At 56.8% G+C, this 57671-nt stretch carries 36 protein-coding genes, 1 pseudogene and 1 riboswitch; of the genes and pseudogenes, 31 read left to right on the top strand and 6 right to left on the bottom strand.

From position 1 onward, the window contains the following. Positions 1-242: 242 nt before the first annotated feature. The 7 genes from QP109_RS06095 to QP109_RS06065 all read left to right on the top strand — a co-directional run bounded on the left by QP109_RS06095 (position 243) and on the right by QP109_RS06065 (position 10234). The gene (locus tag QP109_RS06095) at positions 243-3185 is read left to right on the top strand and encodes a UvrD-helicase domain-containing protein (protein WP_285023988.1); all 2943 of its coding nucleotides are present in this window, start codon (positions 243-245) and stop codon (positions 3183-3185) included. 91 nt (positions 3186-3276) lie between these two features. Further along, positions 3277-4476 carry an ADP-forming succinate--CoA ligase subunit beta gene (gene sucC, locus QP109_RS06090; protein ID WP_285023987.1) on the top strand — a complete coding sequence of 400 codons (1200 nt, stop codon included), beginning with the start codon at positions 3277-3279 and terminating at the stop codon, positions 4474-4476. 27 nt (positions 4477-4503) lie between these two features. After that, positions 4504-5424 (top strand): succinate--CoA ligase subunit alpha, encoded by a 921-nt coding sequence (gene sucD / locus QP109_RS06085; protein ID WP_285023986.1) that lies wholly within the window; start codon positions 4504-4506, stop codon positions 5422-5424. Between the two features lie 307 nt (positions 5425-5731). Continuing rightward, a complete protein-coding gene (locus tag QP109_RS06080; protein ID WP_285024000.1) occupies positions 5732-7306 on the top strand; it encodes a cell division protein PerM in 1575 nt (524 codons plus the stop codon). A gap of 387 nt (positions 7307-7693) precedes the next feature. Continuing rightward, positions 7694-7779, top strand: a riboswitch (ZMP/ZTP riboswitch). Positions 7780-7805: 26 nt separating this feature from the next. After that, on the top strand, positions 7806-9644 hold the full coding sequence (gene purH, locus QP109_RS06075) for a bifunctional phosphoribosylaminoimidazolecarboxamide formyltransferase/IMP cyclohydrolase (RefSeq protein ID WP_285023985.1): 1839 nt from the start codon (positions 7806-7808) through the stop codon (positions 9642-9644). A 113-nt stretch (positions 9645-9757) separates the two neighbouring features. Further along, positions 9758-9898, top strand: a complete 141-nt coding sequence (locus tag QP109_RS06070) for a hypothetical protein (RefSeq protein ID WP_285023984.1) — start codon at positions 9758-9760, stop codon at positions 9896-9898. A gap of 6 nt (positions 9899-9904) precedes the next feature. Further along, positions 9905-10234: a hypothetical protein gene (locus tag QP109_RS06065; protein WP_285023983.1), complete on the top strand. Its 330-nt coding sequence runs from the start codon at positions 9905-9907 to the stop codon at positions 10232-10234. Between the two features lie 181 nt (positions 10235-10415). Here the strand turns inward: QP109_RS06065 and QP109_RS06060 are convergent, their stop codons facing one another. After that, positions 10416-11798, bottom strand: coding sequence for a hypothetical protein (locus tag QP109_RS06060; RefSeq protein WP_285023982.1), 1383 nt, complete (start codon positions 11796-11798; stop codon positions 10416-10418). A 345-nt stretch (positions 11799-12143) separates the two neighbouring features. Here QP109_RS06060 and guaA point away from each other — a divergent pair, with 345 nt between their 5' ends. The 4 genes from guaA (at position 12144) to QP109_RS06040 (ending at position 16058) form a co-directional block, all read left to right on the top strand. After that, positions 12144-13712: a glutamine-hydrolyzing GMP synthase gene (gene guaA, locus QP109_RS06055; protein WP_285023981.1), complete on the top strand. Its 1569-nt coding sequence runs from the start codon at positions 12144-12146 to the stop codon at positions 13710-13712. 269 nt (positions 13713-13981) lie between these two features. Beyond that, positions 13982-14581 carry a type IV toxin-antitoxin system AbiEi family antitoxin domain-containing protein gene (locus QP109_RS06050; protein ID WP_285023980.1) on the top strand — a complete coding sequence of 200 codons (600 nt, stop codon included), beginning with the start codon at positions 13982-13984 and terminating at the stop codon, positions 14579-14581. Next, positions 14578-15420: a nucleotidyl transferase AbiEii/AbiGii toxin family protein gene (locus tag QP109_RS06045; protein ID WP_285023979.1), complete on the top strand. Its 843-nt coding sequence runs from the start codon at positions 14578-14580 to the stop codon at positions 15418-15420. The genes QP109_RS06050 and QP109_RS06045 overlap by 4 nt, the downstream gene beginning before the upstream one ends. Beyond that, positions 15417-16058, top strand: a complete 642-nt coding sequence (locus tag QP109_RS06040; RefSeq protein WP_285023978.1) for a hypothetical protein — start codon at positions 15417-15419, stop codon at positions 16056-16058. The genes QP109_RS06045 and QP109_RS06040 overlap by 4 nt, the downstream gene beginning before the upstream one ends. Before the next feature lie 42 nt (positions 16059-16100). Here QP109_RS06040 and QP109_RS09340 read toward each other — a convergent pair. Further along, positions 16101-16187 (bottom strand): annotated as a pseudogene (locus tag QP109_RS09340) (helix-turn-helix domain-containing protein); the annotation flags it as partial. 469 nt (positions 16188-16656) lie between these two features. On the opposite strand from QP109_RS09340, the gene QP109_RS06035 reads away from it, so the two are divergent. Further along, the gene (locus QP109_RS06035) at positions 16657-19029 is read left to right on the top strand and encodes an AAA family ATPase (RefSeq protein ID WP_285023977.1); all 2373 of its coding nucleotides are present in this window, start codon (positions 16657-16659) and stop codon (positions 19027-19029) included. 898 nt (positions 19030-19927) lie between these two features. Next, positions 19928-20146 carry a hypothetical protein gene (locus QP109_RS06030; RefSeq protein ID WP_101627730.1) on the top strand — a complete coding sequence of 73 codons (219 nt, stop codon included), beginning with the start codon at positions 19928-19930 and terminating at the stop codon, positions 20144-20146. 214 nt (positions 20147-20360) lie between these two features. On the opposite strand, the gene QP109_RS09335 is transcribed toward QP109_RS06030, so the two are convergent. Then, positions 20361-20525, bottom strand: coding sequence for a hypothetical protein (locus QP109_RS09335; RefSeq protein ID WP_350224216.1), 165 nt, complete (start codon positions 20523-20525; stop codon positions 20361-20363). Positions 20526-20570: 45 nt separating this feature from the next. Between QP109_RS09335 and QP109_RS09330 the strand changes: the two genes are divergently transcribed. From QP109_RS09330 to QP109_RS05990, 8 genes are read left to right on the top strand one after another with little or no spacing between them, the layout of a single operon-like run. Beyond that, positions 20571-20717, top strand: a complete 147-nt coding sequence (locus tag QP109_RS09330; protein ID WP_350224217.1) for a DUF4357 domain-containing protein — start codon at positions 20571-20573, stop codon at positions 20715-20717. After that, entirely contained in the window at positions 20714-23308 is a 2595-nt protein-coding gene (locus tag QP109_RS06020; RefSeq protein ID WP_285023975.1) for a type I restriction-modification system subunit M, read from the top strand. Before QP109_RS09330 ends, QP109_RS06020 begins: the two co-directional genes overlap by 4 nt. Before the next feature lies 1 nt (position 23309). Further along, a complete protein-coding gene (locus tag QP109_RS06015) occupies positions 23310-24467 on the top strand; it encodes a restriction endonuclease subunit S (RefSeq protein ID WP_285023974.1) in 1158 nt (385 codons plus the stop codon). 9 nt (positions 24468-24476) lie between these two features. Beyond that, positions 24477-25097, top strand: coding sequence for a protein adenylyltransferase Fic (fic, locus tag QP109_RS06010; protein ID WP_285023973.1), 621 nt, complete (start codon positions 24477-24479; stop codon positions 25095-25097). Beyond that, a complete protein-coding gene (locus QP109_RS06005) occupies positions 25090-25686 on the top strand; it encodes a restriction endonuclease subunit S (RefSeq protein ID WP_285023972.1) in 597 nt (198 codons plus the stop codon). Before fic ends, QP109_RS06005 begins: the two co-directional genes overlap by 8 nt. Continuing rightward, positions 25683-28859 carry a type I restriction endonuclease subunit R gene (locus tag QP109_RS06000; protein WP_285023971.1) on the top strand — a complete coding sequence of 1059 codons (3177 nt, stop codon included), beginning with the start codon at positions 25683-25685 and terminating at the stop codon, positions 28857-28859. The genes QP109_RS06005 and QP109_RS06000 overlap by 4 nt, the downstream gene beginning before the upstream one ends. 46 nt (positions 28860-28905) lie before the next feature. Further along, positions 28906-29487 carry a restriction endonuclease subunit S gene (locus QP109_RS05995; RefSeq protein ID WP_285023970.1) on the top strand — a complete coding sequence of 194 codons (582 nt, stop codon included), beginning with the start codon at positions 28906-28908 and terminating at the stop codon, positions 29485-29487. Continuing rightward, on the top strand, positions 29468-30394 hold the full coding sequence (locus tag QP109_RS05990; RefSeq protein ID WP_006681516.1) for a site-specific integrase: 927 nt from the start codon (positions 29468-29470) through the stop codon (positions 30392-30394). The genes QP109_RS05995 and QP109_RS05990 overlap by 20 nt, the downstream gene beginning before the upstream one ends. Here QP109_RS05990 and QP109_RS05985 read toward each other — a convergent pair. Then, a complete protein-coding gene (locus tag QP109_RS05985; RefSeq protein ID WP_285023969.1) occupies positions 30391-30879 on the bottom strand; it encodes a restriction endonuclease subunit S domain-containing protein in 489 nt (162 codons plus the stop codon). The two genes, QP109_RS05990 and QP109_RS05985, sit on opposite strands and share 4 nt — an antisense overlap. 596 nt (positions 30880-31475) lie before the next feature. Here QP109_RS05985 and QP109_RS05980 point away from each other — a divergent pair. From QP109_RS05980 to QP109_RS05965, 4 genes are all read left to right on the top strand, one after another. Further along, the gene (locus tag QP109_RS05980; protein WP_285023968.1) at positions 31476-38483 is read left to right on the top strand and encodes a hypothetical protein; all 7008 of its coding nucleotides are present in this window, start codon (positions 31476-31478) and stop codon (positions 38481-38483) included. Positions 38484-38701: 218 nt separating this feature from the next. Then, positions 38702-40303: a SpaH/EbpB family LPXTG-anchored major pilin gene (locus tag QP109_RS05975; protein ID WP_285023967.1), complete on the top strand. Its 1602-nt coding sequence runs from the start codon at positions 38702-38704 to the stop codon at positions 40301-40303. Positions 40304-40417: 114 nt separating this feature from the next. Then, the gene (locus tag QP109_RS05970) at positions 40418-41434 is read left to right on the top strand and encodes a class C sortase (protein ID WP_285023966.1); all 1017 of its coding nucleotides are present in this window, start codon (positions 40418-40420) and stop codon (positions 41432-41434) included. A 240-nt stretch (positions 41435-41674) separates the two neighbouring features. Next, positions 41675-42958, top strand: coding sequence for an InlB B-repeat-containing protein (locus QP109_RS05965; RefSeq protein WP_285023965.1), 1284 nt, complete (start codon positions 41675-41677; stop codon positions 42956-42958). 257 nt (positions 42959-43215) lie between these two features. Here QP109_RS05965 and QP109_RS05960 read toward each other — a convergent pair whose 3' ends face one another. Then, positions 43216-43440: a transposase gene (locus tag QP109_RS05960; protein WP_101627650.1), complete on the bottom strand. Its 225-nt coding sequence runs from the start codon at positions 43438-43440 to the stop codon at positions 43216-43218. A gap of 132 nt (positions 43441-43572) precedes the next feature. Here QP109_RS05960 and rpoB point away from each other — a divergent pair, with 132 nt between their 5' ends. Both rpoB and QP109_RS05950 read left to right on the top strand, forming a co-directional pair. Beyond that, entirely contained in the window at positions 43573-47052 is a 3480-nt protein-coding gene (gene rpoB, locus QP109_RS05955) for a DNA-directed RNA polymerase subunit beta (protein ID WP_285023964.1), read from the top strand. 15 nt (positions 47053-47067) lie between these two features. Next, entirely contained in the window at positions 47068-50964 is a 3897-nt protein-coding gene (locus tag QP109_RS05950; RefSeq protein ID WP_285023999.1) for a DNA-directed RNA polymerase subunit beta', read from the top strand. Between the two features lie 372 nt (positions 50965-51336). Here the strand turns inward: QP109_RS05950 and QP109_RS05945 are convergent, their stop codons facing one another. Continuing rightward, positions 51337-52383, bottom strand: coding sequence for an endonuclease domain-containing protein (locus tag QP109_RS05945; protein ID WP_101627649.1), 1047 nt, complete (start codon positions 52381-52383; stop codon positions 51337-51339). Positions 52384-53014: 631 nt separating this feature from the next. Between QP109_RS05945 and rpsL the strand changes: the two genes are divergently transcribed. The 4 genes from rpsL to tuf all read left to right on the top strand — a co-directional run bounded on the left by rpsL (position 53015) and on the right by tuf (position 57422). After that, a complete protein-coding gene (gene rpsL, locus QP109_RS05940; protein ID WP_006681505.1) occupies positions 53015-53389 on the top strand; it encodes a 30S ribosomal protein S12 in 375 nt (124 codons plus the stop codon). Beyond that, positions 53389-53859 carry a 30S ribosomal protein S7 gene (gene rpsG, locus QP109_RS05935; protein ID WP_006681504.1) on the top strand — a complete coding sequence of 157 codons (471 nt, stop codon included), beginning with the start codon at positions 53389-53391 and terminating at the stop codon, positions 53857-53859. Before rpsL ends, rpsG begins: the two co-directional genes overlap by 1 nt. Positions 53860-53948: 89 nt before the next feature. After that, positions 53949-56072 carry an elongation factor G gene (gene fusA, locus QP109_RS05930; RefSeq protein WP_285023963.1) on the top strand — a complete coding sequence of 708 codons (2124 nt, stop codon included), beginning with the start codon at positions 53949-53951 and terminating at the stop codon, positions 56070-56072. Between the two features lie 162 nt (positions 56073-56234). After that, on the top strand, positions 56235-57422 hold the full coding sequence (gene tuf / locus QP109_RS05925; protein ID WP_101627646.1) for an elongation factor Tu: 1188 nt from the start codon (positions 56235-56237) through the stop codon (positions 57420-57422). The last annotated feature ends 249 nt before the right edge of the window (positions 57423-57671 follow it).

Genomic DNA, 57671 nt, shown 5'->3' with positions numbered 1-57671 from the left:
GCGCTTGTTCAGCGTCTTCGTAGAAGCAAACGTGTGTGACCTGCGTTTTTACCGTGCTTGTTCACGCGAAAGGTAGTGCGCTTGTTCACCGTGGGGTCATGCTTGTTCGCTGTTGCGGGCGTGATTGCACGCTGTCATGGTCGCGCTTGTTCACCCGAAGTCCCGGCTACTTCTCAGGATGAACACCTGTCGGACGTTTTGCAGATTGGTTTCTACATGGTCTGTTTTAGGCTAGGAGAGCGATGACTGATTTCACTTCTCTTCCCGATCTTGGCTCCGCTTCATTCTCAGAATGGGGCGGTGTGCCAGAACCTGGGCCTGAGTCGCCGGTGTATGACTTCCCCGGCGGATCCGTTCCAGGTGAGGATGTTGTGCCCGTTTTGGATGAATCTGAATACTTCGCTTCTCAGGCGAACAAGACCAACTCGGAATCTGCGTTCGGCTATTCGGGCAATGGAAGTGAAGAACCTTCAGACTGGCAGTCCCGGCCTCGTTTTTCTGAACCGGACGAACTCATTAGAGGACTCAACGATCAGCAACGCGAAGCTGTCGTCCACGACGGCGGACCTCTACTGATTATGGCGGGCGCGGGATCTGGGAAAACGCGCGTGCTTACTCACCGAATTGCCTACCTTCTTGCTACAGGGCGAGCCACACAAGGGCAGATTCTTGCGATCACCTTCACCAACAAAGCCGCCGCAGAAATGCGTGAAAGGGTTGGCGGGCTGGTCGGTCGTGGCGCGGAGTATATGTGGGTTTCGACGTTCCATTCGGCCTGCGTGCGAATCCTGCGACGTGAGCACGAGGCCGCCGGTTTGACTTCGTCGTTCACCATTTATGACGCGCAGGATGCTCAGCGACTTATTCAAATGATCCTGAAATCGATGGATGTCGACGTGAAGCGATACTCTCCCAAGATGGTCGCGGCCAAGATTTCAGATCTAAAAAATGAACTGATTACTCCCACCAAATACGAGGAAACCTGCGCAAACGACCCAATTTCAAAGATCGTCGCAAACACCTATCGCGAATACTCAAAGAGAATGCGCGAATCGAATGCGCTGGACTTTGACGATCTAATCATGTCGACGGTGCAGTTGCTGAAAGACAAGCCACTGATTGCTCAACAGTATCATCGGCGCTTCCGCCACATTCTGGTGGATGAGTATCAGGACACGAACCATGCGCAGTATGTCCTGGTTCGCCTACTTGTCGGCGATGGCGATGACGGGGTAGAACCCGGTGAGCTCACCGTGGTTGGTGACTCAGACCAGTCGATTTATGCCTTCCGCGGTGCGACAATCCGCAACATTGAGCAGTTTGAGCGTGATTTTCCGGGTGCTCGTACGATTCTTCTGGAGCAGAATTATCGCTCGACGCAGAATATTCTCTCTGCTGCGAATGCGGTGATCGCGCGCAACCAAGGGCGTCGACCAAAAAACCTGTGGACAGCTTCAGGTGATGGTGCGCTCATCACTCTTGACGCAGCTGATTCTGAACATGATGAAGCACGTTTTGTCGTGTCTGAAGTTGATCGCTTGGCTGATCAGGGTGCTTCATATGGTGATGTTGCGGTCTTTTACCGTACGAATGCCCAGTCACGTGCCATTGAAGAACTCCTTGTGCGTCAAGGAATTCCCTACCGTGTGGTCGGCGGAACACGATTCTACGAGCGCAAAGAAATCAAAGATGCGCTGGCCTACCTGCAAGCGATCTCCAATCCTGATGACAGCGTTGCCGTCCGCAGAATTATCAACGTTCCGCGTCGTGGGATCGGCGCAAAAGCTGAAGACGCTATCGCAGTCCATGCTTCTCGATACGGTATTTCCTTCGGCCAAGCTGTCCGAGACGTCTGGGAAAGTGAAGGATGCCCACCGGGTGAAAGTGAAGGTATTGAATGGCAATACCCGACGGTCAGTCAAAGCGATGCGACATCGCCCGTCGATGTTGCTACATCTTCTGCTTCCCCTTCGGGTGAACCTTTCCCGTCGAACGCCAGAGATCTAGGGACACAAACAAGCGAGCCTTCCCCTGTCGAGCCTGAAACGCCGGGGGCCATCGTAGAAAATGCGCTCAGCGCATGGACAGACGTAGAGGTACGTACATTCGAGCACAATCAGCCGGATGCTCAAGATGCAAACTCGGCCTCGTCGATTGAAAATCCGCCCAACCGACAGTTGCACCCCAGTGGTGAACAACGCGAGGTTCTTGGCCTTTCGTCGCGAGCGCGAAAGTCGATTGCGGCGTTCTGGGGCCTTATCGAATCTGCTCGGCAAGCAAGTGAAAAGGGTGTATCGACTGCCGATATCCTCGAGGAGATCCTGGATAAGACGGGATACCTCGCTACGCTACGAAAGTCGGAGGATCCTCAGGACGCTTCGCGCGTGGAAAACCTTGCAGAATTGCATTCAGTAGCGATTGATTTCGCGCAAGTGAACCCGCGCGGTACTTTGGTCGACTTCCTTGAGCGAGTCGCACTCGTTGCAGATTCGGATCAAGTTCCATCTGAAGACCAGCGAAGTGGGCAGGTCACGCTGATGACGGTGCATACAGCGAAGGGGCTGGAATTCCCCATCGTGTTTGTTACCGGCATGGAAGATGGCACCTTTCCGCATCAGAGATCGCTTGGGGATGAGTCTGAGCTTGCAGAAGAGCGTCGCCTTGCCTACGTGGCAATTACGCGTGCGCGTGAGCGACTGTATTTGACTCGAGCCTCTATTCGCTCAGCTTGGGGTAGCCCGCAAGAGATGTTGCCGTCCCAGTTCCTCGCAGATATTCCGCCGGAGCTATGCGATATTCGCCGATCCTCAACTGCAAGCGAACGACTGCGCTCGCGCGAAAGCTCCTGGGGGAGCGGATGGGGATCGGGCTCCTACTCTTCGCGCACCGGTCGTGCCTTGGATAATGACGGGCCGGTTTTTGGCTCCGGTAAAGCAGAAACTGCCTCTCGAGTCACAGGTATTCGAACCGGGAAAACCATACGCATGGGTGCGCAACAAACGTCACGCAGTACGCACCGACCGCTCCTTGACTTGAAGGTTGGCGATAGGGTTAAACACGCGAGTCTGGGGGAGGGAACTGTTGTTGGCCTCGAAGGTCAGGGGAAAACAACGGTTGCTCGGGTCAAATTCAGCGAAGCGGAGAAGCGCCTGCTTCTTCGAGTTGCACCCCTAGAAAAAATCTGAATCGAACATAAATTGGCGTTCTTAGGACGAACGGCCTAAATGGTCGTTAGTCTGTTCAATGACAAGCCACAGATGACAAAGGAGTCCACCCGTGGACCTGTATGAATACCAAGCACGTGACATGTTCCGAAAGCACGGCGTTCCCGTACTGCCCGGGCTTACCGCAACGACTGTCGAAGAGGCACGCACAGCGGCAACTCGTCTGCTCTCAGACGGCGCCGAGCTTCTCGTCGTCAAAGCGCAGGTGAAAACCGGTGGTCGCGGAAAGGCAGGTGGCGTCAAACTTGCTCACACTGCCACAGAAGCCGCTGAAAAAGCAGAGGCAATTCTTGGACTTAATATCAAGGGGCATATCGTCAAAACCCTGCTGATCGCATCGGGTGCCGACATCGCCGAGGAATACTACTTCTCGATCCTCCTTGATCGATCGAACCGTCGCTACCTTGCAATGTGCTCCCGCGAAGGCGGTATGGACATTGAAACCTTGGCGAAGGAACGCCCCGAAGCCCTAGCCCGTGTGCCTCTGAACCCCGTCATCGGAATCAACGATCAAGTGGCACGGCAGATTTTGACGCAAGCGGGATTCCCCGCTGAACGCCAGGATCCCCTCATTCCGGTCCTCGTCCTGCTTTGGGAAACCTACCGCGATGAGGACGCAACCCTTGTCGAGGTCAATCCTCTTGTCACTGCCACCGACGGTACCGTGTGGGCAGTCGACGGCAAGGTCAGCCTGGACGACAACGCCCGCTTCCGCCATCCGGAACACGAAGAACTCGTCGACCGAGCAACCCAAGATCCTCGCGAGGCACTGGCGAAGGAAGCCGGACTGAACTACGTGCGCCTCGAAGGTGAAGTTGGCATCATCGGTAACGGTGCTGGTCTGGTCATGTCGACCCTCGATGTCGTTGCGATGGCCGGTGAAGATCTTGGTGTGAAACCGGCAAACTTCCTCGATATCGGTGGCGGTGCTTCGGCTGAAGTGATGGCAAAGGGTCTCGACATCATCCTCGGCGACGAGCAGGTTCGCTCTGTCTTCGTCAACGTCTTCGGTGGCATTACCGCGTGTGACAAGGTCGCGGAAGGCATCATCGGAGCTCTCGAAGTTCTTGGCGACTCTGCGACGAAGCCTCTGGTGGTTCGCCTAGATGGAAATAAGGTCGCCGAAGGTCGAGCGATCCTCCATGCAGCGAACCATCCGTTGGTCCACATGGTTGAGACCATGGACGATGCCGCGCGACGTGCAGCTGAACTTGCTGCCGAGGCCATTGCTTCTCAGCCGGCTCAAAACTGACCAGACGAAAGACAAAGGACGAAAAGAATGTCGATTTTCCTTAACTCTGACTCCCGTGTCATCGTCCAGGGTATGACGGGGGCTGAAGGTCGTAAGCACACGCAACGGATGCTGAGCGCCGGCACAACCATTGTTGCTGGCACTAACCCCCGCAAAGCTGGCACCAGTGTCAACTTCGACGTGGTTGGCTACGGCCCAGCCGCTGACCGGGTCGAAAACGGAACAGTGTCCGTACCCGTGTACGCCACCGTTGCTGAAGCAAAAGAAGCAACGAACGCGAACACTTCCGTCATCTTCGTTCCGCCGGCCTTCGCGAAGGGGGCCGCACTTGAAGCGATCGATGCTGGTATCGAAACGATTGTTGTAATCACCGAGGGTATTCCAGTCGCAGACTCAACCGTTTTCGTGTCGCATGCACTGGAAAAGGGTGTCCGTCTGATCGGCCCGAACTGCCCAGGCATCATTAGCCCAAACCAATCAAACGTTGGTATCACGCCAGCAGACATCACCGGTCCGGGTCGTATCGGCCTAGTTTCTAAGTCCGGCACGCTCACGTACCAGCTCATGTACGAACTCCGCGACTTTGGTTTCACCACCTGCCTGGGCATTGGTGGCGACCCGGTGGTCGGAACCACCCACATCGATGCCCTGGCAGCGTTCGAAGCCGACCCCGACACTGATCTGGTTGTAATGATCGGCGAAATCGGTGGCGATGCAGAAGAACGAGCAGCTACCTGGATCAAGGAAAACATGACGAAACCCGTCGTCGCCTACGTTGCTGGTTTTACAGCCCCCGAAGGCAAGACCATGGGGCACGCTGGCGCGATCGTTTCCGGTTCTTCCGGTACTGCTGCGGCAAAAGCCGAGGCTCTAGAAGCAGTTGGTGTTCGCGTCGGTCGGACTCCGTCGCAGACCGCTCAGCTTGCTCGAGAAATCCTCTCACAGTAGTTGCGCTCTATGTCGCTTTTGGCAGGGAAAACTGAAGAGGCCGGAAGTGAGCAGAACGCAATCTCTGAAAGCGGAGTGAGCAGAACGCAATCTCTGAAAACGGAGTGAACAGAACGCAAACTCTGAAAACGCTCTGATCTCCCTTCCACACTGAGGTAGGTCTCAATCTGACGGTGGCCGGTGGTGCGAAAGCCCTACCGGCCACTGGTGCGTCATGATGGATAACGCTATGAACGTTACGCCTGAGACTTCACCACGCGTCACCACAACGACGTACGCTCCGACGCGGAAAACTATTCGCGTGAGCATGCCTGACGGTTGGGCGCGCGCCATGCTTTCGGGCGTTCAAGCAGCATTCGTCGGTTGGGCTACCTGCGTTCTTGTCGTCATGGGCTCCTTCCTGACGGTCGCGTCGAACCCCTGGGTGTCAAAAATCGGCTGGGACACGGTGTTCGCGTCCGGTTCGGATGTCTTCGGAGTCCTCTTCGGCGCGTCAGTTCATACAGAAACCGTCACTTATTACGCCATCCCCACTCTTGTGTCGATCGGCCTCGTTGCTTTGCTCCGACTCTTCTTGCGCGGAGGCGAAGATTTCTCGCCATCGTCGAACTGGTTCGCCGTCCCTGCTTTCACTTTGATGACCGCTTTCCTGATCGGTTCGGGTGCCTCGTATGTGCGCTGGTGGGAAGCAATGCCGGGTGCCCTATTCGTATCGCTTCTCGCGTCGGCGTGGGCGTTTTTTTCTTGTGGTGACCATCCACTTCGCCGGTGGGGAGTCCCGCGCCTCATTCGTTTAGGAATTCGCGAGGCCGCAATCGCAATCGCAGTCATCGTCGGATCGGCGGTGGTTCTTACTCTGATTGCTCTTCTTACTCATACCTCGCAAATCGCGGGGATCCACCGGCTCCTGCTCACGACATCTCCAATCGAGGACGCGCTTGTTGGATGTGGTCAGTTGTTTTTCGCCCCAACAATCTTGGCGTGGACGTTGGCTTGGTTTGCTGGACCCGGATTCTGGGTCGGAGTCGATGCGCTTCATTCGCCCACGTCAGCCCCAACTTTGCCGATCCCAGGTATCCCTGTCTTGGGCGCGATGCCCAACATCACTCCAAGCTATTGGACGATCCTCGTTCCGATTGCGATCGGTCTTGGCATCGGTATCTGGCGCGGAAGGAAGCGTCAGCAAGCATCGCTTCGTGAACAGTTTGTTCTTTCCGCAGTCGCATTTGTCGTGATCGGTGTTGGCTTCTGGATTTGGATGGCCATGTCAACCCTTCAGCTGGGGGCGGCGCGCATGACATTCCTAGGACCGCATGTCGGTCCGACTACTGCGGCTTTGCTCAGCGAAGTTGGTTTGGCGTTCGTATTTGGTTGGGTGATCGTTCACCCGCGCTCGTTGAAGTGGATGCGCGATCAATGGGAGCTTTCGCTTCTTGACGCTGGGCAAACGGCTCCGCCTCCGACCGCGCTTGTTGAAGAATCTCCCTCCGATGTTTCGGCTTTAGACGTTCCCCCTTCGACCGCGCTTGTTGAAGCAGAAGAGACTCCGGAACCCGATGAAATTGATACTGAATCGACCGAGGAAGAACCCGAGGTTTTGCTGAACAAGCGCGCCGATGACACTTCCGAAGAATCCCGGTCGGAACCTGAACTTGTTCCATGGACACCGACTCCCCAAGTTGTTGAGCCGACGGTGAAGTCTCCGGCTCAGCAGGAAGCTGAACAAGCGCGCTCTGAAGATGCGCTTGCAACTGAGCGTCTTGACCTCTCTTCGCTCTCGACCGGTGAACAAGCGCGGTTGAAAGAGGAAGCGGAAACAGAACGTCTGGACTTGAATGACTTCCACTCTGGTGAACAAGCGCGGTTGGAAGAGGACGAATGAACACCGACTCGACTCATTGATCTGTGCACGCTCCGCTTGAGTGCGCGCTCCGCTCGAACAAGCACGGTTAGCTGTTCTGGTATCCGGCGAAGGCTCCAACATACGCGCGCTTGTTCAAGCACGCGAAGTCCCGCGTTCGGCGCCGCGGTGGTTCTGGTGGGTGCAGACAGGGAGTGTTCAGCGATCGACTGGCGAAGGAATGAGGCCTCGCGCACTTTGTTTGCTAGGTTTCTGACTTTGAAACGCGCGAAGACTGGGACGCTGAGCTTTGACGGAACCTTGAACAAGCGCGGCCGGCCTCGTCGATAACTGGCACGCGGAAGGCGAATGTGGGGCGAATCCCTCACTGGACCTGCTTGGAACGCACACGCACTACGGGATACGATCGCCGTAGGTTGCAACTGGCGAGGGTGGATCACCACCGGGGAGCAACCCGAAGTACCCGTGAGGCGTCGCCCGCCTGGGCGCCGGGCATGATCAACCATTACTGGAGGAACCCATGTCCGTTCGCCTGGACAATCTCGAAGCTATTGACGTCCGCCCCATTACCCGCGCTCTTATTTCCGTCTATGACAAGACCGGTCTGATTGAGCTTGCCACCGCACTTGCTGGCGCTGGCGTTGAAATTGTTTCCACTGGTTCGACCGCTGCGAAGATCGCAGAAGCTGGTGTCCCGGTTACCCCCGTTGACGATGTCACCGGTTTCCCCGAGGTCCTCGAAGGTCGTGTGAAGACTCTGCACCCGATGATCCACGCGGGCATTCTTGCTGATCAGCGCAAGGCTGACCACCGCGAGCAGATCGACGAACTCGGTGTGAAGGCATTTGACCTGGTTATTTGCAACCTCTACCCGTTCACTCAGACGGTTGCCGGCGGTGGCAGCTTCGACGAATGCGTCGAGCAGATTGATATCGGTGGCCCGTCCATGGTGCGTGCAGCGGCGAAGAACCATCCGTCGGTTGCAGTCGTGACCTCGCCCGATTCCTACGCTGCGGTTATTGAAGCCGCCCAGGCTGAAGGTTTCACGCTGGAACAGCGTCGCGAACTGGCAGCACGCGCCTTCGCGCATACCGCAACCTACGATCTGGCCATCTCCGGCTGGTTCGCCGATCAGCTCGATCTGGACGATGTCCGCGACGAATTGGACGAGGCCTGCGAAACCCACCTCGACGCTTCCGATGCTGTGTTCCTTGAGTCCCTCGGTTTTGCCATCGACGAGGAAGCCGAAGAAATCGTCGAAGCTGACGACGAAGAAGGCGAAATGCCGGCGGTCGTCGCCGAGGCTTTCGAACGCGTTGACTCCCTGCGTTACGGCGAGAATCCGCATCAGAACGCTGCCGTGTACCGCGAGATTGCCGACGAAGAAGACCTCGACGAAAACGAGCTTCTTCCCGGCATCGCCAATGCTCGCCAGCTGCATGGCAAGGCAATGAGCTACAACAACTACACCGACGGTGACGCTGCCCTGCGCGCTGCCTACGATCACGAGCGCCCCTGCGTAGCCATCATCAAGCACGCGAACCCCTGCGGTATCGCCGTTGCCGACGACGTTGCCGAGGCGCATCGCAAGGCACACGCGTGCGACCCTGTCTCCGCATTCGGTGGCGTGATCGCCGTGAACCGTCCGGTCACCGTTGAACTGGCTAAGCAGATCGTTCCGATCTTCACCGAGGTCGTACTGGCCCCCGGATATGACGAGGGCGCGCTCGAGGTCCTGTCTGCGAAGAAGAACCTGCGTGTCTTGGAAGTTGCGCCGCTGGCAGTCGGCGCCCGAGAGTTCAAGCAGATTTCCGGTGGCCTGCTGGTTCAGGACTGCGATGACGTCGATGCTACCGGGGACGATCCGGCAAACTGGACGCTCGCCGCAGGTGAAGCCGCGGATGCTGCAACCCTGGCTGACCTTGAGTTCGCATGGCGCACGGTTCGCGCCGTCCGCTCCAATGCGATCCTGTTGGTTAAGGACGAGGCTTCGGTCGGCGTCGGCATGGGACAGGTCAACCGCGTTGATTCCTGCAAGCTTGCAGTCGAACGCGCAAACACGCTGGGAGGTCGCTCTACCGGTGACGCGGCCAAGGATGCGGGCACAGACATTCAGTCCGCTGGCGGTGCACGCGCAGAAGATATTCTTGGCGCCGAAACTGAGCAGCGTTCCATCGGCGCGGTTGCCGCATCCGATGCGTTCTTCCCCTTCGCTGATGGCCTGCAGGTCCTGATTGATGCCGGCGTGAAGGCTGTCGTCCAGCCTGGCGGATCCGTCCGCGACGAAGAATCCATCGAAGCTGCGAAGGCTGCTGGTATCACGATGTACATGACGGGCACACGCCACTTCGCACACTGACCTACATCTCGGCGAGGTTGTCGGAAACGGCGACATCGTCCACTGATTATCCCCTGCTGGAACATTCCGGCAGGGGAATCTCATCTGCGTACACTGCCGTGTGCGAAGGAAAGGTGGCAAGGCGCGAAAAATGCCGATGGTCTGACGCCGATGCCGAGCGTTGGCCGTGGCCAACGAAGAATTCGAGTGGCGAAAAAGTGGATCTGCGCGGTGGTATGCGCGGCTATCTGCGTGGCATGGGCGCCAACCTCTGAGGAGCCATGCTGGTCGGCGTTGTGGTGCTCGCCGTTGTTTCCGAGGCTGCACCTCTGTCCTTAACTGGAATCATCATTGTTTTTGGCACGCGACTGGTTGCTTCCAGTTCGCTGACCGTCGGAGGTTTGGTCGCGTTCTACGGCTACATGACTTACCTTGGCGCTCCCATGCGTCGCGTGTTACGCGCGGTTGAAACGTTCGTCAGTGCGCGAGTCTCTGCGCGTAAGACGATGGCGATTTTGGATGCCTCCTATGGAGAATCACCCACCGTTCCTGGTGATTCTTTTGCGCAAACGGTGAACAAGCGCGGTGGGGACGTGGGGTGTGGGTGGTGAACAAGCGCGGTGGCGGTGAGGCCTCCTATTTTTGGGGCGACGGTGAACAAGCGCGGTAAAGTGGCGAGTTTGCAAGGAATACCTAGAGTACGCGAAACACCTAGAGCACACGGAACGCGCGGAACCTAGAGATTTTCGTGACTCATTCTGAGCCTTTGACAACCTGAAATCAGGCTCGAAGCTACAGCCCCGCATCCGGATGCTCGGGGAAAAGTGGCATGACGCCCGGGATATGACTGTGCGCAGTCAGAGGGTTCGTGGGAATCTCGAAAGCGACTTCCAAGAACGGGCGTAGTAGATTCGCCAGGTCGTCAGGCTGGCCGTCGGAGACGAAGATGACGTTTGGGTGCAGCTTCTCGGACTCGACGAGATCCAAGATAACGCGCGCATCACCGCGTTCTGAATCAACCCAATACACGGTCCAATCCGGGCCGAGAGCAGACTGTCCCGAAACGATGAAACGCCGTACTCGGCAACCCGGCGGAAGCGCTGTCACGACATCTTCATCCAAGTCGATCATGATCCGCGGGCCACTGACTGCACGCAGGTTACCTTGCCCTAATTCGCGCGGGTCATTCACGGTCAACGTCGACAGGTCGATACTTGCCGACTGATCATCGTGTCCCGGAGCTCCGGCAAGATGAGCGAGCTGTTCGGCGAGCTTCCACGTAAAAATCTCCGGGCGGACGTCGAGCATATCCGGCACAGACCAGCGGAACTTACACACTGCAAGGAACCATTTTAACGGGTCAACTCCATCGAGGAGGAGCCCCTCGCGCAGGTAAAGAGCGCGTTGCATTACCGCGTCGCGCACTGGATCATCGGCGAGTTTGCGCGCCTTCTTCAAGCGACGGTGAAAACGCTTTTGCGTCGAAGCATAGTCGTCGCCGTTAACCCACTGATCGCCCGGCCAGTTGTGTAGTCGAACAACCTCTTCACGCAGAGAAAACTGCTCGCCAACATAACCGCGTTCAGCAAGCACGGTGTCCCATGCTTGCACGATCCTCAAGGCATGAGCGAATGGCACGGGTAGTTCGAGGTGAGGGATGACTGCAAGCTCCTGCTGTGCCGTTGAGGCCCGCCAAGCAACAAATTGCGCGTGGGTGACAGGCTGGCCATCGATGTCGCTCCAGCGTGGGTCGCTGGCTCTCGTTCGGGTTGCCTCAGCCCAATTCACGAGGCCGGCCACCAGTTTCTTACGCGGAACATCTGGGGTGTGAGCCGGAGCGATCGTGGGATCTTCGGCATCAAATGCTCCTTCGATATGCGCAACTGCTTTCAAGAGGAGGTCCCAGTTTGGAAGCTTTACGCGCTTCTTCGAGGCGAGTGCGACGGGGCTGAGGAACTGATCGATTAACCATGGGACGTCGGGGGAGTGAGAGACGCTGGCGATCTGGTCTCGAGCCGCCTGCAGGGGAGCGTTTAATTCCGCGATGAGTGGGAGTGCGTGACGCTCTGCGTCGGAAAGCTTGCGCCCGTCTGGGAAGCGTTTATGACTGCCGTGTTTGCCGCGTTCGAGCATGAAAGCGCCGAAGGCTGGCATTTGGCGGTCGTTGGCAGGCATGAGTCTATTGTGTCGTACCCCTAGGTGTTCTTGCGCTCAACCGACCGCGCTTGTTCAAGAAACGAGGTGCTTGAACGGGCTTCATTGCACGCGCTTGTTCAAGCGCCTGTGGGTTTTAGATCGCGCTTGTTCACCGGATTGGGGGCGAGACGGGGACGCGCAGCCTCGTACTTTTGAGTGGCGATTGGTGAACAAGCGCGGTGGTGAGTGGGGTGTGATTGGTGAACAAGCGGGGTAGTGAGTGGGATGTGATTGGTGAACAAGCGCGCTGGTGGGGAGCAGGTTGAGACGCGTTGAACGCTCGCGCGGGTCGTTTCGCTGACGGGCGACAGGTACGATTGAGCCATGAATTCAACTCCACGCCCCGTCCTCGTCGTTGATTTTGGCGCACAATACGCGCAGCTGATCGCCCGTCGCGTTCGTGAAGCCTCCATTTACTCTGAGATCGTTCCTCACACCATGTCGGTCGCCGACATGCTGGCGAAGAACCCGGCAGCGATTATCCTGTCGGGTGGCCCGTCCTCCGTGTACGAAGAGGGCGCTCCGTCGATTGACCCCGCAATCTTTGATGCCGGTGTTCCGTTGCTCGGCATCTGCTACGGCTTCCAGACAATGGCCGCTGTACTCGGAGGAACCGTCGGCCGCACCGGCACCCGCGAATACGGGCATACGGATGCCTGCGTCGGCACCTCGTCCTGCCTCTTCGCTGGCACTCCCGCCGACCAGGTCGTGTGGATGAGCCACGGCGACGCAGTCCAGGCAGCCCCCGAAGGCTTCGAGGTCACCGCATCCACCTCCGAAACCCCGGTTGCAGCGTTCGAAGATCGCTCCCGCAAGCTGTTCGGTCTGCAATGGCACCCCGAGGTCGGCCACTCGCAGTTCGGCCAGGACGCTCTGAAGAACTTCCTCTACAAAGGCGCTGGACTGGAACCCTCATGGACCGCAGGCTCCATCATTGACGAACAGGTCGAGGCGATCCGCAAGCAGGTTGGCGACGCTCAGGTGATCTGCGCGCTCTCCGGCGGTGTTGACTCCTCCGTGGCAGCAGCATTGGTCCACAAGGCAGTCGGTGACCAGCTCACCTGCTTCTTCATCGACCACGGTCTGCTCCGGGCAGGCGAACGCGAACAGGTCGAAGGCGACTATGCGCGAGGCATGGGCATCCGCGTTGTTACTTGCGATGAATCCGAACGATTCCTCAGCGCGCTCGCGGGCGTTTCCGATCCGGAAACCAAGCGCAAGATCATCGGCCGTGAGTTCATTCGTTCATTCGAGGCTGCTCAGAAGCAGGTCATTGAACAGATCGGTGCGGAAGGTGGCGAGGTCAAATTCCTTGTCCAGGGCACCCTATATCCTGACGTTGTCGAATCTGGTGGCGGCGAGGGCGCGGCAAACATCAAGAGCCACCACAACGTTGGTGGCCTGCCCGACGACATGAAGTTCGAGCTCGTTGAGCCTCTGCGCGCGCTGTTCAAGGACGAGGTCCGCGCCGTTGGTCGCGAGCTCGGTCTGCCCGACTACCTGGTTGAGCGCCAGCCCTTCCCGGGCCCGGGCCTCGGTATTCGCATCATCGGTGAGGTCACGAAGGAACGCCTCAATATCCTGCGTGCAGCTGACCTGATTGCTCGCGAAGAGCTGACTGCTGCCGGCCTCGATTCTGAAATCTGGCAGTGTCCGGTCGTTCTGCTTGCAGATGTTCGTTCCGTGGGTGTTCAGGGTGATGGTCGCACCTATGGTCACCCGATCGTCCTGCGTCCCGTTTCTTCGGAAGACGCGATGACCGCAGACTGGACCCGTCTGCCGTACGACGTACTGGCGAGGATCTCGACGCGCATCACCAACTCGGTTGCTGAAGTGAACCGCGTGGTGCTGGACGTGACGTCGAAGCCGCCGGCAACGATTGAGTGGGAATAGGGAAATAGCCCATTCCATCTAGTCTCATCCTGCACGTCTAGTCGCGCTGCCTTGCAACTAGTGCCATGTATTGGACAAAGCCATCGGGACTTTTGGGGAGTGACAAATGAGAGTAAGCCCGGAATCTTCGGATTCCTGAACTTATTTCATGAGCGTTAACCTGCGGAAATGCTCTTCATACAGCGATGTGAGCGTGACTTACTGCTTCTCACTTACCAGTTGTACATTTGTGCTGAATATTAGATAATATTAAGCGCGTTAGTACGCATGTGAGAGGAGAAGAGACGGACGCTCTGTTGGACATAGCCACGAACTGCAACGGCTACGTCACCAGCGCTCAGGTGACGGACGCCGGAATTCCCAGACGCAAGCTCACAGAAGCCGTGCGCGCCGGTGAGCTCGTCCAGGTGGACCGCGGTCTCTATGCGCTTCCCGACGTGTGGGAGGATCCCCTCTACATAGCTCAGCACCGCTTCTCGCGCGGCATTTTCTCGGACGACACGGCGCTCTTCCTCCACGGCATGACCGACCGTGCGCCCTTCGCCCTGACGATGACCTTCCCCAGGAGCTACAACGCGACTGCGGCCAAGGCAGCCGGCATCGCATGCCGCACCTGCGCCGACGACGTCCTAGGTCTCGGTCTCTGCGATATCCAGACGGAATACGGCAACATAGTCAGGGCGTATGACGTCGAGAGGACGCTCTGCGACATCGTTCGCGGCCAGGGCACGCCTGACTCCCAGCTGGTGGTTCCGGCGATGCAATCTTACGTTAAGAAAAAGGGCCGGGATCCCATAAAGCTAGTTGCCTATGCTCGCAACCTCGGAGTGGAGACCAAAATCCGCAACTACCTGGAGGTGCTGCTGTGAGGACCAAGAACGCGATGCAGCTCAAGGCGCGCATCAACGCCAGAGCGAAGGAAGCGGGCATCCCCGCGCAGTCCCTGATGCAGAGCTACCTCTTCGAGAGGCTCCTCGAGCGCCTCTCGAAATCAAAATGGCGCGACAACGTCGTCATCAAGGGTGGCATGCTCATCTCCTCCCTCGTGGGCGTGGCGTCCAGGACCACGATGGACCTCGACACGACGGTCACCGGCTTCACGCTGACGCATGAATCCGCCGAGAAGGTTTTCCGCGAGGTGGCGGCTGTCAGCATCGACGATGATTGGACCTTCGAGTTCGACCGCACCGAGGATATCAGGGAGGCCGACGACTACCCGGGCATATGCGTGCTCCTCAAGGCGATGTATCCGCCCATGGCAGTGCCTCTCAAAATCGACGTTACCACGGGCGACAGCATCACGCCCGGCCCCATCGTCTACGACTACCCGCTCCTGTTCGACGGGGGAAGCGTCAGCCTGATGTCCTACCCACTCGAGACGGTGCTCGCCGAGAAGCTCGAGACCGCCGTCTCGCGAGGCGTAGCCAACACCCGCCCGCGCGACTTCTACGACATACATCTGCTCTGGCGAACCAGGGGTGGCAGCTGCGACATCCCCACGTTGCGGGAAGCACTCAAACGTACATGCGCCAAGCGCGGGAGCACGGAGATGATGACGCAGTGGCAGGAAATCCTCGACGAGGTCGCAACTGACAAAACGATGCTCGCGCTGTGGAGCAAGTATGCGAAGAAGAATCCCTATGCAGCCGGCATTGAGCTCGTGCAGTGCTGCCAGACCGCGGGGAAGATACTAGGAGCGGCAATATGAGTGGGAGCGGCCAGATGGGCTCTCTTAATGAAGAGAAAAACAGGAATTCTCAGTTATGGCCGATAATTAAAGGGCTACTGGCCCTGCTTTTGATTGTGCTTATCGTTGCATGTGGAACTGCAGTTCTGATTAATCTTGCCGGCCCTGGAGTCGCAGCCTTCTTTGCATCTCTTTCGACTCTGGACTCTGCGATTGTAGTCGCGCTAATAACCGCAACGGTATCCGTGATTACGTACGTTTCTGGTAATGTTGCGAGCAACGTCATGAAGCGCAACGAGTACTTGCGAATGCATCGTGAAAAGCCATACATGCAGCTCATTTCAATGTTCTACGACTTTCAGTCCCAGACCAAAACGGGCAAGGAATTCACTCAAGAAGAGTTGATTAATCTATTCAACCAGTTTACGAAAGAGCTGACCCTTTGGGGCTCTTCCAAAGCGATTAAGGCTTGGGGGAACTGGCGGGTTGCCTCTTCAAGGGGGCTTAGCGACCCTAATGACTTGTTGTTCGGAATGGAAAAGGTCCTTATGCAACTCAGAAAAGACATGGGACTGAAGCGAGGAATCGCAGAGGGCGATTTGCTTCGTCTTACCGTGAATGACATTGATGATTACACCGGTAAGAACAGGCGTGATTGATTGGCCAATAGCAGTATCGCTTTTCAGTAGTCTTCCGATCCTTATGGCGGGGATCTTCTGCCGTTCGATGAGCTTGTAGACCGACGTCTTCGATACGCGCGAGTAGTCCGCGACCTGCGGCACGTCCATGAGACCGTCGGGCAGGTTGTGTGTTTCGGATGTCGAGGAGGCGGCAGATTCCCGTATCCCCGCCACGGCATTCTCGCGGCTTTCGGCATCGCTATCCGATATTCCCCGATGAACCGGGAACGCGTCGCGCGGCATCCGGAGGATGTCGTCTTTCATGGGATGGCCTACCGTTCTTCCGTCTGGCATCTGGCGCCCTCGGGCCGCAACGAGGCCCAAGGAGTCTCATCCTTTCGACGGGACAAGCAGAGAGATACCTGATGGGAGGCGCGTGAGCAAAGCCACGCGGGGCGTTAGGTCACGCTAAAGCTCGCTAAGTCATGACTGGTCGAAAAAACGACTCGGTTACCCATCGCTCATCGCTTTCGCGACTCGGTATAAGTAATGGTTTTTTATAATAGCAAGCAGGAGTCGCAAAACCCATGTTGTGTGCAATGCGCACATGTTCTAGCTGGAAAAGAAGGGAGCTTGAATGGCAAGCAATATTTCCTCGATACTCGGCGTTCATGTATGCAGCGGAGCTTTTGATTCTGGGCATGACATAGACCTCTTTGGAAGCTTGCAGAGTGAAGGAAACAATCCTAAGCCGGTTCGCGCTTCCGTAATCTTCGGCCATAACGGTTCGGGTAAATCTACGATTGCCCGAGAGATTGCAGTGATTAGCCGAGGGGAATCCAACGGTTATCTCTATGACGAGAACAAGAGAGCGTTGTCACTCACTGACAATGAATGTGCTGGCATAAGGGTATTCGACGAGGATTACGTCGAGTCAAAGACCCGAATTAAAGGCGACGGCCTTGACTCAATTGTGATGCTGGGCAAGCAAGTATCGGCAGCCGAAGCTATTGAGGAGACCGAGAAAGGCATCCGAGATGTAACTGCAGAAATAGAAGAGTTAGACAGCAAAATCGCGGAACTTGAAAATGGCTCAAATTCGGTCGACAAATTAGAGAAGAAGGCAAAAGAGAGCGTCAAAAGCGCCGGCTGGGCAGAACGCTGCCAGAAAATTACCGGAAAGAAATCAAATCTTAACAAAAACTCCTGGTCAGACGTGCAAAACGCCAACACAGAAGAAACTAGGGAGACGCTAGGGCAGAGGTTTGCAGTCAAGCTCAGCATCTTTGAGAAAGCCAGGGCAGCTGGGCAAGACGAGATTAGCCCCGTTCCTTCCATCGACATCGCACCATACGATGAGGGCTATCTAACGGAGCTACTCAGCAGACAGATTGACAATCCGGAACTTTCTGAACGAGAGCAGAGAATTCTCGAGCTAGTGAAGAACGACAACCAGACTATTGTCGATACCGCCGTAAGCGTCTTTTCGTCGGAAGGCACACACATATGCCCGATGTGCCAGCAGGAGGTTTCTCGGGAGCACAAAGAATCAATCGTTGCAAGCATCCACAAGGTTCTTAATAAAGCCGTTGAGGAATTCAGGGCCGAACTCTCGAAAGCGTCTCTCCCTCGCCTAGTCGAGACTGTCGATATTCCAGACCAGGTCACCGAATCAGCGAAAGCCGACTTGAAAGATGCTCTTCGTGAGGCAAATCGTCTTGTAAACGAATACAATTTGCGCATTGAGCTCCGCAAGGCAAACATCTATACGGCTCAAACCGCAGGTGTATTGGGCTTGGATGCGGCGCTGAAAAAGCTCGAGGTTGCGGTCGAGAGCGTAAACTCCGAAATCGAATCTATCAACGGTGCCATCAAAGATAGAAATACCTTAGAGAAGGACCTCTTGAGGCTTAACGATGAGATAAGTCGAACTGACGCATGCCAGGACATCGAGTCCTGGCATGCGGCGGAAGGCGACCTCGCAAAGTCTAGGGATGCTAAGAGAGAAAAGCTGGCAGAGCACAGGCGGCTTCTATCGGAAAAGCAGCAACAAGAAGCGGCATTAAAGCAAATCGACATTGCAGTTGACGTCATCAACTCGTATCTCGCGAATGTGTACTTCGATTCCGACAGGTTCAAGCTCGTACTGGATGGCGAACAATACAAAGTGCTGTCCCATGGACAGTCAGTTGCCCCGGACAATATTTCGACTGGCGAGAGAAATGTCCTGGCTCTTTGCTACTTCTTTACGGAAAGCGGGGAAGGTAAGGAACAAGGACACGCTGACGATGATCCTCAGTATGTTGTTCTCGACGACCCGATATCGAGCTTCGACATGGAGAACAGGGTTGGTGTCTGCTCGCTCATTCGTGAACGAGCAGAATGCATACTTCAGTCAAATGACGAGAGCAAAATTACGGTATTCACGCATGACTCCAGTGTTACGCATGACCTGCAGAAGGTGTTTGATGACATACGTTTGCTTACGATGTCAAAGAGCTTCGCATACAACACCCGTAAACTTGTTGGCACCGCCACCGAAGCCGTCACTAAGGGAACGGAGTATGCAGCCCTCCTGAATAGGGCCTATCGTTTCGCAAACTCGACGACGGAGGATTTGGACGAGTCGTATGTCATCGGCAACATCCTGAGAAGAATCGTTGAGGGCTATGGCACATTCAACTACGGAATAGGAGTGGAGGAGCTCTTTAGAGATCAAGACCTCGCCAGTCGACTTGGACCGCATCTTCCCTATATAAAAAACGCCATGTACCGTCTAATGCTGAATGATGAGAGCCATCTAAAGGACAGGGTGAGCACAATGAACCCCTCCGATAGATTTGAGCGATTCAGTTACGAAAACAAAAGAAGCTGTGCGCAATGCGTCTTGCTGATGCTCTACACATTAGATCAAACCCATGTGAAACGGCAGCTAAAAGATGTCTCTATCACAGAGCTGCAGGGACGAATTGCGGCGTGGGGATCGAGGGTTTCGGGTCAGTCTGCATAGTCGGTATTGACGCATGTAGTCACTTGCTAAGTCCAGATCAACATTTCCCCAGCTCAGGGCTGTCACTCTTCACTCGGAATTTGTCACTCTTGGGTCGGGGAGCACCCCGCCCCGTCGGCGCTTCTTTCGCCCATGTAGTCAGTTGCGCGCAACCGAACTGCGTTTCCGCAGGTCAGACGTGTCACTCTTCGGTCGGGTGAAAATACTCTCCCCAGGTGACTACATCGCATGTAGTTAGTGCTGACTACAGGGTGACTACACGGTTTTCGCGATAGTAGAGTAGAGGGAATCCCAGCTCACCCGCCCCGCTGACTACATCAAAACGTGCCATGCAACGATTGAGTGGGAGTAGACGAACACTTGTCGCACCTATTGAGCAGGGTCATATCTGGTAGTCAGTTATATTCAATTGAAGACAGAATATGAGATAGTCACCTGCTGAAACAGGGGATAAATGTGAAGCAGAGACCTCGGAAACAAGTGTTCCGGGGTCTTTCTTTCGTCGAATAGCCGAATACAATTTTAGGCTTAAACGACAAACCTGTTGGTTTGGTGGGGGCTTTTTGTTGTGTTGGCGAGGTTTTGCGGGTGTTGGAGTTGGTCTGACTGGGACGTTGAGGCTGAAGCCATGTTCGTTTGCGTGTGAGTCCATCGCTTGCCCTCCTTTGAGCGGGGCTGCCGCTCCTTGTGACTAAGGGTGCGTGATTGTGCCCTAGTGGGCAAGCTGGTTTTGCGGGCGATAGGAGGGGGTTATTGCGCCGCGAATTTCTAACGCGCTCTAAGGCGCGCTAAGGCGTGGAAAGCGCTCGTCGCCGAATTTCGCGCTTACGATGTTGTTCGGTGTTCGTTTTGAGTTAAAATATCTTGTATTGCAAAAGTAATGTTTCGGGAGCATTCAATGAGTTATATAGAGCTAGTGAAGAACGGCGCTGATCCTACCGAAATACAGCAATACCTCGCACAAGGCGAGCAGGTTGCCATTACCATCAGGCTTCCCGAGAACCTACGTGATGCTGCAAAGGCCGCAGCTGCACTCCAAGGGACGAACTTCAGTGCGATGGTCCGAGCCGGGCTTATCGCACAACTTGCTGATTGGGCTGAGGAGGTGACACGATGATTAGCCTCGAAATCGGCACAATACAGCTCATCGGAGGCGATCCCGACGGCATTCGCGTCTGCCGTGTCGAGGGTGGGTCTCTGGTGGCCAGCGTTATCCCCAGGGATAAGTTCCTAGAGACCAAACAATTGCCGGATATCCCGCCTCGAGGAATCTACTACCTTCTCGATGAAGGCCACGGGAACCTAAACCGCGTTTACGCGGGCCAGACAACTCAAAGCGTGACCCGATTGGACGCGCACAAGGCAAGGAAATCATCCTGGAACAGGGCCATCATATTCTTGGACGACGAGGCCAGCATCGACAGAGGTGTTCTCGACGCTCTTGAGGCAACATCGATTTCTTCCATCACTTCCCACGGCTCATACGAAACGGACAACGCGAACATTCCTCACCCCCAGACAAGCCCTGACAAAGAGGAATCATGCCCCTCGAAGACGATCTTGAATTCAATTCTCCCAGTGCCACTGCCGTATTCGCGTTGGGCGGAAGGCAAAACGGCTGGACAGAAGGGGTAAACAACAACGGCAACACACTAGAGTCGTCTACAGGAAAGAAATGGAGTAAATGAACAAGCAACAGCTCGCATCGAAGATCTGGGAGTCAGCCAACAAGATGCGCTCCAAGATCGAGGCCAACGAGTACAAGGACTACATCCTGGGCTTCATCTTCTATAAGTTCCTGTCAGAAACAGAGATTCGCTGGTGCAAAGCGCGTGACTTCGAGGACGAGGACATCCGAGCGCTTTCCGAGGACGACCGCGAGACCGTTGAGTACATTCGGGAGAACATCGGCTACTTCATCGGACACGAGAGCCTCTTCTCCACCTGGCTGTCCGAGGACTTCGCAGACACAAGTCGTAAATTCTCCGTCGACGACGTGCGAACCTCCATCTCGGCCTTCAATCGCAACATTAACCCGGCTCACAAGAAAGTGTTCGAGGGTATCTTCGAGACTCTTGAGACCGGCCTGTCCAAGCTCGGCGAGAACGCCGCCGCTCAAACGAAGGCCATCCGTGACCTGCTGGACACTATCAAGGATATCCCCATGGACGGCCGTGCTGACTACGACGTCCTGGGCTTCATTTACGAATATCTCATTTCCAACTTCGCCGCGAACGCCGGCAAGAAGGCCGGCGAGTTCTACACGCCTCACGAAGTTAGTCAGCTGATGAGCGAGATTGTGGCTGACCACTGTAGGGAGAAGAGCGAGATTTCTATCTACGACCCGACCTCTGGCTCCGGCTCTTTGCTCATTAACATCGGTAAGGCCGTCGCCAAGCGCGTGGGCAGCTCGGACGGCATCAAGTACTTCGCCCAGGAGCTCAAGGAGAACACCTACAACCTCACGCGCATGAACCTAATCATGCGTGGCATCCTGCCCTCAAACATCACCGCGCGAAATGGCGACACCCTGGAAGATGACTGGCCCTACTTCGACGAGTCAGACCCTGCGGGTACTTACACCCCGCTCTATGTGGACGCGGTTGTCTCTAACCCGCCGTATTCCCAGCGCTGGGACCCTACCGACAAGGACGTTGATCCGCGCTATGCATACGGTTTAGCTCCCAAAAGCAAAGCAGATTATGCATTCCTCCTGCATGACCTCTACCACCTGCGCCCCGAGGGCATCATGTGCATCGTTCTGCCCCATGGCGTGTTATTCCGCGGTGGCGAGGAGGGCCAGATCAGGCGCAACCTGTTGGAGAACCGCCATATCCAAGCCATCATCGGTCTGCCGGCCAATATCTTCTTCGGAACCGGTATCCCCACAATCATCATGGTGTTGCGCCAGAAGCGCGACGAGTCCGATGTGCTGATCGTGGACGCCTCCAAGGGCTTTGAGAAGGTCGGCAAGAACAACAAACTGCGCGCGTGTGACATCAAGCGAATCTCTGACGTCGTGTGTGAGCGTAAGAGCGTCGAAGGCTTCAGCCGTCTCGTCTCTCTTGATGAGATCCGCTCCAACGACTACAACCTGAATATCCCGCGCTATGTGGACTCGTCGGATAGACCCGAGAGCTGGGACATCTACGCGAGCATGTTTGGCGGGATTCCCGCTAGTGAAGTCGATGAGCTTGAGCGGTATTGGAACGCTTGGCCGAGTCTGCGCGACCAGCTCTTCGCGGGCGACGGCGCGTACGTGATGCCTACTGTGGAGGACGTCCGTGCGGCGATTGAGGCAAATCCCGATGTGGCGGCGTACCGCGAGTCGTTCAACGCATGCGTGGCCCCCGTCATCGACTGGGTTCACGATGCGCTTATCTCCGACCCGTGCGCGGTAGATGCCGCAAGGATGGAGCAGTCGATCGCCTCCAAGCTGTTCGAGGCTCTCGAAGGCATCGAGCTTGCCGATCCGTATGCTGCGTACCAGGCGCTTGACGACACATGGACAGCGAATGTATCTCTCGACCTGGAGGTGCTCCAAACCGAAGGCATGTCCGCCGCCACCAAGGTCGACCCGCGCATGGCGATCAAGAAGAAGAACAACAAGGAAGTCGAGGTTCAAGACGGCTGGGAGGGGCGCGTTATCCCGTTCTATCTGATCGAGGCGACGCTGCTCAAGGATCAATCCGATGCGATCAAGGCACTAGAAGAACAGCTGAGCGCATGCACGTCCGACATCGACCAAAGCGCCGAGGAGCTCTCCGAAGAGGAGCGCGAGGCCCTCTCGGAGGCGCTCGACGACGACAACGCGGCATGGAAGGCCACCGAGGTCAAGAAACTCGCGAAGGCTCTTGCCGCGGAGGCCAAAACAGATCCCGAGCTCAGGGGCTATGCCGCAACGCTGAAACGCGTCCAAGATCTCATCGATGAACAGAAGAAGCTCAAGGGTCAGATCAAGACTGCCGGGGCCGAGCTTCACGCATCATGCAAGGAGACCATTGAAGCGTTGACTGACGAGCAAGTCCGAGAGCTTCTCTCCAAGAAATGGATTGCGCCGTTCGCAAACGCCGTGTACGGAATGCCAAGCGTCCTCGTTGATGACCTGGCCTCGAAGGTAGACGCCCTCAGCTCCAAATACGAAACGACGCTGAAAGACCTCAGCGAGCAGATCGAGGCGAGCGAGAGGGAGCTTTCCACCATGATCGACAACCTGGTGGGAGACGAGTTCGACATGGCCGGATTGGCTGAGCTTCAGAAGCTCCTTGGTGGTGAGTAGCGTGGAGAGTAGAAAACCAAAGATCAGGTTCAAGGGTTTCACTGACCCTTGGGAACAGCGTAAGTTCTCAGAAATCGCTCACCGCTCGTCTAATGCATCAAGTGATCCGACTCTTTTGAATGTCGAATATGACGACATCGTATCGAGCCAAGGCATCTTGAACAAAGATTTGAACGATAAAGCTGGGAGGAAGTCCGGGCTATTGTTTGAGCCAGGTGATGTTCTTTACGGCAAGTTACGTCCATATCTTCAAAATTGGCTTCTACCTGCATTTACGGGTATAGCAGTTGGTGACTGGTGGGTTTTGAAACCCGATGAGGTTACATCTAATTATCTTTATACGATGGTAAAAAGCGAGGCGTTTTCTGCTGTTGCAAATGTCTCGGCTGGATCAAAGATGCCTCGCGCGGACTGGAGCTTGGTCTCGGAAACTGAGTTTTCTATACCGGCTAGTTCGAACGAGCAGGAAGCCATCGGCTCTTTCTTCTCACAACTCGACCACCTCATCACCCTTCATCAGCGTAAGTTGAACGCACTGAAAAATGTGAAGAAATCTCTCCTTGAGAAGATGTTTCCGAAACCCGGCGAGTTTGTGCCAGAAATACGCTTCGAGGGTTTCACTGACCCTTGGGAACAGCGTAAGTTCTCAGAAATCGCTCACCGCTCGTCTAATGCATCAAGTGATCCGACTCTTTTGAATGTCGAATATGACGACATCGTATCGAGCCAAGGCATCTTGAACAAAGATTTGAACGATAAAGCTGGGAGGAAGTCCGGGCTATTGTTTGAGCCAGGTGATGTTCTTTACGGCAAGTTACGTCCATATCTTCAAAATTGGCTTCTACCTGCATTTACGGGTATAGCAGTTGGTGACTGGTGGGTTTTGAAACCCGATGAGGTTACATCTAATTATCTTTATACGATGGTAAAAAGCGAGGCGTTTTCTGCTGTTGCAAATGTCTCGGCTGGATCAAAGATGCCTCGCGCGGACTGGAGCTTGGTCTCGGAAACTGAGTTTTCTATACCGGCTAGTTCGAACGAGCAGGAAGCCATCGGCTCTTTCTTCTCACAACTCGACCACCTCATCACCCTTCATCAGCGTAAGTTGAACGCACTGAAAAATGTGAAGAAATCTCTCCTTGAGAAGATGTTTGTTTAGGAGATACGTATGGCACTAGAGAATATATTGGGCCTCACGGATCAGGCAGAGCTTGCTCGCAAGGAAGAACGTCTCAGCAAGATACGTGCGCTTGAGCTTTTCGAAAAAGGCCTGCTCGACAAGCTCACTGCGGGCTCAGTGGAGAGCTTGTTCAAGATACATGGGTACCTTTTTCAGGATGTTTATCCATTTGCCGGCAAGATTCGCACGGTGAACATTGCTAAGGGCGGTTTTCGATTCGCTCCCCTTATGTATCTTAAGTCAAGCTTGGATTCGATCGAAAAGATGCCCCAGTCTACCTTCGATGAGATCGTGGACAAATACGTCGAGATGAACATCGCTCATCCCTTTAGGGAAGGAAACGGCAGGAGCGCGCGAATCTGGCTCGACCTCATTCTCAAAACGGAACTGGGAGAGGTTGTCGACTGGAGCAAGGTAGACAAGGAAGACTACCTACTTGCCATGGAGAGAAGCCCTGTTCGCGCCATTGAGATCAAGCATGTCCTGAAATCCGCGCTCACGACGGCGATTGACGACCGAGAAGTGTTCATGAAGGGCATCGACGCGAGCTACCACTACGAGGGATATTACGTTTATAAAACTGAAGACTTGGGCCTTTCGAATGAATAAGACCCGAGTTAAACATTCAGCTTGGGAACAGCGTAAGTTGGGGGATTTTGGATCATTTGGAGGTGGACATACGCCCTCGATGGCTAACCCTGCGAACTATAACGGCGGCTCGATTCTTTGGGTTACATCGCAGGATGTGAAGCAGCATTACCTTGACGATACGACAACGAAGATCACCGAAGCGGGCGCATCGGAGCTCAAGCTATACCCTGAGGGCTCGCTTGTTATGGTCACGCGAAGCGGCATACTCCGGCACACCCTTCCCATTGCTGAGCTGCGCAAACCTTCTACGGTCAATCAGGATATTCGTGTCATTCAACCGAATTCAAAGTGCATTGGGCCATGGCTTCTGCAGCACTTCATAGTCCACAACGAAAGCCTGCTGCGAGACTACGGGAAGACGGGGACGACCGTAGAAAGCGTTGACTTCTCGAAGATGAAGGAGATGCCTTTGTTGGCTCCCTCGCTTCCCGAGCAGGCCGCCATCGGCACCTTCTTCTCCCGCCTCGACCGCCTCATCACCCTTCATCAGCGTGCGCGAAATACGACGCACCCCCACGCTCTATCACCAGAAAAGGAGGCAGCATGATTTTCGAGAACGAAGCCCAGTTCGAAGAGGCGCTCATCGCCAATCTCAAGAACAACGGCTGGGATGACAAGGACGGAGTTCTCTGGAACCCCACCGAGAAGCAGCTCGTAGACAACTGGGCCTCCATTATCTTCGAGAACAACAACAACATCGATCGTCTGAACGGCTGTCCCCTTACTGACTCTGAGATGGCGCAAATCCTGGAGCAGGTGGCATCCCTGCGAACCCCGCTGAAACTCAACGCTTTCATCAACGGCAAGACCGTGGCCATTACGCGAGACAATGCAGACGATAAGCTCCACTGTGGCAAGGAGGTCTCCCTCAAGATCTTCCATGCGCAGGAGATTGCCAGTGGCCAGACGCGGTACCAGATTGCACAGCAGCCCCAGTTCACCACGTCGAGCAAACTGACAGGTGTCCGCCGTGGCGACGTGATGCTGCTCATTAACGGCATGCCGGTGATCCACATCGAGCTCAAGCGCACGGGCGTCCCTGCGAGCCAGGCCGTCAATCAGATCGGCAAGTACCTGCACGAGGGAGTCTTCACCGGCATTTTCTCCTTGGTCCAGGTGTTCGTCGCCATGAACCCTGAAGAGATGCTCTATTTCGCCTCCCCCGGCACCGGAGGGAAGGTCAATGAGCGTTTCTGTTTCCATTGGGCGGACTTCAACAACGAACCCGTCAACGATTGGAAGACCATCGCCTCTAAATTCCTCTCGATTCCCGAAGCGCACCAGCTCATCGGCTCCTACACTGTCGCCGACGAGTCCGACGGCGCGCTCAAGGTCATGCGCAGCTACCAGCTTTACGCGGCGCGTGCGATTTCCGACCGCGTTGCCAAGGTGAACGCTCGCAAGCAATGGGGCATGCCGGGCATTCGCGGCGGGTACATCTGGCACACCACGGGCTCTGGAAAGACCATGACAAGCTTCAAGAGTGCGCAGCTCATCGCCAATTCTAGAAAGGCTGACAAGGTGGTCTTCCTCATGGACCGCATCGAGCTGGGAACCCAGAGCCTCGCCGAGTACCGTGCGTTCGCAGCAGCCGACGATGCTGTGCAGGGCACGGAGAACACCGCGGAGCTACGCAGCCGGCTCAAGAGTAGCTCCGTCAACGACATGCTGATTGTCACCTCCATCCAGAAGATGAGCCTTATCCGCTCCGAGGAGGGCGGTATCACCGATTCCGACCTGGAGCAGATGAGGGGCAAGCGCATCGTGTTCATCATCGACGAATGCCATCGCTCGACCTTCGGCGACATGCTACGCACGATCAAGAACACTTTCCCCGACGCCCTGTTCTTCGGGTTCACGGGCACTCCCATCCACGAGGAGAACGCAAAGAAGATGTCCACCACCACGGATGTCTTCGGCGATGAGCTACACCGCTACAGCATCGCTGACGGCATTCGCGACGGCAACGTGCTGGGATTCGACCCCTACATGGTGTGCACCTTCAAGGACGCCTCCGTGCGCGAGGCGGTGGCGCTGAATAAAGCCAAGGCGGACAGCGTTGGCGACGTTCTCTTGGACGACCGCAAGAGCAAGGTTTACTACTACTGGATGGATACGTCCAAGGTTGGCATGGGCGACGTCAACGACAAGCCCGGTTCCGAGAAGCACGGCATCGAGCACTTCGTGCCATCTGTTCAGTACCAGGACGACGAGCACCGCAGGAAGGTGGTGGAGGACATCCTGTCCGGCTGGGAGCGCATCTCCCATGGCGGCAAGTTCCATGGGATCCTGGCCACCAGCTCCATCGCCGAGGCTATCGAGTACTTCAGGATGTTCAGGGACGAGGTCCCGCAGCTCAAGGTCACGGCGCTCTTCGACCCGAACATCGACAATTCGGGCGACAAGGCGATAAACAAGGAGGAGGGCCTCAAGGAGATTATTGAGCATTACAACGCCACATACGGCAAGGAGTACACGATACCGACCCACGCGGCCATGAAGAAGGACATGGCCGCGCGCCTGGCCCACAAGAAACCGCATCTCAACGTTGAAAACCATCCCGAAGAGAGGATCGACGTCCTCATTGTGGTGGACCAGATGCTCACCGGATTCGACTCCAAGTGGATAAACATCCTCTATCTGGACAAGCTCATCGACTACGCCCTGCTCATCCAGGCGTTCAGCCGTACCAACCGCCTGTTCGCGGGCGACGAGAAGCCCTTCGGTATCATCCGTTATTACCGCAAGCCCCACACTATGCGTCGCAACATCGAGGAGGCGGTGAAGCTCTATTCCGGGGACAAGCCATTCGGCCTGTTCGCCAGCAAGCTACCCGAGAACATGGCCAAGTGCAACGAGCTGTTCGCCCAGATGGAAGCCGTCTTCAAGGAAAGCGGGAGCGAGGACTTCAGTACTCTGCCCGAGAGTGACGCGGCCAAGGCGAAGTTCGCCGAGCTGTTCAACGAGTTCCACGAGCATCTTGAGGCTGCCAAGGTGCAGGGCTTCTCCTGGGGCGATGCTGAGGTTTTCGGAGATCAGGACCCCGATACCGGAACAATCCAGACGGTCGAAGTCGTGTTCGACGAGAGTCGCTTCAACGCATTGGTCCAAAGGTACAAGGAACTGAGCACGAGAATCGATCCTTCCGAGGACGGAACAGCGCCTGTTGCCCCGTTCGACATCAAGGGCTATCTCACCGAGATCGACACCGGGCTTATCGACACCCAGTACATGAACGAGAACTTCACCAAGTGGCTCAAGGCTCTCGAGCAGGGAGATGTCTCGCCCGAGGAGCTCGATGCTCTCTACGCGAACCTCCATCGTACCTTCGCTACGTTGTCCCAGGAGGACCAGGGGTTTGCGGAACTCTTCATCCACGACATCCAGTCCGGAGAGGTCTCGGTCGAGCCGGGAATGACGCTCAGGGACTACATCACCCGCTACGCCCAGCGCGCCCGGAAGAAGCAGGTCGCCAAGCTCGTCGAAGCCATCGGCGTTGACGAGGAGCAGCTTGAGGCCATGATGAGGCTTAACATCAACGAAGCCAATATTAACGACTTCGGAAGATTCAAGGCGCTTGTGGACACCGTTGACAAGGCTAAGGCTCGGACATACTTCGAGAGCGTCGAGGGAACAAAGATCCCTCCCTTCAAGGTTAATGCCAGGGTCGACAAGCTGCTGAGGAGCTTCCTCGAGTCCGGTGGCTTCGACATCGCATGACACGTCAGGTAATCGCCTGAGGCCGGGATACGCTCCCGGCCTTTTCATGCCAGCTTGGGAACAGCGTAAGTTGGGTGAGCTGATGGACGTAGCCTCAGTTCGTCGGGTTCATCAAGAGGACTGGACAGATGAGGGCGTTCGCTTCTTGCGGGCGCGCGATCTTGTTGCTTTCGCGAAGAATGAGCCTATCGATGATCCTCTTTTCATCTCGAAAGAGATGTATCAGGAATACTCCGCCCAGTCAGGCAAGGTTTCCGTGGGAGATCTCTTGGTTACGGGAGTCGGAACAATAGGGGTTCCATGGCTTGTGACCAGCGAAAACCCAACCTACTTCAAAGATGGGAACATCATCTGGTTTAAGAATGCAGGCGAGATAGATGGCGAATTCTTCTACCACAGCTTCATTGCTGGCACCATCCAAAGCTTCATCAATGAGGCGGCTGGCATCGGAACCGTTGGCACTTACACTATCGAGACGGGAAAGAAGACACCAATCTGGCTGCCAGCAAAACAAGAGCAGTGCTGCATTTCGGCATTCATGACACGTCTCGACGCCCTCATCACCCTTCATCAGCGTGAGCCACCTCGCATGATGAAAGAGGGTAAAAATGCCAATCAGTATCAATGAAGAGTCGCTTTTCTGCGATTACTACTCGCAATGGATTAGCGTCTACAAAGAAGGGGCCATCCGTGAGGTCACCATGGGAAAGTACCGTCTCACGCAGTCTTGGCTAGCCAAACTGATTCCAGACCTGAAGATAAAAGATCTGGACCGGACCTCGTACCAGCAGCTCATCAATGGTTACGCAGAGCACCACGAACGCCAGACAACCATGGACTTCCACCATCAGCTTAAGGGGGCGATCCTTGACGCAGTTGACGAAGGATTCATTCCCCGCGACCCTACGCGCAAGGCTATTATTAAAGGAAAACAGCCGCGTGCGAAAAAGATCAAGTATCTCAATCAGTTTGAGCTTCATGCCATGCTCGGCGACCTTGATTTATCAGGCGGGCCGAGTTGGGATTGGCTTATTCTCGTAGTCGCTAAAACGGGCCTTCGCTTCTCCGAAGCCCTTGGGCTTACCCCCGAAGACTTTGACTTCGCTCATCAAACGCTTTCGGTGAACAAGACCTGGGATTACAAGAACGGCGGTGGATTCGTCCCCACGAAAAACGCCTCCTCGGTGCGGAAGGTTCAACTCGACTGGCAACTCATCATGCAACTTTCTGGGTTGCTCAAAGATCTTCCGCCGACTGAGCCCATATTTGCGAAGGGAAAGGTCTATAACTCGACGGCTAACAGCGTTTTAGCGCGCCACTGCAAAAATGTTGGCGTGCCTGCCATATCCGTCCACGGGCTGCGGCATACGCATGCATCACTTTTGCTGTTCGCTGGCGTATCCATCGCCAGCGTATCCCGAAGGCTCGGGCATGCAAGCATGACCACCACTCAGGAAACCTATCTGCACGTCATCCAAGAGCTCGAGAACAAGGACATTGACATCGTCATGAGGGCTCTTTCGACTCTTATTTAACCTGTATCAGCAAATCGTGGCTCACGCTGATGAAGGGTGATGAGACGGTCTAACTGCGTGAGAGTGCCCCCGATAACCTCTTGCTCGGCTAGACACGGAACCGAAATAGATTCGCGCATGAGATCATCAGGAACCAATTCGTTCATCATGGTTCCACTCTTTGTAACCTTAACGAGGATGGGTCTCATCGTCTCTTCGCGCGGAATATAGTATTTCCAGAAGCTATAACACTGCTTGACGATGGGCCTCAGACACGAAAATCGCGGTGACATAAGCCCGTCACCTGCGTCGTTAAGGACAAAGCGCCCATAGGCGTGCACTTTATTAGCATGGCCCTCGAAGGCGATATCCCCAACTCGAATGACTTTGTAGTTGCCTAACGAACCGTCGGACGCACCGTTTCCGCCATTGAAAGTCATCGTCGCAATGGAAAGCGTCCTATCGTATCCATACTCACAATTGGCATTCCGCTCGTTGTTGGCCACGTACAAATCAGAGAACTTACGCTGTTCCCAAGCTGGCGTTGAAGGCGATTGTCGCTGTGTGCTCTCAGCATCTCGAGTTACCGTGAATTCGTGAATTGCTAATAATCCTTCAATAGCTTTGCAGGCACTAGCGACCATCGCTAGGGAAGTGAAACATCTTTCACTGAATTTGAAGTTTCGGGTATTAACCCCGGTTTTTGGGGAAGAGCCTCTGTGAAAATTTGATTTTTTCACCGGTTCAATAGAGCTATCGGTGTCGCAAATGGGGTTTGCGAACTTCTCTTTGGAAGACTATCTTTACTATGGAGCCGTTCTAAGCAACAAAGAAAGGGCGTTTGGAATGCGTTTGAGGGCAGCTCGACCTAAGGGGGGGGGGGAGCGGGTTTTTAGCGACCCTTCTTTGCTGCCTGCTGCTGATAACACTTACACCTGCTGGTGCATTCACGGCACCGCGATCCCTGGGCAACGATGGCTTAGAGGGCGGGCGACCCGGCACGATTAGAGGCAAGGTTTACGACGACCACCGCCACAACCCCGAGATCTACAACGCTTCCACGCGTCTCGACCCGCAGGACTGGCCGATCGCAGGCGTCAAGATGAAGGCCATGCTGATTAAGTCTGACGGCACGGTGATTATGAGTCGCGACGAGTTCAACAACCCGGTGCCGTTCGAGGCCACCACCAACGCGGATGGTGACTACACTTTCAACTTCCGTCCAGCGCTGCGCGAAGCGTATAACTTGCCTGCCGATGCAGAGAACCCGCGCGTACGTATCGAGCGCTTCGACCGGGTTCGGGTCTGGGTTGATGAGTCCAACTACAACCCTGGTGGCCCGCTTGTAGATTTCACCCCCAAGCGCCTCAACGGCGGCGGCCGCTTCAACGTCGTTGACACGCTAACCTTGTCATGGTTGGGAACCACAAACTACATTCATGGTTCGATCTCGAACTTCAACATGGCTTTCCGTCCCAAAACGGTGACCGCTGCAGCCGCGAACGACGCTTGGAACAAGGATGATGTGAACGGCCACCCTGCCAGCCGTCAGTCTCCCGCCGACCCGCTGGGTGACGAGTACGACAAGAAGGGCAAACACCTGCCGAAGAACCAGTGGGTGCCTTCGTCGCGTCACATTGCGCCAGATACCAGAAACGTTAACACTAACCTTTTCCTGTGCGGCCACGTTTATGCCGACCGCACGTTCAGATTTGACCGCTGGGATAGCGCGCCGGGCAAGAGAGACCGAACTGCAGCTAAAGACCCGGCTGTGCCTGGCGTGCGAGTTGTGATTTCTTCTTATGCCCAGGACGGCCTCGGCAAGCCGACGGACATTTTGCAGACCCGCTACGACTACACCGATATGGACGGCGCGTTCTGCATCGGCTGGGACGATGTGTCCGAAGTGCATAACCGCCCGATTGTGGCGGGTGCTTCGCCTGCCAAGTTCATGGTGACCATCGAGCCGCCAGCGAACTATCAAGAGGCAGAGGCCGATATCAAGGCATTGATTAACAAGGATCGTCGCCCGCAGGCTGAGGATGCTGGCACCGAAAAAGCCAAGTCGGAAGGGCTTTATAACGAGCTGCTGAAGCCTGAAAATAAGAGCCGCATCCTGAAGGCAAGTTCTTCGGGCAGTGGTTTGCCCGAAGGTTTCGCCGCGGTTGGCGCCAATGGCTGGTATGGCACGATCCGCCCAGCTTACGGTAACGCAGGTGCCCCGTTTGGCACTGGTGTTTCTTCAGTCGATGGCGCCTGTGAGTTCCGCACGGGCTACTGTCTGCCCGACCTCCTGGTTTGGGAGGTTGCGCAGGCTGTGGGTCAGAATAACTACCAGTTGGCTGGAACTGGTCTCGATCTGGGTCTGATCCCAACCCTGCCCGAGGTGGATTATTCGCGGTACTCCACCGAGTCGGTGCTGGCAAACGAGAGCAGCATTGATGAGCAGGAGAGCAAAGACGCTAAGACTATCTGGGCGAATATCAGGGTGACGCTGCCTGGTTTCAGCTACCGTTTGGTCGCCGTGCCGCGTGGCTCCTCCTGGGATTCCATTGCTTCAGAGCGAGGGTCTTGGTATTTCGCCAACGCAGAGGGTTGGGTCCCATCCGAGGAAGTGGCTACCGAAAATAATGGCCTGATGAAGATGCAGGTGCCTGAGGGATTCCCGGCCGGCGATTACCAGATGGCGCTGGTCTCCAAGCGCGAGCCGCAGAAGGATGCTTTGGGCAATTCAAAGGGCCAGACTGAGTACGACGTCATCAATATCACGCCGCTGCGGGTCACCGATTCCAAGGTTTTCACCTACACGGGCAATATAACTAAGGGTTCTGACGAGGCCGCCGAGAACGATAAAGCGCGGCAGGCCCGCGACGACGCTTACGGCAAGTCTCAGGAAGGCGAAGCCAGCTACACCGCGCTGCCTGGCCAGAAGGTGTACGCCACCTATCTCGATTTGGGCGAGTCGCGTGACGCCGATGAGGGCACGCACCGCGTCGAGCTGTGCGATGCGGATGCCGACGGCAAACTGAAGCTGACTGAAGGCAAGCCAACCTGCCGCGAGGTCGATTCGCAGATTCGCCCCGACACCAAGAAGAATGCCAGCGGCGGAGTCGAAGTCATTGAAGACCAGTTCGCCCACAAGTCAATGGGCGAGTGGAATGTGCCGGTCGACCTTGCTGCGGGCAATTATCTGATGCGGTTGGTGCACACTAAAGCTAAGCAGAATTTTGATGTTACTAAGCGGATAGACGTAGGCACTAACTACCCGCTCAAGGGCATGACCATCCCGCGCGATGAGGTCGTCGATCAGCGTCCGTTCACGGTTCTCGAGCCGTTCATCGATGCGGTCAGCAAGCCGTGTGGCGAAGACGGCAAGACCGCCGGCGATGTTTCCGTGACGCTAAAGGGCCTGCACAAGGGCACCAGTTACACGCTCACGTTTAAGCCCAACGGCGACGGCACCGAGATCTCTAAGCAGATCACGGCGTCTTGCGATGGTGACGGCATTTGCTCACAGCAGGTGACATTCACTGAGGCAGAGCTGGACGCTATCCGCGCTAACGAGGCGAACACCGGGCGCGGCGTGCTGACGCTGGCGCGGGGGGACACGAAGCTAGACACCGGCTCGATGAGGGTGCTTTCCCAGAAACAGTGTGAAACTACCGGCGGGTCGGCGCTGGGCGACGGCTGGGAGTGGGATCAGCCGGAGATCGTCCTGCCCTATACCGAGATTCACTTGGGCTACACGCCGAAGCAAAATGCCGATTACGCGACGGAGATAATAGAGGATCCCAACACCTACACTCAGTTCAATCGCATTAAATACGGTGGTTTCTATAAGCATGGATACAACAAAGAAGGCACCGATGCTGAATCGGCAGATGCCGGAAAACTGCTTACCGAAGCCGACTTCGCAACAAACTGCGTGGAGAACCCGACCGTCGGCGAACTGGGCGGTTCTGGTGTAGCGAATCGAGCTCAAGACAAGAATAACAGCTCGTTTTGCCACATTCCCTGCTTGGAGGGCACCGGCGAGGGGTCTTGCCAGCAGCTCTACGGCGCCCCGTACGGTACACCGGTCTATCTGACCCCGTATCGCCGCAGCCTTAACAGTGGTTCCCTTGCTTCGGAAAATACTATTGCGGGCACTAAAGAGGTTTACCGTAACGGCCCGATCCGCGTGGAGGTGCGCGACGGCAAAGACTACCAGCCCGGCAGCGTATTAAGTGATCCTGCTAAGGGCGGTAGCCAGAGTTCCGGCCAGTTGATCGTGTGGAACAGCGACGGCAAGTTGAAGAACAGCGTCCAAACCAAGGGAGACTTTCCATCGGCCGCAGGTGGTAGCTCGAACATCGACTACGGTGCATGGCAGTTCTACAACAAAGCCACCGGCAAGCCAGTCGATGGTTTTAATGACACAGTTTGGCGCGTGAGAGGCAACGGCAAATACTACGATGGTGTCTCCGGAGACACGCGCGAGCGTTGGCCGACACTTGTCTGGGGAAACCAGCCAGGCGGCGGGTCAGACGACTCCCGCACCTGGTGGAGTAATAAGACTATCTGGGGAGGCACACAAGGTGATAAGAAACGTTGGGAAGCCGAAGTCGGTACAAACAAGGATCCCGGCTACTTCCTGGTTCGTCCCGGTGGCGAGAAGATGCCGAACGAAGACATCGTCCTGTGCAGCCCCAAGATGCAAAGGAATGATGACGGCAGTATTCCTGTAGACCAGATCGCCGGCAAACTCAATACACCTGATGGTTGTGTTAATCCTCCAAACAGGTCCGAGCTGAACGTCGGTGTTCAGGTGCTCACCTTCGATTACCAGACCCAGAAGACCGGCGACTACCTCAGTCGCGAGTGGATGTCCGGCGCGAAGGTGCTGGACAAGAACGGCAACCCCGTGCTGGATTCAAACGGCAACGAGGTGATCCACAAGGGCGTTAACTCTGAGCGTGCTTTACCCAAGGCCCAGACCAAACAGGCTGTGTTGGTTCCCTACAACGCCCGCAGGTTCTACAACGAGAACTGGTCGAACCCGCGTCCGCACCAGTTCCACTGGGGCGAGCCGGTCGGCTTTGACGGGCGTTGGATTGTCGGACAGTACAACACCAAGGACTTCAACACGAAATCCACTGACAAGACCGAAGGCGGCGACTGGGCCTCGAAGCAGTGGGATACCTCCGATTGGACGTGGGACGCCCAAAATAAGGTATTTAAGACGAATAGTCTTAACGACTGGGATGCAAACGGCAGCTTCTGCAAGTACATATTCCGTTACCACAACGGAACAAACCCTGCTGGCACCATTTCTGGTGGCTACAACAACCAGAATTTAAAGTTCATTCCGAAATACGAGCAGGAAAAGCTCTGGCGTGAGCTTGGCCTCGACATCGTCACGGTTATGTACAACGGCGATAACAATAACCTGCCCAGCGAACGCGTCGGCTGTGTGATCTCCACAGACGCCGAGGACGACGTGCCGATCTATTCCGAGGGCAGTTTCATGGACAAGTACCGAAACGCTCCTGATAGAGCAGGCTCCACCGTCCAGAATTACGACAAGAATCTTGAGGAATCGCTACCTGCCGAATGGAACGGCAAACCCGCCAACTTCAAGCCGCATAGCGCGGCTAATAAGCCCACGGGTCGCCTGCGCTACGGCGCTCCGCTCGGCATCCACGACCTGCAGGTCGACGTCATTGACGAGCCACAATTCGCCGGTGGCACTCCCAATAGCCGCATAACGCTTCCCGAGCCTTGGCGCATCGAGGTTCTTCCTAACGTCGACCTGAAAGACCCCGTCATTACCGCCTGGACCGGCGAAGGCGCTTTCTCACCGGCTATGGATGGGGAGCAGCCTGCTTCGGGCACCACCGTCTGGAAGCAGGGTGACACCTATCGTGTGCATCGCGGAGATAACTTCGACCTGAAGTTCTTGGCTGGGCCTAAGGCTGGCGAGGCGGCATACCAGATCAAGAAGTTCGAGCCGACGGGCGACAACCGTCCTAATGGCGTGAACTTCGATGAAGCTAACAACGGCAAGTGTCTCACCGATGAGGGCGATGCTTTGCTTGCCACTGGCGATCCGGCGACGTGCAATAAGCGCATTATCAAGCTGGACGGCACGGTCGCGGGTGATGCCGCGCTGGGCGTCTACCAGTACAAGGTGACGGCGACCAGCACCAACTCGTCCGACCACGGCGAGCACGAAGAGATCTCGTTCATCATGAACATTGAGGTACTGGCCGAGCCCGCCGCAAAGCCGACGCTTAACCCTGCCGATTTCTACGGCACGGTAGACAACCCGGTGACGTGGGGCCCGCTTGAATACACCCTGGGCAAGAACTCCGATGGCACCGACCAGAAGATCGACTCCATGAGAGTGGTGAACCCTGCGCAGCTGCCCGAGGGCGTCAGCTTCGGCACGAGATGCGTGACCCCAGGTGGCGAAGGCGAGCTGTGTAAGAAGTACGGCTACTACTTCATCGGCACGCCGACTAAAGAACAAAAAACCTGGGTTGACGTCGAGTTGACCGTCCGCAACAATGACGGCAAGACCGCAACTGTCACCGCCAGGTACAACATGACGGTCGCCAACAACGAGACCGTTCTTACCGCGCAGACAATAACCGGTGAAGCAGGCACCTTGTTGGAGACCGAGACCAACTACGTTGGCAAGCCGATCAACTCGAAAGACGGGCACAAGTCGTACTCCCTGTTTGGCATGAATGGCGTCACGGCCAACATGAAGAAGGGTAGCGGGTTCACGCTGGAATACGAGACGCCACCGGCTGATGCGGCCGAGCTGAATAAATATCCGGTGCTCTCGCTAGAGGAAGTGCGCGACGCCCGCGGCAACCTAACCGATGTCGTGTTCAAGGGTCAGCTGAATAACGTCGGCGAATACAAGATGGTTGCTCGCTGGACCTACCAGGACGGCACCGTGGTGAAGGTCGCCAAGCTACCGATAACGGTGACGGTTGAGGACGCCACGCCTCCGAATATCGACGGGATAAACGATCAAGAGGTTTACCTTGGCGAGAACGGCCAGGTTGCTGCCGACACAGTTATCAACAACGTCTATGTCAAAGACAACGACGGCAAGGGTAGCTACCCGGTTGCGATAACTGGCCATAGCGCGACGGACACTGACCTGACTAGCGCCACATTCTGCGCGCCCGTTGTGGGTGACGGCGGAACTGCCAATAAACCCAGGAAGGTTTTCCACCAAGGCATCGAATACACTGAGGACGTTGGTGGCCAGACGCTGACCTTGACCGGCCAGCAGGGCAGGCTCAACGACAGCGGCGTGTTCGAGCCAGCAACCGACGTGGTTAACGACCCGTGGCAACTGACTGTCGGCACGGAGGGTAAGTCGGCGGGGACATACATGTGCCACGTGAACTTCACCGACGCCACCGGCAACACAGATCGCAACACCACGCAGTTCAGCCCGAACAAGTCGCTGAACAAGACCACTCATGTCGACGAGAACTGGCTTGGCGAGCGCATGTTCCTGCTTAACATCAAGCAGGCGTTGGAGCTGAACGTTATGCCCGACGAGGAGACGATCGTTAAGGGTTCGCCGATGTTCAGGCCGATGAACGTTGAGGCTTTCTCTCACGGGAATCCCTCGAAGATCAACGTTCAGACGCTTTGCGCCCCGTCCCAGGCCTCTGACGGCTCCGTTGACGGCCTACCTTCCGATCAAAACGGCCAGCCTTCGGTGGGGATCAGCGACACCAAGTTCGGCGTCGAAACGCCTAACGCCGACCAGATCGGTCTGGACGGCTACAAGGCGCGTACTGTCGCGAAGATTGACGGCAACGCAAACGACGCCCAGGTTGGCACGTACAAGTGTTACGTCTACGCGGTGGGCGAGGGCTTCACACTGAATGACGACGGCACGGTGAGTGGCGACGGCACGCCCATTGAGGGTGTCAACTGGGTGCGTAAGCCGATCACGGTTCATGTTGTCGAGGCTGTACTGCCCAAGACGGGCGTGTTTAGCCTCAACTACGTCGCGGGTTACGCGGCGCTGTTGATAGTTGCTTTGGCAGGGGGTGGCTACCTGTATCGGACTAGACGTGGAGAGTCCAGGGCTTAAATGGGGTCCGCCGGTAGGACAGCTGAAACTGGCCGATCGCTGGAAAGCCAAATAACTCATCTTGTGCCCGCTGGAGAGATCCGACACGCACAAGTTGGGACGAGATAACCAGCAATTCGAATCCTGGACATAGTAGGGGGCATCGGAAGATGCCTGGCCCGAAACTTCGGGCAGCAAGGACATCAACCGATGTCAAAATGACATTGAAAGGAAAGAAAATGGCTAAGAAAAAGTCATTCCGCAAGCTGCTAGCAGCAGCTTTCGCGCTGACGCTAGTCGGCGGACTGGGCGCTGGCGGAGCAGCGAACGCTGTGCCCACTGGCACTGCCCCTTGGGCAGACGGAGCACCGACCACGGGCTCGATCAAGATCATCAAGACAGATGACAAGAACGGTGGCGCTAAGGTTAAAGACGCTGGCTTCACCGTCACTCAGGTCACCGAAATCAACGGTAAAGCAGTCAACACCACTAGCTACGCCGGCTGGGAGACCATCGCCAAGAACATCGATGCGATGAATAAAGGCACCGCTAACGTTACTACCGGCACTGTGCATGCTGAGCAGAAGACTGACGTCAATGGTGAGACAACCTTCTCTAACCTCCCGGTAGGCCTCTACCAGGTCGAGGAGACCACGATCCCTGCTGGCCACACCGTGGATGTCAAGAAGTTCTACATGACCATCCCGGAAATCACCGGCACCGATTCGACCAACCTGACCTACAACTACGACGTAACCGTTAACCCGAAGAACGTCAACGAGTCCGGCAACGTCACCAAGAGCGACCCGTCGGGTAGCGTTGTCGGCGCGGGAGCTAATGCCAGCTACACCGTTACCGCCAAGCTGAACAAGTCCAAGGGCACCGAACGGGACGCCAAGGATCTGACCAAGGCCGATATTAAGAACTTCGCCATCTTCGATGACGTCCAGGTCGACGCTTTCGAAACTCCTACTGAGGCCGTGGTGGGCGAGGTCAAGGCCGATGACACCGTGCTGACTCCCGCCGTTGATTACACTGTTACTGTCACAGCCGACCCGGAGGGTGCTGGTTACGACGCTGGTACGCGTACCCGTGTCCAGGTGACCTTCACCGAAGCCGGCCTTGAAAAGATCGCTGCTGAGGCCAATAAGGCCGGCAACGCGGGCAAGAACATTCCTGTCACCGCTGTCTTCAACCTGAAGCTCAAGGCCGATCTGTCTGGTGCGATGAAAGATAATGACGGTAACGTTGTCGTAGTCAACAAGTTCGGTTTCATTCCCGGCAACGGTGAAGGCGAGAACCCCTCCAACCCGGTTGTCCCGAACCCGGGCAAACCCGATCCGAACAATCCTGGTCCTGGAGACCCGACCATGAAGTTCGGCGATTTCCAGATCAAGAAGACCGACGCCACCGATAATACTGCACTTAAGGACGCAGAGTTCATCGCCTTCGCCAAGAAGGCTGACGCCGACAACTGCGTTAAGTCCGACGATCGGTCGAACTGTACAGGAGCTGCTGCTGAATACGGCACCAAGACCACCGGCACTGACGGCAAGACTGAGGCTTACAAAGCCAAGGTAGGCCAGGAATTCTATGTGGTTGAGAAGAAGGCTCCGTCGGGCTACATCCTCTCCAACAACGTGACTGCGGTCATTGTTACTGCTGGTAGCAACGTCTTCGAGACCGGTATCACCAACGTCCGGACCAAGGACTCTGGCAAGTGGTTCAACCTGCCTCGCACCGGCGCCATCGGTGTTGGCATCTTCGCTCTGCTGGGCGCTGGCCTGGTAGCTGGCGGTACCGCAATGCACGTGCGTTCGCGTCGTCGTGAAGACGCCTAACAACGCAACGGTAGATAGCCGTTGAACAGTGGGGGGGCTGGCCAAACGGTCAGCCCCCCACACTCTCTAAAACCACACGCAGGCTAGGTGCTGCGAAAAGACACGGTAGGAAGAATGAACGAAGATCTCCAAGGCCACAACGAGGCAACCGGCAAGGCTGCGCGAACCTCTCTTGCAGACGACGCTTATACTCCCGACCCCGAATACCGAGCCATTCGCGGCTCGGACGACCAGGCCAACGACAAGAAAGATCGCCGAAAGCGCTGGACACCACTAATCTTCATTCTGCTGGGCGTGCTCTGCCTGGCATACCCGATCACCTCCACGGTCTGGAACAACCATCAGGCCAAACTGGTCAGCCGCGCCTACGAGAACCAGGTGAACAAGCAGTCGCAGGAATTGAAAGACTCCTACATCAAGCGTGCCAGGGAATACAATGCCACCCACACGGGCTTCCCGGTGCTCGACCCGTACCTGGGCAACGTGGCCCCCGACTCGCCCGAATACCAGGAATACCTGAATGTGCTCGACCAGCCGAGCGGCATTATCGGCGTCGTCAAGATCCCCAAGATCCAGGTCAAGCTGCCGATACGGCACGGCACCGACCATGACACCTTGAATGCCGGTGCCGGCCACATGTTCGGTTCCGACCTGCCGGTCGGCGGTGTCGACCGACACACGGTCATCACAGCTCACACCGGCCTGCCGACTTCCACCATGTTCGACCGGCTGACCGACCTGGAGATCGGCGACGAGTTCTTCCTCGAGGTTCAAGACCAATCATTCGGTTATCGCGTCACCAGAATCGACGTCGTGAAACCCAATGACCCGTCCCTGCTCGGCCGTGAAAAGGACAAGGATCTGGCCACCCTGCTCACCTGCACGCCCTACGGCATCAACTCCCATCGGCTGCTGGTGACCGGCGAGCGAATCATCCCGACCCCGCAAAGCCCCGCGGTCGACGGCCCCCAGTGGTCGTGGTGGATGACCCTGTTCTTGATTGCGATCGTGATTTCGCTGCTGATCGCAACCCAGGTGGCCCGCTACACGGCTGCCAGGCGCAAGAAAGAGAAAGAAGAGGAATCCGCCGAGGGTGCTGAGGCTCCCGATTCACTTGCTGAACTCTCCTAGCCAGACTCGTTTTTCGTCCGGAAAACCTGGCTTATTTGAAGAATGCAGAGGCGTGGTGGCCTGGTGCTTCGCAGATTGGGCAAACCCAGTAGGAACTGATGAGGAACGGATATAGTTAAAACGTGCGGCAAGCACTATCCTTTTGGAGGCGGTTTTATGGAAACAGTTAGGCGTTCCGACATTTGGTGCGGTCTTTTGGCTCTTGTAACCACATTGTGCCTCGTGGTAGGGGGAGCGGACATGGCTGTGGCCGAGCCGGCTGAAGCGGACCCCGTTCCAACGACAATCTCCGCATATACTCCCGGAGGGTTCCTGCCGGGGGCGAATGGCAAGGCACCGATCTACGGTTCGGTGAGCGCAACCTGGCCTGATGGCACCGATACTGCCCTGTCTGGGGCTGCGGTTAGCCTGTATCCCCATCCCACGTCAAAAGAGGACAGAGAGTCTGGCGCTGTCGCCCCCGTCTATCAAGCAACCACCGATAAGAACGGCATGTACCAGTTCACCGTGGATGCCTCTCCGAGCGGGGACCGGGAGTTTGACATGATGATCGAGTATAAAGGCGTCAAAAAGGTGTATGGCAATGATGCAGATTCTGCAAGTGCCACATACGTTACACGTCGAATAGTCGTTCGCCCAATTCTCACCACTGAGGCCGATCTTGACGAGGCTGGCACTATACAGGGGAAACTGGCTGAGCCCAAGGTGCTCGAGCTCAAGCGTGACCAGGTTGTTGACTGGGACATGTACCTGTTGGGACGCGGCACAAACCTCTGGGGTGAGAAGGCGCCCGGATTCGACGTAATGCCGATCGAGTTGTGGAAGGACAACTCGAAGGCTTATGGCAAGCTATCGAGTGCCTTTGTCACCCACGGGACCAAGATAACTGCCGTCGATGAGAACGGGAATCCGGTCGACCCGAGCCAAATCACCGCAAACCCTGGGACCTACACGGTCACCTACGAGATTGGCTTTGAGCTTCCCAAGACGGGCGATGAACCCATAAAGAGCTACCTCACGACCCGTAGTGGTAATGAGTTCCCCGGGTATCCAGAGTTTCCTGCAGAAGGCAACCGCATGGTGTTGGGCAGTGCCTCCCTCACGGCAAAGGTGCCCTATAAGCTTTCCTACGATGCCAACGGTGGGGAAGGCGCAACCCCCGACGAGGCATCGTTCATGAAGGGCGCTCCGGTTACTGTTGCGGGCCATGGCGAGCTGAACAAGGGCAAAGCAGAGTTTACCGGTTGGAACACGCAGGCCGACGGGAACGGCACGTCGTATGCCGCAGGTCAAGAAGTGACCTTCGACGCCGACACCACGCTGTACGCCCAGTGGAAAGAGGCGCCGGCAAGCGATTCTGCCGCGCCCGCCAAGACGATGACGGCCTCCAAGTTGCCTCCTACTGGCAAGCTGGCTGCTACTGGCAGCAATATCCCCTATCTGTTTAAGGCAGCTGCGTTCGCATTGCTCGTAGGCTCTGGCATTGCAGTCTTCAGCAAGCTGGCTCGGCGTCGCCGGGAATAGGCCGACAATCGTAGGCGTCAAAGAAACTGCCGATTGAGCGCTGGAGCGGGCGCAGGATTTCTTTCGACTGGCTCTCACCGTATCTGAGCGGCGGCGGCTCCCACACGGGACCGCCGCCGCTTTTGCTTACTGGTGCGCGACTGCATGGTTGATTTAAAGGCGTGGCGCCGAAGAGCCTCATGGATAACGCTCATGAAACTGCTTGAATTCTCAGCTGTCGCGCTCTCGACACTAGGGACGCAGGTATCCTCGCCGCTCTATCGGAGACCTTTCTTCTGCTCGATAAGGTCAAGCAGCTCCTGGCGAGTGTGCACGCCCAGCTCGGCCGCCACCTTCTCGACTTTCCGCGTGGACACGCCCATGAGGTACATCTCGGTGAGCGCCGCGACGAGCGCACGATCGGCGCGCCAACGTGGTAGTTGCGTGAAACTCGGCACAAACGCCAAAAGATATTGAGGTGAGGAGCCACGAATCCGTATCATTAATACTTGCGCCTTATTATGCCCGAGGTGATCCGTATCCACCCCGCTGTATCAGGCGCTGAGCGGGATGGACGGAGTCAGATAATGGGCGAAGGCGTGTGTGCGCACCGAAAATGCAGGGAAGGATCCCCTTTGGCTGCCAGTAGCACTGCCAACCAGCCCAGGAACCGCATCTCATTCGCTAAGCTCGCCGAACCGCTTCAAGCCCCGAACCTTCTGGGTTTGCAGGTCGAGAGCTTCGATTGGCTGCTGGGCAACGACGCGTGGAAGGCTCGCGTCGAAGCCGCTAAGGCGGAAGGCCGTAACGACGTCCCCGACGTCTCCGGTCTTGAAGAAATCTTCGAAGAAGTTTCGCCGATTGAGGACTTGGGCAAGACCATGTCCCTTACGTTCAGGGAATGCCAGCTCGAACGACCGAAGTACTCGATCGAAGAAGCAAAGACCAAGGACTACACATACTCTGCACCGATGTATGTGACCGCGGAGTTCATGAACAACGAGACCCTTGAGATCAAGCGTCAGACCGTGTTCATGGGCGATTTCCCGCTCATGACCCCGCGTGGCACCTTCATCATCAATGGCACTGAGCGTGTCGTCGTCTCGCAGCTCGTCCGTTCCCCGGGCGTCTACTTCGAGCGCGTTTCCGAGCGTTCCACCGACCGTGAAACGTTCAGCGCAAAGGTCATTCCTAGTCGCGGCGCATGGCTCGAATTTGAAATCGACAAGCGCGATTCTGTTGGCGTTCGTATTGACCGCAAGCGCAAGCAACCTGTCACCCACTTCCTCAAGGCAATCGGCATGACCGAATCTGAGATTCGTGAAGAGTTTGCCGAATACCCGGTGCTCCTCGAGACCCTCGAGAAAGACACCGTCAAGACCCAGGAAGAAGCCCTCGTCGACATCTACCGCAAGCTCCGTCCCGGCGAGCCCGCAAACGTTGAATCGGCACGCACCCTGCTGAACAACTTCTACTTCGATTCGAAGCGCTACGACCTGGCAAAGGTCGGTCGCTACAAGATCAACAAGAAGCTCGGCACCGACGCAGATCCGAAGGCATCGACTCTCTCCATCGATGACGTCGTTGCAACCGTGAAGTACATGCTCGCTCTGCACAAGGGTGAGAAGACCTTCCTCGGTACCCGCAACGGTGGCGAGGTTGTCGAACTCCGTGTTGAAGCGGACGACATTGATCACTTTGGTAACCGTCGCATTCGCGCAGTTGGCGAGCTTATTCAGGCGCAGGTTCGCGCAGGTCTGTCCCGCATGGAGCGCACTGTCCGCGAACGCATGACGACCCAGGAAGCCGACTCGATTACTCCTCAGTCGCTGATCAACATCCGCCCGGTTGTTGCAGCGATCAAGGAGTTCTTCGGCACCTCCCAGCTGTCGCAGTTCATGGATCAAAACAACCCGCTCGCAGGTCTGACGCACAAGCGTCGTCTGTCGGCTCTTGGCCCCGGCGGTCTGTCCCGTGAACGCGCAGGCATGGAAGTTCGTGACGTCCACCCGTCGCACTACGGTCGTATGTGCCCGATTGAATCCCCCGAAGGCCCGAACATTGGTCTGATCGGCTCGCTCGCAACCTTCGGTCGCATCAACCCCTTCGGTTTCGTTGAGACCCCGTACCGCGTTGTTCGCAACGGAAAGGTCACCGACGAGGTCGAATACCTGACCGCAGACGACGAAATCGGTCACTACATTGCACAGGCCTCGTCCCGTCTGAACGACGACGGCACTTTCGCAGAAGACCATGTCCTCTGCCGTGTCGCCGGCGAAGACCCGACACTGATCCTGCGCGACCGAGTTGACTACATGGACGTGTCCGCACGTCAGATGGTGTCTGTTGCAGCAGCGTTCATTCCGTTCCTCGAGCACGACGACGCAAACCGTGCACTCATGGGCGCGAACATGCAGCGTCAGGCAGTGCCGTTGCTGACCACCGAAGCGCCGCTGGTCGGTACCGGTATGGAACGCCGTGCAGCACAGGACTCCGGTGAAATGATCATCGCCGCCCACGCTGGTGTTGTTTCCGAAGTTTCGGCAGACATGATCATCGTCTCCACGGACGAAGGCGGTCGCGACACCTACCGTCTTGAAAAGTTCGAACGTTCGAACCCTGGCAACTGCACCAACCAGCGTGTCATCGTCGACGAAGGCGACCGCGTTGAGGCCGGCTCCGTCTTGGCTGATGGTCCGGCAACCGACAACGGTGAAGTTGCACTCGGCAAGAACCTGCTCGTCGCCTACATGTCGTGGGAAGGCCTCAACTACGAGGACGCGATCATCCTGTCGCGTCGCGTCGTTGAAGAGGACGTCCTCACCTCGATCCATATCGAGGAATACGAGGTTGACGCCCGCGAAACCAAGCTCGGCGAAGAAGAAATCACCCGCGATATCCCGAACGTCTCTGAAGAGTCACTCGCTGACCTCGACGAGCGTGGCATTATCCGCATTGGTGCCGAGGTTACCGCTGGCGACGTTCTCGTTGGCAAGGTCACCCCGAAGGGTGAAACTGAGCTCACCTCCGAAGAACGCCTTTTGCGCGCAATCTTCGGTGAGAAGGCTCGCGAGGTTCGAGATACCTCCCTGCGTGTTCCTCACGGCCAGGAAGGCATCGTCATCGGCGTCCGCGAATTCAACGACGAAGAAGACGAACTCAACCCTGGCGTTCGACAGACCGTTCGCGTCTATGTCGCCCAGCGTCGCAAGATCACCATTGGTGACAAGATGGCAGGCCGCCACGGTAACAAGGGCGTTGTCTCCAAGATTCTGCCGGTCGAGGACATGCCGTTCCTCGAAGACGGAACCCCGGTTGACATCATCCTCAACCCGCTTGGTGTCCCCGGTCGTATGAACGTCGGCCAGGTGCTCGAATACCACCTCGGCTGGCTCGCTCACCAGGGCTGGGATGCTTCCAAGGCTGTCGAGGCCGGCGAAGCATGGACCCGTCACCTCCCGGCTGACGGCATCACCACCGAACCTGAGACTCTCGTGGCAACCCCCGTGTTCGACGGTCTTGAAGCCGACGAACTCGCAGGCCTGCTGCGTAACGTGAACCCGAACCGCGACGGCAACCGTCTGACGAACGAGCAGGGCAAGGCCCGCCTGTTCGACGGTCGTTCCGGTGAACCGTTCCCGTATCCGATCGCAGTGGGCTACACCTACATGCTCAAGCTCCACCACCTGGTTGACGACAAGATTCACGCCCGTTCAACCGGCCCGTACTCGATGATCACGCAGCAGCCACTGGGCGGTAAAGCCCAGTTCGGTGGCCAGCGTTTCGGTGAGATGGAAGTGTGGGCGCTCGAAGCTTACGGTGCAGCCTACGCGCTCCAGGAGCTCCTCACAATCAAGTCGGATGACACGACCGGTCGTGTGAAGGTCTACGAAGCGATCGTCAAGGGCGAAGACATTCCTGAGCCCGGTATCCCCGAGTCCTTCCGAGTCCTCATCCAGGAAATGCGCTCGCTGTGCCTGAACGTCGAAGCTCTCGACGCGGCCGGCAACGCCATTGACCTGCGTGACCAGGAAGAAGACTTCAACGCGCGCGAAGACCTCGGCATCACGCTTGATGCCCGTCCGAACGCTGCGGCGACCATCGACGCGATCTGATAGGGAGAGATGACTTTGCTGGACGCCAAAACGTTCGACAGCCTGAAGATCACCCTGGCCACAAGCGATGACATCGCTTCGTGGTCACACGGTGAAGTCAAGAAGCCGGAGACCATCAACTACCGCACGCTCAAGCCCGAGCGCGACGGCCTGTTCGGTGAACAGATCTTCGGCCCCACACGCGACTGGGAATGCGCGTGTGGCAAGTACAAGCGTGTCCGTTACAAGGGCATCGTGTGTGAAAAGTGTGGCGTCGAGGTCACGCGCTCTAAGGTTCGCCGCGAGCGCATGGGCCACATTGACCTAGCCGCACCGGTCACCCACATCTGGTACTTCAAGGGCGTGCCCTCGCGCCTCGGTTACGTGCTGAACCTCGCTCCGAAGGACCTCGAAAAGGTCATTTACTTCGCCGCATACATGGTCACCGAAATCGACGAAAAGGGCCGCGACGAGGACCTCATGGATCTGCGCGCTGAACTTGAGATCCAGAAGAAGCAGATGGAAGACCGCCGTGACGCCGCCATCAACCAGGCAGCCGAGAAGCTTGAAGCTGACCTCGCTGCTCTCGAAGCTGATGGTGCCTCCGCCGCGGAACGCGAAAAGCTCCGCAAGAGCGCCGAGAAGGACATGACGCGCCTTCGTAAGCACTTCGACGGTGACATTGATGGTCTTGAAGTCGTGTGGGAAAACTTCACGAACCTGAAGGTCGGTGCCCTGATCGGTGACGAGCGCCTCTACCGCGCAATGGTCGCCCGCTACGGCACCTACTTCAAGGGCGACATGGGCGCAGCTGCCATCCAGAAGCGCCTGGAAACCTTCGATCTTGAAGCCGAAGTCGAATCCCTCCGTCAGACCATTGCGTCCGACTCCGGGCCTCGTAAAGCACGTGCCATCAAGCGCCTGAAGGTCATCAACGCCTTCATCGCAACCGGCAACTCGCCGGCATCGATGGTCCTGACCAAGATTCCGGTTATTCCGCCGGACCTGCGCCCGATGGTTCAGTTGGACGGTGGTCGCTTCGCGACCTCCGACCTCAACGACCTGTACCGTCGAGTGATCAACCGCAACACCCGACTCAAGCGGCTGCTTGAACTGGGTGCGCCGGACGTCATCGTCGCGAACGAAAAGCGCATGCTGCAGGAATCAGTGGACGCGCTCTTCGACAACGGTCGCCGTGGTCGCCCCGTTGCCGGCCCGGGCAACCGCCCGCTGAAGTCGATCTCTGACATGCTCAAGGGCAAGCAGGGTCGCTTCCGTCAGAACCTGCTCGGTAAGCGCGTTGACTACTCTGGCCGTTCGGTCATCGTCGTCGGCCCGCAGCTGAAGCTCCACCAGTGTGGTCTGCCCAAGCAGATGGCACTCGAGCTCTTCAAGCCTTTCGTCATGAAGCGCCTCGTTGAGAAGAACTACGCGCAGAACGTCAAGGCAGCGAAACGCAAGGTTGAGCGTCAGCGCCCCGAGGTGTGGGACGTCCTCGACGACGTTATCCGCGAGCACCCCGTGCTACTGAACCGTGCACCTACCCTTCACCGTCTGGGTATCCAGGCGTTCGAGCCTCAACTCATTGAAGGTAAAGCCGTTCAGCTGCACCCGCTCGCCTGTGGCGCTTTCAACGCTGACTTCGATGGTGACCAGATGGCAGTCCACCTGCCACTGGGTGCCGAGGCTCAGGCTGAAGCACGTATCCTCATGCTGTCGACGAACAACATTCTGAAGCCGTCCGACGGTCGCCCCGTTGCGATGCCGTCACAGGACATGATCATTGGTCTGTTCCACCTGACTTCGGAACCGGATTCGACGATCGAAGTTGCCAAGGATTCTGCCGGCAACCCCATCGTTCCGTCGTTCTCCAGTGCCGCTGAAGCGCTTATGGCGTTCGACATGGGTCTGCTTGACCTCAACGCGAAGGCTCTCATTCGCTTCGACGGCATCGTTCCGCCGGCCGATTGGGAAGCACCTGAAGGTTGGGAACCGGGCGACGATGTTCTGCTCGAAACCAGCCTCGGTCGCGCGATCTTCAACGAGCTGCTACCGGTTGACTACCCGTTCGTCAACGAGGTCGTCGGCAAGAAGCAGCTCGGTCAGATCGTCAACACCCTGACCCAGCGTTACCCGAACGTTCTGGTTGCAGAATGCCTCGATGCCCTGAAGTCGGCCGGCTTCCACTGGTCGACCTGGTCGGGTATCACGATCGCGTTCTCCGACATCCAGGCGTCGCCGCGCAAGGAAGAAATTCTTGCTGAATACGAGGCTCGCGCAGCCAAGATTCAGGAAGACTTCGACGCCGGCTTCATCCTCGAAGAAAACCGCTACAAGGACCTCGTTGACCTTTGGCTCGAATGCACCCAGAAGGTTGCAGACGACATGCGCGGTAACTTCGACGATCGCAACACCGTGTACCGCATGGTCAACTCGGGCGCGCGTGGTAACTGGTCACAGGTCCAGCAGATCGCAGGTATGCGTGGTCTGGTGTCCGACCCGAAGCAGAAGCTCATTGAGCGTCCGATCAAGGCGAACTACCGCGAAGGCTTGACCGTTCTCGAGTACTTCATCGCAACGCACGGTGCTCGTAAGGGTCTTGCTGATACGGCACTTCGTACCGCAGAGTCTGGCTACCTGACTCGTCGTCTGGTTGACGTCTCGCAGGACGTCATCGTTCGTGAAGAGGATTGTGGCACCCGCCAGGGCGTCAAGATCAAGATCGCGAAGAAGGTCGACGGCGTTTGGGAGGCTCTCGAAACGGTTGAGACCACCGCATATGCTCGTAACCTTGCGCGCGATGCTGTGAACGAAGCCGGCGAGGTCGTCATGCCCGCAGGCACCGATCTTGGTGACGATGAGCTCATCGCACTTGCGCAAGCAGGCGTTGAAGAGATCACCTGCCGTTCCGTCCTCACCTGTGAATCGCAGGTCGGCACCTGTGCTGCCTGCTATGGTCGCTCGTTGGCCACCGGCAAGCAGGTCGATATTGGTGAAGCAGTTGGCATTATCGCCGCTCAGTCGATTGGTGAGCCCGGTACCCAGCTCACGATGCGTACCTTCCACACCGGTGGCGCCGCGTCGGCAGCTGATATTACCCAGGGACTGCCCCGCGTTCAGGAACTCTTCGAGGCTCGTACTCCCAAGATGGAAGCAAAGATGAGCGAGGCCGCTGGTCGCGTTCACATTGACGACGAGGATCCGTCGGTTCGTCGCATCATCATCACTCGTGATGACGCGAAGGAAGATGACGTTATTGAGGTCTCGCGTCGTCAGGAGCTTCTTGTTGCTGAAGGTGAGCATGTCGAGGCAGGCAAGCCTCTGACTGAGGGGCAGCTTGATCCGAAGGAAATCGTTCGCATCATGGGTCGCTCCGTCGCCCAGAAGCAGCTTGTTGACGAGGTCCAGAAGGTCTACCGCGATCAGGGCGTCGGTATCCACGCGAAGCACATTGAGGTCATCGTTCGCCAGATGCTGCGTCGAATCACCATCCTTGAGCCCGGTGATACGACTTTCATGCCCGGCGAGCTTGTTGACCGTATGGCTTACCTGGCGCAGAACCGCAAGGTCGCTGCCGAGGGCGGGCAACCTGCTTCCGGTCGTCAGATGCTTATGGGTATCACGAAGGCATCGCTGGCAACTGACTCGTGGCTGTCGGCGGCATCCTTCCAGGAGACGACGAAGGTTCTCACTGAGGCAGCGATGAACGGCAAGTCTGATTCTCTCGTTGGCCTGAAGGAGAACGTTATTCTCGGTAAGCTCATCCCGGCTGGTACCGGCTTGTCACGTTACAACCGAGTCACCGTTGAGCCGACTGCGGAAGCACTTGCTGCTTCGAACTACACGCAGATGGACTTCCAGGATGGTGGAGTTTCCGAGGACTTCCTCGATGCTCTTGGTGCGATTGACTTCGGTATGTCGTTCCGTGAGTAGTAGTTGCTCTTTAGCTAGGCAATGACCGGCTAAATACGAGGCGTGGCGCTCGATGCGTTTTATTCGCTCGGGCGCCACGCTTCATATATGTTGTCGCCCGCCCTCCGGCGCTTGTTCACCGTTGGCGAACGGTGAACAAGCGCGTGTTCGCTCAGAGCGAACAGGTTGTATCTGGTGCGCCGTCGAACGCACGTGGGAGACAGAAATTGCGAAATGTGAAGGTAAATCGTGAACAAGCGCGGGGGTGAGGAAGCGGTATCAGACGCGAGGCGACACCGTAGTGCCTAGGCAGTGGCAGGGTTGCCGAGTCGCAAGGGCGGAAATGTCAGTAAAAACGGTGGATTGATTCGGTCAGTAGAGACAGGCGGGGTGTCAGGCGTGGACGCGAGCGCGTCTCATAGTGGTCGGACAAACCCCAACCTGCAGAAGTAGCATGAACACGGAATTCAATATCTTCGAATAGTCTGGCAAGTCTTCCCAACGGAAACGGATGAACTGCCAACCGTCGGCCTCTAATTGTGTCTGTCGTTGAACTTGCTTGGCCGTAGCCTCATCAATCTCTAAGTCACTGTCCCCATACTTGAAACGCCCGTCAAACTCGATTGCGACGCGAGCCTCAGGAAAGCAGAGATCGAAGAAGAAACGGTTGCCGTTACTTGTGACTTCGTACTGCGTTTCAATGCCAGCTAGTCCGCTTGAACGCAGAATCCATAGGATGTGGCTTTCTCCAGGACTCTCGCACGCGGCATCGGCGTGAGCGAACAGCCAAGAGCCGTCTGCGCGATGGCGGTGGCCCGATTCGAGCTGTTTGAACTGAGCGCTCAACGACTGCCTGAGTGTTCGAAGGCGTTTTTTGAATCCAATGCTTCTGCTTCGTGTGTTCTCAATCAACAGGCGCATCCCCGAGCAAGCCATCGAGAAAGCTAGCGCACCACACTCCTGCACTGCGAGCGTCAACAGCGCGTCATGCAAGGTCAAACTCCGCACTCCATCAATCCTGCACGCGTGATTGGCGATAGGGAGCATCCGGTGAAATACGATTGTGGCGCGACTGGCTAGTACCTCTTCGCCGAGGGTAACCGCTGGTAACACCTTTGCAGAACGCGTTGAGTTCGACAGGGAAGCCATATGGACGTCGCCGGGGTAATCAAACGCGCGGGCACCGTGCAAGTACGCTGCTGATATACCCGTTGGAACGCATCGCGGATGAGTGTGCTGAACAGCGATAATGCGAGCAAGCTGGACGGCCTGTTCACGTTGCCAATGCTGAGGAAGTGTCGAGAGGTAGGTGACGCTCAGGAAAGCGCCTCTTCGTATTTCGACGTTGTACATGAGTTCGTCGCGCGAAGCGCGGTGTGGGCGGGTGAATGTCATGGCCTTGCGGACGTCGCGGATGCGAGGCGCCTGGAAACGGTGCATGGGGACCTCGATTGTGGGGTGAAAGGTGGAAGTAGGTGTCTAGCTTCCGCGATGGAGAAGGAATGTTCGAGGCTCCCTAGAGGGAAATGTTGATAAGTCGGGGTGTGTGAAAACTGTGGAAAACTACCGCGCTTGTTCACCGTTGCGGGACTCAATACGGGGAGGGAAGCGCCTAGTTTTGCGACTTTGGCGCGCTTGTTGAAGCAAAGCGCTCCTAGGCGTTCATGTCCGCCAGCGTTTGGAAAGGAGGTGCGGTGCCCTAAGCGAGGAGTTGTTGTTGGTGAACGAGCGCGGCGGGTGAGGCGGGCGGTGGTGAACAAGCGCGGTGGGGAAGTGGGGCGCACCTCACGAGTTATGCCTTTGACCAAGAAACCCCAAGCCTCGTAAACTAGACGAGGTTCCCGTGAATTTACGGGTTCTCTTTCGTCAGCTTTCGCTGACAGCGGGCTCCGTCCGTCGGAGCTCCGGGCGTCATTCTCTGGCCAGCCGAACGGTGGCTATCATGGCGCACCGGCCCTTGACGGACATGCGTGTGTCCGTAAGGGGATTCGTCAAGCCATGGATGACTAGACAAGGGCCTTTCGCGACTGCTCAATCGAAAGGCCTCCGACGGAAAGAAACTGGAGAACCAGTGCCTACCATTCAGCAGCTCGTCCGCAAGGGCCGTAGCTCGAAGCGCTCTAAGGTGAAGACCCCGGCGCTGAAGGGCTCGCCCCAGCGACGTGGTGTGTGCACCCGCGTGTACACCACCACCCCGAAGAAGCCGAACTCAGCCCTCCGTAAGGTTGCTCGTGTGCGCCTTTCGTCCGGCATTGAGGTTACGGCATACATTCCCGGTGAAGGCCACAACCTGCAGGAGCACTCGATCGTGCTCGTTCGCGGTGGTCGTGTGAAGGACCTCCCGGGTGTCCGCTACCGTATCGTTCGTGGCTCCCTCGACACCCAGGGTGTTCGTGGTCGCCAGCAGGCTCGTTCCCGCTACGGCGCGAAGAAGGAGAAGAAGTAATGCCTCGTAAGGGCCCAGCTCCTAAGCGTCCCCTCGTCGACGATCCGGTCTACGGCTCGAAGGTCGTGACCCAGCTCGTCAACCGCGTCCTCCTCGACGGTAAGAAGACCGTTGCAGAGCGCATCGTTTACGGTGCACTGGAGACCGTGCGTGAGCGCACCGAGCAGGAACCGGTTTCGGTCCTGAAGCGCGCTCTTGACAACATTCGTCCCGCCCTTGAGGTTCGCTCCCGCCGTGTTGGTGGCGCGACCTACCAGGTTCCGGTTGAGGTTCGCCCCGCGCGCGCCACAACCCTTGCCCTGCGTTGGCTGGTTGACTACTCGCGTCAGCGTCGCGAAAAGACGATGACCGAGCGCCTCGCGAACGAGATCCTGGATGCTTCCAACGGTCTCGGTGCCGCTGTGAAGCGTCGTGAGGACATGCACAAGATGGCCGAGTCGAACCGCGCGTTCGCTCACTACCGCTGGTGATTTTGGGTGACGAGGCCGGGATCTTCGGTTTTCGTCAACCTTAATTTTGCCCGCGAATTCACAATCACTTCGAGCGAAGGATCGCACTCGTGGCACTAGACGTGCTTACCGACCTTAACAAGGTTCGAAACATTGGCATCATGGCTCACATCGATGCCGGCAAGACGACCGTGACGGAACGCATCCTGTTCTACACGGGCATTAACTACAAGATCGGCGAGACCCATGACGGCGCCTCGACGACCGACTGGATGGAACAGGAAAAGGAACGCGGCATTACGATTACGTCCGCCGCTGTTACCTCTTTCTGGAACGGCAACCAGATCAACATCATCGACACCCCCGGCCACGTTGACTTCACGGTTGAGGTTGAGCGCTCCCTGCGTGTGCTCGACGGCGCTGTTGCAGTCTTCGACGGCAAGGAAGGCGTTGAGCCGCAGTCTGAGACCGTGTGGCGTCAAGCTGACAAGTACGAGGTTCCGCGTATCTGCTTCATCAACAAGATGGACAAGATGGGCGCTGACTTCTACTTCTCCGTTTCGACGATTAAGGATCGCCTCCACGCGACCCCGATCGTCATGCAGCTCCCGATCGGTGCAGAGAATGACTTCGAGGGCCAGGTTGACCTGCTCTCGATGGAGTCCCTGCGCTACCCGGCAAAAGACGACAAGGGCGAGGCAACCCTCGGCTCCCTCGTTGTTCGTGGCCCGATCCCAGAGGATCTGCAGGAACGCGCGGAAGAATACCGTGAACTCATGATCGAAGCTGCTGCGGAAGGCTCTGACGAGCTGACCGAGGCATACCTGGAGAATGGTGAGCTGACCGTCGAGCAGATTAAGGAAGGCATCCGCCTGCTGACGATCTCTGGTCGCGCATTCCCGGTTTACTGCGGTACCGCTCTTCGTAACATGGGTGTTCAGCCCGTGCTCGACGCGGTTGTTGACTTCCTCCCGTCTCCGCTGGACGTTGAGTCCGTCCGTGGCTTCAAGCCCGGTTCGGAAACCGAAGAAGAGACCGAGTCCCGTAAGCCTGACGAGAACGAACCGTTCGCAGCTCTTGCATTCAAGATTGCTGCTCACCCGTTCTACGGCAAGCTCACCTTCGTCCGCGTGTACTCCGGCAAGGTGGAGTCTGGCGCACAGGTCTTGAACTCCACCAAGGGCAAGAAGGAACGCATCGGCAAGATCTTCCAGATGCACTCCAACAAGGAAAACCCCGTGGATCAGGCACATGCTGGCCACATCTACGCGGTTATCGGCCTGAAGGACACGACCACTGGTGATACGCTCTGCGCAATCGACAAGCCGATCGTTCTCGAATCGATGACGTTCCCGAAGCCTGTTATCCAGGTTGCGGTTGAGCCGAAGTCGAAGGCTGACCAGGAAAAGATGGGCGTCGCAATCCAGAAGCTCGCCGAAGAAGACCCGACCTTTACGGTCGAGCTCGACGCTGAGACTGGCCAGACGATCATCGGTGGTATGGGTGAGCTTCACCTGGACATCATCGTTGACCGTATGCGTCGCGAATTCAAGGTTGAAGCAAACGTCGGTGCTCCGATGGTTGCCTACCGCGAGACCATTCGCAAGAAGGTCGAGAAGTACGAATACACGCACAAGAAGCAGACCGGTGGTTCCGGCCAGTTCGCGCGTGTCATCATCGCTCTCGAACCTATCCCCGCAGGCTCCGAGGAAGAGTACGAGTTCGAGGACAAGGTCACTGGTGGCCGCGTTCCGCGCGAGTACATTCCTTCGGTGAACGCTGGTATCCAAGACGCCATGCAGTCCGGTGTTCTCGCCGGATACCCGATGGTTGACATCAAGGCAACGCTCCTCGACGGCGCGTACCACGAAGTTGACTCTTCGGAAATGGCGTTCAAGGTTGCCGGTTCGATGGCTTTGAAGGAAGCCGCGAAGAAGGCAAGCCCGGTTCTTCTTGAGCCGATCATGGCCGTTGAGGTCCGTACTCCTGAGGAGTACATGGGCGACGTCATCGGCGACCTGAACTCCCGTCGTGGACAGATTTCGTCCATGGATGAGCAGCACGGTATCCGCGTCGTCAAGGCACAGGTTCCGCTCTCTGAAATGTTCGGATACGTTGGCGACCTGCGTTCCAAGACGCAGGGTCGTGCAGTGTACTCGATGGAGTTCGACTCCTACGCGGAAGTTCCGCGTAACGTCGCTGACGAAATCGTCGGCAAGTCCCGGGGCGAGTGAGTCCCGATCCGTCGCGTTTCGCTTGCTCGCGCTAAGAAATTAGCGCGAGCGTAGCGACCCGCCTCACATACCAACAATTTCCATGTAGGTTTCGGCCGGCTGGGTGTTAGAGTTGCACCTAGCCAAAGGCTAGAAAAACTACCCGAGTCCAGGAGGACACAAGTGGCGAAGGCCAAGTTCGAGCGCAGCAAGCCGCACGTCAACATCGGTACCATCGGTCACGTTGACCACGGCAAGACCACGCTTACCGCAGCAATCACCAAGGTTCTGCACGACAAGTACCCGGAACTGAACGAGTTCACCCCGTTCGAAAACGTCGACAACGCTCCTGAAGAGCGTGAGCGCGGCATTACGATTAACGTTTCCCACGTCGAGTACCAGACCGAGGCGCGTCACTACGCACACGTCGACGCCCCCGGCCACGCCGACTACGTCAAGAACATGATCACCGGTGCAGCTCAGATGGACGGCGCAATCCTCGTTGTCGCCGCCACCGACGGCCCGATGGCACAGACCCGCGAGCACGTTCTGCTTGCTCGCCAGGTTGGCGTTCCGACGATCCTGGTTGCCCTCAACAAGGCCGATATGGTCGACGATGAGGAAATGCTGGAGCTCGTTGAGGAAGAGTGCCGCGACCTGCTCGAGTCCCAGGACTTCGATCGTGACGCCCCGATCATCCAGGTTTCCGCGCTGAAGGCTCTCGAAGGCGATCCGCAGTGGGTTGCGAAGGTCGAAGAGCTCATGGAGGCAGTCGACACCTTCGTGCCGACTCCTGAGCGCGACATGGACAAGCCGTTCCTCATGCCGATCGAAGACGTCTTCACCATCACCGGCCGTGGCACCGTTGTCACCGGTCGTGTTGAGCGTGGCAAGCTCCCGATCAACTCTGAGGTTGAAATCCTCGGTATCCGCGACCCGCAGAAGACCACCGTTACCGGTATCGAAATGTTCCACAAGTCCATGGACGAAGCATGGGCAGGCGAGAACTGTGGTCTCCTCCTCCGTGGCACCAAGCGCGATGAGGTTGAGCGCGGTCAGGTCGTTGCCGTTCCCGGCTCGATCACCCCGCACACCAACTTCACCGGACAGGTCTACATCCTCAAGAAGGAAGAAGGCGGTCGTCACAACCCGTTCTTCTCGAACTACCGTCCGCAGTTCTACTTCCGCACCACGGACGTGACCGGCGTCATCACCCTCCCCGAGGGCACCGACATGGTCATGCCGGGCGACACCACCGAGATCACCGTCGAGCTCATCCAGCCGATCGCTATGGAGCCGGGTCTGGGCTTCGCGATCCGCGAGGGTGGCCGCACGGTCGGTTCCGGTCGTGTCACCGAGATCAGCAAGTGATCCCTGCCGGTCAAGTGGACCGTTCGCGGATCGCTTGGACCGGATGATCGCCTGAGGTCTTTTGACCTGAGCGGGCCGCCATCCCCGAAAGGGGGTGGCGGCCTTTTCGTGTTTGTGTGCTTGTTCGCGGTTGTTTGTGTGCTTGTTCGCGGTTGTTTGTGTGCTTGTTCGTGGTTGTTTGTGTGCTTGTTCGTGGTTGTTTGTGTGCTTGTTCGTGGTTGTTTGTGTGCTTGTTCGTGGTTGTTTGTG

This window comes from Pauljensenia sp. UMB9872, assembly GCF_030212665.1.
In the GTDB taxonomy this organism is placed as follows: Bacteria; Actinomycetota; Actinomycetes; order Actinomycetales; family Actinomycetaceae; genus Pauljensenia; species Pauljensenia turicensis_B.
This window is presented reverse-complemented; position numbering and strand designations above follow the sequence as displayed.

Coding starts and splice junctions, on each gene's coding strand:
- QP109_RS06095 (WP_285023988.1), top strand. CDS start 243: ATGACTGATTTCACTTCTCTTCCCGATCTTGGCTCCGCTTCATTCTCA.
- sucD (WP_285023986.1), top strand. CDS start 4,504: ATGTCGATTTTCCTTAACTCTGACTCCCGTGTCATCGTCCAGGGTATG.
- QP109_RS06080 (WP_285024000.1), top strand. CDS start 5,732: ATGCCTGACGGTTGGGCGCGCGCCATGCTTTCGGGCGTTCAAGCAGCA.
- purH (WP_285023985.1), top strand. CDS start 7,806: ATGTCCGTTCGCCTGGACAATCTCGAAGCTATTGACGTCCGCCCCATT.
- QP109_RS06065 (WP_285023983.1), top strand. CDS start 9,905: ATGCTGGTCGGCGTTGTGGTGCTCGCCGTTGTTTCCGAGGCTGCACCT.
- QP109_RS06060 (WP_285023982.1), bottom strand. CDS start 11,798: ATGCCTGCCAACGACCGCCAAATGCCAGCCTTCGGCGCTTTCATGCTC.
- guaA (WP_285023981.1), top strand. CDS start 12,144: ATGAATTCAACTCCACGCCCCGTCCTCGTCGTTGATTTTGGCGCACAA.
- QP109_RS06040 (WP_285023978.1), top strand. CDS start 15,417: ATGAGTGGGAGCGGCCAGATGGGCTCTCTTAATGAAGAGAAAAACAGG.
- QP109_RS06035 (WP_285023977.1), top strand. CDS start 16,657: ATGGCAAGCAATATTTCCTCGATACTCGGCGTTCATGTATGCAGCGGA.
- QP109_RS06030 (WP_101627730.1), top strand. CDS start 19,928: ATGAGTTATATAGAGCTAGTGAAGAACGGCGCTGATCCTACCGAAATA.
- QP109_RS09330 (WP_350224217.1), top strand. CDS start 20,571: ATGCCCCTCGAAGACGATCTTGAATTCAATTCTCCCAGTGCCACTGCC.
- QP109_RS06020 (WP_285023975.1), top strand. CDS start 20,714: ATGAACAAGCAACAGCTCGCATCGAAGATCTGGGAGTCAGCCAACAAG.
- fic (WP_285023973.1), top strand. CDS start 24,477: ATGGCACTAGAGAATATATTGGGCCTCACGGATCAGGCAGAGCTTGCT.
- QP109_RS06005 (WP_285023972.1), top strand. CDS start 25,090: ATGAATAAGACCCGAGTTAAACATTCAGCTTGGGAACAGCGTAAGTTG.
- QP109_RS06000 (WP_285023971.1), top strand. CDS start 25,683: ATGATTTTCGAGAACGAAGCCCAGTTCGAAGAGGCGCTCATCGCCAAT.
- QP109_RS05995 (WP_285023970.1), top strand. CDS start 28,906: ATGCCAGCTTGGGAACAGCGTAAGTTGGGTGAGCTGATGGACGTAGCC.
- QP109_RS05990 (WP_006681516.1), top strand. CDS start 29,468: ATGCCAATCAGTATCAATGAAGAGTCGCTTTTCTGCGATTACTACTCG.
- QP109_RS05980 (WP_285023968.1), top strand. CDS start 31,476: ATGAAGGCCATGCTGATTAAGTCTGACGGCACGGTGATTATGAGTCGC.
- QP109_RS05975 (WP_285023967.1), top strand. CDS start 38,702: ATGGCTAAGAAAAAGTCATTCCGCAAGCTGCTAGCAGCAGCTTTCGCG.
- QP109_RS05970 (WP_285023966.1), top strand. CDS start 40,418: ATGAACGAAGATCTCCAAGGCCACAACGAGGCAACCGGCAAGGCTGCG.
- QP109_RS05965 (WP_285023965.1), top strand. CDS start 41,675: ATGGCTGTGGCCGAGCCGGCTGAAGCGGACCCCGTTCCAACGACAATC.
- QP109_RS05960 (WP_101627650.1), bottom strand. CDS start 43,440: ATGATACGGATTCGTGGCTCCTCACCTCAATATCTTTTGGCGTTTGTG.
- QP109_RS05945 (WP_101627649.1), bottom strand. CDS start 52,383: ATGCACCGTTTCCAGGCGCCTCGCATCCGCGACGTCCGCAAGGCCATG.
- rpsG (WP_006681504.1), top strand. CDS start 53,389: ATGCCTCGTAAGGGCCCAGCTCCTAAGCGTCCCCTCGTCGACGATCCG.